Below are 50,939 nucleotides of genomic sequence, written 5' to 3'. Positions count from 1 at the left end.
GGCTTCGTCGGAGGCTTCGTGGGCGGCTTGGTCGGAGGCTTCGTGGGGGGCTTCGTCGGAGGCTTCGTCGGAGGCTTGGTCGGCGGCTTCGTGGGCGGCTTCGTCGGGGGCTTCGTCGGAGGCTTCGTCGGGGGCTTGGTGGGCGGCTTCGTCGGAGGCTTCGTCGGAGGCTTGGTCGGAGGCTTCGTGGGCGGCTTCGTCGGGGGCTTCGTCGGAGGCTTCGTCGGAGGCTTCGTGGGCGGCTTCGTCGGAGGCTTCGTCGGAGGCGTGTCGCCGTAGCCGCCCGGGGTGTCCTCCTCGCCGTAGCCGTGGCCGTGGCCGGAGTTCGCGTTGGGGTGGTGGCCGGGGGTGGGGTCCCGGTGCGGAGTGCCCGCCGTCGCCTTCGTGGGGGTGGGCGCGTCCACGTCGGCCAGGGCCGGGAGGCCGTACAGGGACAAGATGCCCGTCGCGGCGGCAGCCACGACCATCCCCCTGCTCAGAGTGGGTCGCATTCTGATTGTCTTTCTAATGGGAGAGGTGAGAAAAAGCCGGCCTTGGCACCGAGAGGCTCTCCAAGACCGGCCCAGACACCGCCGAACGGCTGGTGCGAACGTCAGTCGTTGACGCAGGTGTTGCCGAACGCCGGGTTCAGCAGCGCGATCACGTTGATCGAGTTGCCGCACACGTTGACGGGAACGTGGACGGGAACCTGCACCACGTTGCCGGAGAGCACACCCGGGGAGTGCGCGGCGAAGCCCTCGGCTCCGGCGTCCGCGAACGCGGGGGCGGCCATTCCGAGCGCCATGATCGCGCCGGCGATGACAGCAACGCTCTTCTTCATGAGGTTTCCCTTCTCTGCGGTCATGCCCCTATGTCGGCCGAAGACCGAGCGAGCACAGCTTGAACGGCTCGCACCATGACCGGCAGTTGTAAAACGAGAGATAGACAGCCGAAGAAACTACGGAACGTGATCCGACGGGTAATTCACTCGAACGCCCCGCCGCAGCGGGAAACACAATCCACACGAAAGGCCGAAGAAATCGGCGGGCAGAAAGCAAACAAAAACTCGAACAGCCCCCGCACACACGGTGCGAGGGCTGTCCGAGCTGCATGTGTGGGCGACCGGACGAATGTTGACGACCGGTCAGCCGACGGCGACAGATCAGCTGTTGGCGATGCCGTTGCCGGACAGGACCGGGATGTCGCTGAGGACGTGGGCCAGCGGCTCGTCGCCCTTCGCCTGCGTCGAGTTGTCGGCGCACTGCTGGTTCTGCGGGGCCGACAGGATCGGGATGTCCTGGACGGCGACCGGCACGAGCACGCCCACGACCGAGCCCACGTTGCCCTTGACGGGAACGCCCAGGCAGAGCTTGTTGACGCTGCCCTGCACGAGGCTCGCCTGGGGGCTCATGTCGCCCTTGGTGAGGGAGTTGCCGAACTTCGAGACCGACCCGTTCCCGCTGACGGACGTGGTGCCGCCGTCGTCCGCTGTGGCAAGCGCCTGGGGGGCGGTCGCCGCCGAGACTCCGACGACGGATGCGGCTACCGCCGCCGCGGCCATTGCCTTCTTCAGCATTTTCGCTTTCCTTTCCTGGCAGAGACACACGTTCCTGCTTCCGCATCAACCGGCCGGGCCGGGATTGGTTTCGCTGCTTCACCCGGTTGGCCTCTTTGGGCCATCAGAGTGAATCGCAGCAACCATGCGCGCCGAAGGACAGTTGATCAGAGCGGCTCCGGTGGACGGGGTTTCTTCCGAAGGGAATTGCAAGTGATCAAGAAGGTTATGGCTGCTGCGGCGATCGCCGCTTCCGTCGTCGGTGCCACGGCTGCGGTCGCCACCCCGGCGATGGCGATCGCGAACGACGGTGGCACGACGTCCACCAGCGGCAACGGCGCCATCCAGAAGTACGGCAACTCCGCCACGTACGGGAACATGAGCCCCCAGATGGCGCTCATCCAGGGCTCGCTCAACAAGCCCTGCATCGGCCTGCCGGCCAAGGTCAACGCCGGTTCGCTCGTGGGCCTCGTGCCGATCGCCGTCCAGGACATCAACGTCCTGTCGGCGCCGCAGAACCAGCAGTGTGTCGAGAACTCGACGCAGGCCAAGGGCGACGAGCCCCTGTCGCACATCCTCAGCGACATCCCGGTCCTGTCGGGCAACGGCGTGGGCAACAACTGAGACAACCCGGAAGGCTGAGTCGGGCGTACGTCCGGGCTCTCTTCGCGTTTCTCACCAGCGGGCCGTCGAATTCTCGGCGGCCCGCTGGCCTACGTTGCGTCAGGTGACGACGAGACACCCTTTCTCCCGGTTTTCCCGTCTTGCCCGGCCCGCGCGGATCGCTCGGCTCGCCCGGCTGTCCCGCCTGTGCGGTGCCGTGGTGCTGTGCGCGGCGACCGCCGTCGGCTGCGGTGCGCCCCACGAGTCGCGGCTGCGGCCCATGGGCGGCGCCGCCCCCGCCGCGGGCACCGACATCCTGCTGCTGGGCACGGACGGCCGTAGCACCATCACCGAGAAGGAGCGCCGCAAGTTCCACGCGGGCGGCTTCCCCTGCAACTGCGCGGACGTGATGATGCTGGTCCACGTGTCCGCCAAGCGCGACCGTGTCAGCGTGATCGGCCTGCCGCGCGACTCCTACGCCACGGTTCCGGCGTACCGGTACGGACCGTCCGGGCGACAGCGCCCCGCGCATCCCGTGAAACTCAACGGCGCGTACGCGGAGGGCGGTCCCCAGCTCCTCGTACGTACGGTCGAGGCGGCGACCGGGGTGAGTGTCGAGCAGTTCCTGCAGCTCGACTTCCGGCGGTTCATCGACGCCGTCGACCAGGTCGGCGGCGTCGAGGTGTGCACCACGCGGCGGCTCAAGGACCCCAAGACCAAGCTGAACCTGGCACCCGGCCGGCATCTGCTCAAGGGCGGGCAGTCCCTGCAGTACGTCCGCTCGCGGAAGGTCGACCGGAGCGCCGACCTGGGGCGGATCCAGCGTCAGCAGCGGTTCCTGGTCGCGGCGCTGGAGCAGCTGACCGCCCGGAAGGTGCTCACCGACCCCGCGCTGATGGGCCGGGTCGCCCGGACGATGCTCGGCCCGGCCAAGGTCGAGCAGGGCTTCGGGAAGGACGGCGCGAAGGCGCTCGTGACGCTCGCCGCGACGCTGGGCAAGGTGCCCGCCACGCGCACGGAGTTCGCCACCGTGCCGATCGCCGGCTTCAACCGGCCGATGGAAGGCATCGGTTCGACGCTGCGCTGGCACGACGCGAGGGCGAAGGCGATGTTCACCAAGGTGCGCGAGGACCGGCCGCTGGTCGCGGCGGGCACGGATCCCAAGGCCGCCGATCCGCCGGTGTTCGGGAAGGACGTGCCGGTGCGCGGAAACCGGCTCGCCTGCCCCTGAATCCCGGCTCGTACACCTCAATCGCTGGGCCAATCGGGGCATTGACCGCAACCCCGGCCGGGGTTCGGCCGTTGACGATCACGCAGCTCCTCACCGGAGTCCGCTTTTCGAAGGGAATGAACATGAAGAAGCTGTGGGCAACCGCGGCCATCGCCGCCTCCGTAGCCGGTATCTCGGCCACGGCAGCACCCCAGGCCCTGGCGATCGCCGACGACGGTGGCACCACCTCCGTCAGCGGCAACGGCGCCGAGCAGGAGTTCGGCAACTCGGCCACGTTCGGTGACATGAGCCCGCAGCTCTCGCTGGTCCAGGGTTCGCTGAACAAGCCGTGTGTCGGCCTCCCGGCCAAGCTCAACGTCGGTTCCGTCGTCGGCCTGGTGCCGATCGCCGTCCAGGACATCCCGATCCTGTCGGCGCCGCAGAACCAGCAGTGTGTCGAGAACTCGACGCAGGCCAAGGGCGACGAGCCCCTGTCGCACATCCTCAGCGACATCCCCGTGCTGTCCGGCAACGGCGCCGGCAACAGCTGAGCCTCCCCGCTCGGTTGAAGCGGCGGGTCACCGGTTCTCCGGTGGCCCGCCGTTCGGCGTTCCAGAGCGTTCTACGGGGCCTGTGTGTACGTCACTTGCTGCTGTACAGCGCCTCGATCTCGGCCGCGTACGCCTCCCGTACCGCGTGCCGTTTGACCTTGAGGGACGGGGTCAGCTGCCCGTTGTCCTCGGTGAACTCGCCCTCGACCAGGGTGAAGGCGCGGATCGACTCGGCCCGGGAGACCGCCGCGTTGGCGTGGTCCACGGCCCGCTGGACGTCGGCGCGCATCCGGGGGTCCTGGATCACCTCGGCCATCGGGGTGTCGGCGGGCATCCCCCGTACGGCGAGCCAGTGGGCCACCGAGTCGGGGGCGAGGGTGATCAGGGCGGCCACGAAGGGGCGGTTGTCGCCGACGACCATGCACTGGGCGACCGGGGCTCGGCTGCGCAGCCGGTCCTCCAGGACAGCCGGGGCGACGTTCTTGCCGCCCGAGGTGACGATGATGTCCTTCTTACGGCCGGTGATCGTGAGGTAGCCGTCCTCGTCGAGGGCGCCGAGGTCGCCGGTCTCGAACCAGCCGTCGCCGCTCAGTACCGCGTCCGTGGCCGCCGGGTTGTTCCAGTAGGAGTCGAAGACGACCCCGCCCTTGACGAGGACCTCGCCGTCGTCGGCGATCCGGACGGCGGTGCCGGGGACGGGGAGGCCGACCGTGCCGGGGCGCGGGGCCAGGGGCGGGACGAGGGTGGCCGCGGAGGTCGTCTCGGTCAGGCCGTAGCCCTCGTAGACGACGATTCCGGCGGCGTAGAAGAAGAGGCTGAGGTCGCGGTCGAGCGGGGAGCCGCCGCTGATGGCGTAGCGCAGGCGTCCGCCCAGTTCCTTGCGGATGCGGCGGTATACGAGGAGGTCGTACAGGGCCCAGGCGGCGTAGAGGCCGATGTCCGGGCCCTTGACGGGGGTTCCTGTCCTTGTGCCGGTGTCGAGGAACTTCTTCAGGTACGCCTCGGCGAAGCGGACGCCGATGCGGTGGGCCCGGTCGAAGGAGGAGGCCCGGCCCATCTTCTCGGCGGTCGCGCGGCCTGCGGCGTGGATGCGCTCGAAGAGGTACGGGACGCCCACCAGGAAGGTCGGTCTGAACTCCCTTAGGACCGGGCGGAGTTCGTCGGGCTTGATGCTCGGGAAGTGGCCGATCTCGATGCGGGCCATCAGACAGCCGATCTGAAGGGCGCGGCCCATGATGTGGGCGAGGGGGAGGAAGAGGAGGGTGGAGGCCGTCTGGCCGGTCACCTCCTTGAAGATCGGGTGGAGCAGCTCCACGACGTTCGCGGCCTCGTTGTGGATGTTGGCGTGGGTGAGGACGCAGCCCTTCGGCCGGCCCGTGGTGCCGGAGGTGTAGCAGATGGTGGCGGTGGTGTCGGGGGTGAGGGCCGTGCGGCGCTTGGTGACCTCCTCGTCCGGTATCTCCCGGCCCACGGTGGCGAGTTCGGCCATCGCGCCCTCGTCCAGGGTGAAGACGCGCGGGGGTTCGGGGTGGCCGGCCGTTCCGGTGGTGACGGTGGCCGTGTTGTCCGGCGTCTCCGTCACCACCAGGCGGGCGCCCGAGTCCCTGACGATCCAGTCGACTTGGTCGGCGGACGAGGTGGCGTAGACGGGGACGGTCTGGCCGCCGGCCGCCCAGATCGCGAAGTCCAGGACCGTCCACTCGTAACGGGTACGGGACATCACCGCGACCCGGCCGCCCTGTTCGAGGCCCGCCGCTATCAACCCCTTTGCCGTGGCGGTGACTTCGGCGGCGAAGGTGGCGGCGGTGATCGGGTGCCAGGTGCCTTCGGCGGTGCGGCGGCGGAGGATCACCGCGTCGGGGGCCTCGGTGGCGTTGGTGTAGGGGAGGTCCGCGGTGCTGCCTGTGGTGGGGGGTGCGACCAGCGGGGGCGCGCTTGCCTCGCGGATGGTGCCGGTTCGGTTGTCGCGGACCAGATCGATTCGGTGGCGGGCGGCCAGGTCGGTGCGGCGCTTTGCCCGCTTCAGATCTTTGCGTACGCCCATGACACTGGCTCCCGGTGGTCTTGGTCCTCCTGAGTTCGAGTCAAGTTACTTGGACGTAGGGAAAGTTCAATGGGTTGGGCAGGAGGAGTTTTGGCTGCGGGTGTGTGGGGGCTGAGCGCGCAGTTCCCCGCGCCCCTCACGGGGCGCCGTAGTTCCTCGCCAGTTGTATTGACTCGGCCAGTTCGCTGACCGCCTTGTCCTCTGTCGTTTCTGCCAACTCGTAGGCCATCTTGGCCAGATGGACCAAGGGTGGGGCTCCCGGCAGGGTGGGCCAGCGGTCGTCTCCTCTGCGTAGGGCGTCGGCGAAGTAGGCGGCCACCGCTGTTACCTGGAAGCGGGGTGAGGCGCTCCAGAGAGTGTCGTCCAGGGTGTTCGACTCCAACTGGCCCGATTCCTCGTGGGGTTCGCGGGTTTCGGGGTCCTGCCAGCGGACCGTTGCCGTGGCGAGGTGGCCCGAGGCGGACTGCCTGGTGCGGACGGCGTAGAGGGCGGTGACCGTGTGGCCGGGGCCGACCTCTCCCCCGTCCACGCTGTCGTCGCGGAAGTCCTCGTCGGCGACGCGGCGGTTGTCGTAGCCGATCAGGCGGAACTCGGCGACCGTCTCCGGGTCGAAGGCGACCTGGGCCTTGGCGTCGCGGGCCGTGAGGTCGATGTTGCGCGGGAGTTGCTCGCAGAACACCTTGCGGGCGTCGGTCTCGTTCGAGACGTAGGTGGTGTGGCCGTCGCCCTGGTCGGCGAGTTGCTCCATCAGGGCGTCGCCGTAGTCGCTGCCGACGCCCACGCCGAAGAGGGTGATGCCGTGTTCGCGGCGGGCGTCGGAGATGCGGTCGAGGATCGAGTCCGCGTCCGTGTCACCCGTGTTGGCCAGGGCGTCCGACACCAGGACGACCCGGTTCGTGGCGTTCTCGCGCAGGCCCTCCACCGCCGTGGCGTAGCCCGTGCGGACTCCCGCGCCGAGGTTGGTCGAGTCGGTGGGCTCCAGTTCGTCTATCGCGTCGTGGACCTCGTCGCGGTTGCCGTCGAGGCGGGTCATCGGGAGGACGGTCTCGGCCTCGTCGCTGAAGGTGACGATCGCGACGGAGTCGTCGTCGCGCAGCTGGTCCGTCATCACGCCGAGGGAGTCCCTGGCGAGGTCGAGGCGGCCGGGCTCGGCCATCGAGCCGGAGATGTCGATGACGAACGTCAGTGCCGCGGGCGGGCGTTCGCCCTCGCGGCCTGAGGTGCGGGTGGCCAGGCCCACGCGGACCAGGGACCAGTCCTCGCGGTCGGTGCGGGCGCCGTCGACGGTGACCGAGAAGCCGTTGCCGTCGGGGCGTTCGTAGTCCTGGCGGAAGCTGTTGACGAACTCCTCCGGCCGGACCGTCGACGGGTCGGGGAGGCGGCCGTCGGCGAGGGTGCGGCGCGCGTAGCCGTACGAGGCGGTGTCGACGTCGAGGGCGAAGGTGGAGAGGTAGTCGGGGGCCGGGGCGAACTCCCCGTCAGTCTCCCCTTCCGTCTCGCCCTCCGTGGTGCCCTCGCGTGCGCTCCCGTCGCCGTCCTGCTGCTCGCCGGAGCCGTCGGGGACGGAGGGCGCGTAGCCTCCCGAGCCGCCGCCGGAGTCCTGTTTGCCGCTCGTGCCGTAGCCCTGGCCGCTGTCGCTGCTGCTTTCGCCGACACCCCCGCTGCAGGCGGTGAGCAGCAGGCCGCTCGCCACCGTCAGGGCGATCAGCGTGGCCCGCAGCCTTCGTATCCGGTTCCGCTCCATCTGCCGTGCCCCCTCCGTCGGTTGACGTCGGCCGACGTCAACTTCTGTGACTGTGACGGCGGAAGGGGCCGTAATGTGCGGTACGGGGTGTTGCGGATGGATCTCGAAGTGGCCACGAGGGGCGGCCTCCGAGACCGGTAGGTGATCCTCCGTTGACCTAGGAGACGACGTCCTTGCGGGCGAAACCCCGGAAGGCCAGGGCGAACAGCACCAGGGCGTACGTAACGGAGATGGAGACGCCCTGGATCATGTCGGTGTAGTCGGGCTTCGGTTGGACGACGTCGAGCCAGGCGTACTGCCAGTGCGCGGGCAGGAAGTCGCGCCAGTCGCCGAGGGCGGTCACCGAGTCGAGGACGTTGCCGACGATGGTGAGGCCGACCGCGCCGCCGACCGCGCCGAGCGGGGCGTCGGTCCTCGTGGAGAGCCAGAACGCCAGTCCCGCGGTGACCAGTTGGGACACGAAGATGTACCCGACGGTGATCAACAGGGCCTGGGCGGCGGCTCCTTGGCCGATCTCGCCGCCGGTGGGCAGCTCCAGCGGGCCCCAGCCGTACGCCAGTGAGCCGACGAGGAGTGCGACGACCGGCAGCAGTACGAGCGCCGCCAGGCTGAGGGTGAGTCCGACGGCGAGCTTGGACCACAGCAGCCGGGCGCGCGGCACGGGGGCGGCGAGGAGGTAGCGCAGGGAGGACCAGCTGGCCTCCGAGGCGACCGTGTCCCCGCAGAACAGGGCGACGGGGATGACGAGCAGGAAGCCCGCCGCCGCGAACAGGTTGACCGCGGCGAAGTTGGAGCCGGACGCGGTGGCCGTGTCCATCAGGTTCACCCGGTTGTTGCCGTCGCCGGGCGTGCCGCCCACCTGGAAGGCGATCCACAGCACGAGGGGCAGGGCGAACAGGATGCCGCCCATGACCATCGTGCGGCGGCGCTTGAGCTGGCGGACCAGCTCGACCCGGAAGGGCAGGGTGCGGCCGGCGCGGTAGCCGTCGGCGACCTCGACCGGGCCCTTCGGGTCTGTGGGCTGTCCGGGCTGTGCGGGTTCTGCGTGCTCTGCACGCTCGGCCAGCGTGCTCATGCGGACTCTCCGATCAGGGTGAGGAAGGCGTCTTCGAGGCGGCGGTGCGGGCCGACCGACTCCACGGGGACCTCAAGGCGCACGAGTTCGGCGACCAGGCGGCGGGCGTTGCCGTCGCTGTCGAGGCGGACCACCAGGCCCCCTTCGGCGAGGACGGCCGAGTCGACGCCGGGCAGGGCGGCGATCTTCTCGACGATCGGCTCGTCGAGCGGCTCGGACGTGCCGATCAGCAGCGTGTCGCCGGAGCCGACGATCTCGCTGACGGGGCCCGCCTGGACGAGCTTGCCGTGGTCCATGACGACGAGGTGTGTGCAGGTCTGTTCGACCTCCGCGAGGAGGTGGCTGGAGACGATGACCGTGCGGCCGGCCTCCGCGTACCGGATCATGACCTCGCGCATCTCGCGGATCTGGGGCGGGTCGAGGCCGTTGGTCGGTTCGTCGAGGATGAGGAGGTCGGGCAGGCCGAGCATGGCCTGGGCGATGGCGAGGCGCTGGCGCATGCCCTGGGAGTACGTGCGGACCGCGCGCGCGAGTGCGTCGCCGAGGCCGGCGATCTCCAGGGCCTCCTCCATGTGCGCGTCCTCGGTCGGGCGGCCGGTCGCTGCCCAGTACAGCTCCAGGTTCTCCCGGCCGGACAGGTGCGGGAGGAAGCCCGCGCCCTCGACGAAGGCGCCGACGCGGGAGAGGACCGGGGCGCCGGGCACGATCGCGTGGCCGAAGACGCGGATCTGGCCGGCGTCCGGCTGGATCAGGCCCATCAGCATGCGCAGGGTGGTCGTCTTGCCCGCGCCGTTCGGCCCGAGCAGGCCCAGGACCTGGCCCTTCTCGACGCGGATGGAGAGGTCACGGACGCTGTAGCGGTCGCCGTTCTTGTACTTCTTGCTCAGGTCGGTGATCTGGAGCGGGACCTCGGCGAGCGCGGGGTCGGGGGCCGGGGTGACGGTCCGGCGGCGGCCGGTGACCAGCAGGAGCGCGGCGATCAGGGCACCGGCGATCGGCAGGTACCAGACCCAGGCGGGCAGGACGTCCGTACGGTCGGCGCGGCCGAGCGGTGTGGGTACCTCCAGGTCGCCCTTGAGGGAGACGGTGTACGTCGCCGGGGTGAGCGGGGAGGCGTAGCCGAGGTCGGTGGAGGCGAGGACCAGGCGGAGGCGGTGGCCGTCGTCGAGGTCGTAGTCGATGGCCGGGAGGGTGAGCTGGACGTCCTTGCCGGCCTTGGCACCCTCGACCCGGATGGGCTCGACCAGCTGGGAGGGCAGCACCTGGGAGCGGCCGTCCGCGCCGACGTCGTACACCTTGGCGAAGAGGACGGCGTCCTCGCTGGTCGACTTCACGTGGACGGTGGCCGTGGGCGAGCCGGTGATCTGGAGGTCGTCGGTGACAGGCTTCGACTCGAAGGCGGCGTACTGGCCGGGGAAGTCGAGGGAGATGCTGACGCCGAGCGAGGACAGCTGGGAGAGGCCGCCGCCGGCGGAGCCGAGGCCGGGGAGGGCCGATACGGCGGGCGGGCTGGCGCCTGCCGGGTTCTCGAAGGTCTGTTCGCGTCCGGCGAGGGCGATCTTCGTGAGGTCGCTCTCCAGGCCCGGGTAGGTGTCGTCCGTCGTACCGGCGAGGCGGGGTTCGCCGTCGCCCGAGCCGGAGCCGAGAGTGCGGGTGACGCGGAAGGCGGAGCCGGTGTCGGCGCCCTTGTCGTCCTTGAGGTACCGGTCGAACCAGGACTCGACGCGGGACTGGACGCGGGAGGACTCCAGGTCGCCGCCGTCGTGGCCGCCGGAGATCCAGTCGACGTCAACGGGGGCGCCGTTGGCCTTGATCGCCTTGGCGGCGGCGTCGGCCTGGCCGAGCGGGAAGAGGGAGTCGGTCTGGCCCTGGATGAGCAGGGTGGGCACCTTGATGCGGTCGCCGACGGCCTCGGGGCTGCGCTCTTCGAGGAGCTTCACCGCGGCGGCGTCGGGCTGCCCGGACTCGGCGACCCGCTCGTACATCTCGCAGAGCTGGGTCTCGAACTTGGCGCAGCCGCCGCCGGTGTTGAAGAAGATCCCGGCCCACAGCTTCTTGAAGACGCCGTTGGGGAAAAGGGCGTCCGACAGGTTCCAGTACGTGATCGCGGGCGCGATGGCGTCGACGCGGTCGTCGTATCCGGCGGCGAGGAGGGAGATGGCGCCGCCGTAGGAGCCGCCGGCCATGCCGACGCGCGGGTCACCGGCCTTGTCGAGCTGGACCTCGGGGCGCCCTGCGAGCCAGTCGATCAGCTTGGAGACGTCGGCGACCTCGGCCTTCGGGTCGTTCAGGCCGATCTTGCCGGTCGACTTGCCGAAGCCGCGCGCCGACCAGGTGAGGACCGCGTAGCCGTCGCGGGCGAGGTCCTCGGCCTGGGCGCGTACGTCGTCCTTGCTGCCGCCGAAGCCGTGCGCGAGGAGGACGGCGGGGCGGCGGCCGTCGTTCCCGGAGGTGAAGTACGAGGTGTCGATACGGACGCCGGTGGCGGTGTCCATGACCTCGTCGGTGCGGTCGACCGGCGCCGGCTTGTCCGAGGCGGTGGCGGTCCAGGTGCCCGCGCCGGCGAGTACGACGACGGCGGCTGCGGCGGCGAGGGTGCGTCGTGGGCGCCGCCGCAGTGCGCCGCGCAGTTTCGGGCGCAGTCCGGGCAGTGGGTGATCCATGCTTCAACGGTAAGGGGCGGTGTGGGTGCGGTACGGCACTCTCCAGGGTGAGGAGTGGGCCATCCCACGGTCGTACGGGAGGAATTCGGCATACAGCGGTCGCGGTATGCCGGGGTGTCGGGGGAAGCTGACAGCAACCTGATAAGTGGGGGGCGGGGTGGGGTGTTTTTTTCCGCCCCCGCCGCCCCTACCCGTCCCGTCCTGAAGGGGCTGTGCCCCTTCGACCCCTTTGCGCCGTCTGGCTCGGGTATGGCGGGATTCGTTGGCGAGTGCGGGTTCGTGGGGGCTTGTCGCGCAGTTCCCCGCGCCCCTTTGGGGCGCGGGGGTGCTGGGTCTGCTTGCTAGGAGAGGGTGCCTGCGCCTGTGGTGGTCGCCAGTTCCGTGGCGAGGTTCTTGGCGGTGGGCTGGATGCCTGCCGTGAGGGTGGGCTTCCAGTTGACCGTCGTCTTGAGCTTCTTGGAGTTCGCGGCGTTGTACGCGGCCACGAGGTCCGTCGTCGTGCCGTTGACGAGGTTGCCGGTGGCGGCGATCGAGCCGGTGCCGTCGCCGCTGAGCAGCTTGGCGGTCTTGCCGCCGGCGGGGACCTTCCAGGCGTTGTACTCGGCGACGACCTGCGCCTTGGCCCGGGAGTTGACGGTGTAGAGGGGGGCGTAGCCGTTGAGGGTCGTGGTGTCGAAGTAGTTGTTGTAGAGGTGGATCTGGCCGATCCGGGCCAGCGGGGCGCGCTGGACTATGCCCTTCCACACGTTGTGGTGGATGGTGACGCGCAGCTTGCCGACGCTGTCGGTGTCGCTGCTGCCGATCAGCATGGTCTTGTCGTGGTTGGTGAACTGGTTGCGCTCGACGGTGACCAGGTCGGAGCCGTTGGTGATGTCGAGGGCGCCGTCGTGGATCTGGTACTCCCGGCCGTAGTACTTCGGGTTGGCCTTGTCGAGGTGGGGCGCGTCGGTGAACGTGTTGTGGTCGGCCCAGACGTGGGTCGCGCCCCGGAGGGTGACGGAGTCGTAGGCGGAGTTCCAGTTGCCGGTGGAGCCGTCGGTCGGGTCCCACTGGGGGAAGCAGTCCTCGGTGGCGCTGAAGGTGAGGTTGCGGATGATGACGTTGTCGACGCTCTTCACCTGCAAACTGCCGCCGGTGATACCGGCGTTGGTGCCGGGCACGCCCACGAGGGTGGTGTTGGCGGGCACCTTGAAGACGATGTTCTTCGCCTGCGCGGCCTGTGCGGCGGCCCGCGCCTTCTCCTGCGTGCCGGAGGGCAGCTTCGAACGGCCGTACGTGGCAGGGTCGTACGCCTTGAGATAGGCGGCGAGCGAGTAGCCCGTGCCGGAGGCGTAGTCGGCGCAGGTCCGCTTCTTGCCGGCGTCGTTCGTGTTGGCGTCGATGGTGCCCTTGATCTTGATGATCTTCGCCGTCGAGTTGGTCGCGCTGCCGAGCGCCTTCACGAGCTGGGCGCGGGTGGAGACGGTGAACACGTGCGCGGTGTCGGCCGCGGCACCACCGGTCGTACCGGCACCGGAGGCGGCCCAGCCGTCCTTGGCGGGCAGCACCTGGTGGGCGAGATCGACGGCACCGGCGTTCGCGTTCATGGCGAACACGGCCGCACCGAGACCGGCGGCGGCCACGACAGCGGTGGAGACCAGAACGGTGCGGCGCGTGCGGAGGGAGCGGCGGTGGGAAGGGGAAGCCACGGATGAGTCCTTACGTGGTGGTGGAACACGTGCGGTGTGTGAAGCTCCCGTGAGCGGGGCTTACGACTCGTCAGTGGTCGCGGGGCGGGGAAAGGTTGCCCTGTGAAGTGGGGGAATTTCGGGGGTGGTTCGACGGCACGACAGGACACCGTCGGCGTCGCGGACGATTCCGGCACCGACAGGGCGTCCCTTGCGCGATCGGGCCGCTCCGTCAGGCGTCGTCCGGCAGGATCCAGAGCCCTTCACTCATCCGTGGTGAAAACCAGGGCATACCCCAACACACGGCACCTGTAAGGCCGATGATGCCCTTCTGCTCTGCACACCACGCACTCGGGGGGAACCATGACCGACAGCACGCCGCCGCCCATGCCCGACTTTCCGCCGCCGGTGGCACCGGTGGCGAAGGGGCGCCGCAGCAACGCGATCGTCATCGGTGCGGCCGTCGCCGTCATCGCCACGATCATCACCACCGGCATCGTCGTCGTGCAGTCCACGGACGACGAAGGCGAACCGGCCCCCGCCACCACGTCGAGCGCCCCGAGCGAGGACATCGTGGCCGACGACGTGTCGGAGCCTGACCCGGAGCCGACGTACGCCGAGGTCGGCACCGACAGCTTCACGATCGAGCTGCGCACCACCGAGCGGCACTGTTTCGGGTCGGCGGGCTGCAATGTGACGGTCGAGCCGGACTTGACGTACCTGGGCGACACCGAGGGCATCGACCCGGACGCGGTGTACGAGATCACCTATGAGGTCCGCGGCGACGAGTCCGGCCCGGTCATCGAGACGGCCGAGTTGACGGACCGGACGAGCCTGAACTTCACGCCCACCTCGATCAGCACCTCTTCGGCGAGCACGGAGGTGTCGGTGGAGATCACGGACGTCGTGGTCCAGGGTGGCTGAGGCCACGCGCCTGGGAACAGCGATGCCCGCCGACCAGAAATCCTGGTCGGCGGGCATGCTCGCGTAGGTACCGGCTACCTCAGTGGTTGCGCGGGAAGCCCAGGTCCACGCCCGAAGGGCCGTCCGCCGGGTCCGGCCAGCGGGTCGTGACGACCTTGCCCCGCGTGTAGAAGTGCGTGCCGTCGTTGCCGTAGATGTGGTGGTCGCCGAAGAGGCTGTCCTTCCAGCCGCCGAAGCTGTGGTAGCCCACGGGGACCGGGATCGGGACGTTGACGCCGACCATGCCGGCCTCGACCTCCAGTTGGAAGCGGCGGGCGGCGCCGCCGTCGCGGGTGAAGATCGCGGTGCCGTTGCCGAAGGGGGAGGCGTTGATCAACGCCAGGCCCTCCTCGTACGTGTCGACGCGCAGGACCGTCAGGACCGGGCCGAAGATCTCGTCCTGGTAGGCCTTCGCCGTCGTCGGGACCTTGTCCAGGAGGGAGATGCCGATCCAGTGGCCGTCCTCCAGGCCGTCGACCCGGTACGCGCTGCCGTCCAGGACGACCTCCGCGCCCTCCGCCGCCGCGCCCGTGACGTACGACGCCACCTTGTCGCGGTGGGCCTTCGTGATCAGGGGGCCCATCTCCGACGTCGGGTCGTTGCCGGGGCCGATCTTGATCTTCTCCGCGCGCTCGCGGATCTTGTCCACCAGCTCGTCGCCGATCGCGCCCACCGCCACCACCGCCGAGATCGCCATGCAGCGCTCGCCCGCCGAGCCGTAGGCCGCCGACACCGCGGCGTCCGCCGCCGCGTCCAGGTCCGCGTCCGGGAGGACCAGCATGTGGTTCTTGGCGCCGCCCAGGGCCTGGACTCGCTTGCCGTTCGCCGAGGCCGTGGTGTGGATGTAGCGGGCGATGGGCGTTGAGCCCACGAACGAGATCGCCTTGACGTCCGGGTGCTCCAGCAGGCGGTCCACCGCTACCTTGTCGCCGTTGACGACGTTGAAGACGCCGTCCGGCAGGCCCGCCTCGGCGAGCAGTTCGGCGAGCTTGATCGCCGTCGACGGGTCCTTCTCCGACGGCTTCAGGACGAAGGTGTTGCCGCACGCGATGGCGATGGGGAACATCCACATCGGCACCATCGCCGGGAAGTTGAACGGCGTGATGCCCGCGACGACACCGAGGGGCTGGCGGATGGACGAGACGTCCACGCGCGAGGCGACCTCCGTCGACAGCTCGCCCTTCAGCTGCACCGTGATGCCGCACGCCAGTTCGACGATCTCCAGGCCTCGGGCCACCTCGCCGAGCGCGTCGGAGTGCACCTTGCCGTGCTCCGCCGTGATCAGCTCGGCGATCGCGTCGCGGTTGGCGTCCAGCAGCGCGCGGAACTTGAAGAGGATGGTGCTCCGCTTGGCCAGCGACGCCTTGCCCCAGGTCGCGTACGCGTCCTTGGCCGCCGCTACCGCCGCGTCGACCTCGTCGACCGTCGCGAACGCGACGTTCGTGGTGACCGCGCCGGTCGCGGGGTCGGTGACCGGCCCGTACGTGCCCGACGCGCCCTCGACGGACTTGCCGCCGATCCAGTGGTTGACGATCTTCGTCATGCCCAGGTTCTCCTTCACAGCAAATGGCGGCGTCGGGTTGAGACGTGCCGTTCGTACAGCTCACGTGCCTTGACCGCCGACGGGCGGGTCGCGGTCTCGGCCACAGGAACATCCCACCAGGCCTGCGCCGGAGGCGGGCCCGACACTGTGTCTGCCGTTTCCGTCTCGACGTAGACACAAGTGGGAGTGTCGGCGGTACGGGCCTCGGCGAGCGCCGCCCGCAGCTCCCGTACCGTCTTCGCGCGCAGGACGCGCATGCCCAGGCTCGCCACGTTGGCGGCCAGGTCCACGGGCAGTGGAGCACCCGTGTACGTACCGTCGTCCGACTGGTAGCGGTAGGCGGTGCCGAAGCGCTCGCCGCCCACCGACTCCGACAGTCCGCCGATGGACGCGTAGCCGTGGTTCTGGATCAGGAGGAGCTTGATCGCGATCCCCTCCTGTACGGCCGTCACGATCTCCGTCGGCAGCATCAGGTACGTGCCGTCGCCCACCAGCGCCCATACGGGACGCTCGGGCGCCGCCAGTTTCACACCGATCGCGGCCGGAATCTCGTACCCCATGCAGGAGTAGCCGTATTCCAGGTGGTACTGGTCCCGCGACCGGGCGCGCCAGAGTTTGTGCAGGTCACCGGGGAGCGAACCGGCCGCGTTGATGATGACGTCCGACTCGTCGGCCAGCTCGTCCAGCGCGCCGAGGACCTGCGACTGCGTCGGGCGTACGTCCGGTTCGTCGGCCTCGTAGGCCGCGTCGACGCGCTGTTCCCAGCGTTCCTTGTCCTCGGTGTACTCGCTCACGTACCCGTCCGCGACCCGGTGCCCGTGCGGCGCCAGGGCCTCCGTCAGCTGCTCCAGGGCGCTGCGGGCGTCCGCGATCAGCGGGGCGGCGGAGAGCTTGTGGCCGTCGTACGGGGCGATGTTGAGGTTCAGGAAGCGGACTTCCGGGGACGCGAAGAGGGTGTTGGAGGCGGTGGTGAAGTCCGTGTAGCGGGTGCCGACGCCTATCACCAGGTCTGCCAGGCGGGCGAGTTCGTCCGCCGTGGCCGTTCCCGTGTGGCCTATGCCGCCCACGTCCTGCGGGTGGTCGTGGCGCAGGGAGCCCTTGCCCGCCTGGGTGGAGGCGACCGGGATGCCGGTCGCCGCGGCGAACTCGGCCAGCGCCTCTTCGGCTCGGCTGTGGTGGACTCCGCCGCCCGCGACGATCAGGGGACGACGGGCGGTACGTATCCGCCTTACCGCTTCCGCCAGTTCGGCCGGATCGGCGGCCGGGCGGCGTACATGCCACACGCGCTCGGCGAAGAACTCGTCCGGCCAGTCGTACGCCTCGGCCTGAACGTCCTGCGGGAGCGCGAGAGTTACGGCTCCCGTCTCAACCGGGTCGGTGAGGACCCTCATTGCTTGCAGCGCCGCCGGGATCAGTGCCTCGGGGCGCGTCACGCGGTCGAAGTAGCGGGACACCGGACGCAGGCAGTCGTTGACCGATACGTCGCCCGCGTACGGGACTTCGAGCTGCTGGAGGACCGGGTCCGCCGGGCGGGTGGCGAAGGTGTCGCCGGGGAGGAGCAGGACCGGGAGGTGGTTGATCGTGGCGAGCGCGGCGCCGGTGACCAGGTTGGTCGCGCCGGGGCCGATCGACGTCGTCACGGCGTGCGTGGAGAGGCGGTTGGACTGACGCGCGTAGCCAACTGCCGCGTGCACCATGGACTGTTCGTTGCGGCCCTGGTGGAACGGCATGTCCGCGCCGTACTCGATGAGCGCCTGGCCGAGGCCGGCGACGTTCCCGTGGCCGAAGATGCCCCAGGTCGACTGGATCAACCGGCGGCGGACGCCGTCCCGTTCGGTGTACTGGGCGGCCAGGAAGCGGACCAGCGCTTGCGCGACGGTCAGACGGGTGGTCATCGGTATCCCTCCGAATGGTCCGGGTGGAAGCAGATCCGCCACTCCCGCGTCTCACCCGGGCCCGCCATGACGTTGAGGTAGTACATGTCGTGGCCGGGCTGGGCGATGGACGGGCCGTGCCAGCCGTCGGGTACGAGGACGGCGTCGCCGGAGCGGACCTCCGCGAGGACGTCTGATCCGCCCTCACGGGAAGGGGATACGCGCTGATAGCCGAAACCGTTCGGGCCGTCGATCTCGAAGTAGTAGATCTCCTCCAACTCGGCTTCCACACCCGGCACATGCTCGTCGTGCTTGTGCGGCGGGTACGAGGACCAGTTGCCGCCGGGGGTGATGACCTCGACGGCGATCAGCTTGTCGCAGTCGAAGGCGTCGGCGGAGGCGAAGTTGCGGACGTGCCGCAACTGGCTGCCGCTGCCGCGTACTTCGACCGGGACCTCCGGCGCGGGGCCGTAGCGGGCGGGGAGTCTTCGCCCGCACCTCGCTCCTGCCAAAGCGAAGCGGCCTCCCGCGCCGGAGGCGATCTGTACCCGGGCGTCGCGGGGAACGTACGCGAAGTCGGTGACCGACGCGAACACGCTTTCCCTGCCCAGGAGTTGGAACTCTTCCTGTTCGGCCCGCACGGTGCAGCCGCCTGCCAGCGGAAGCACGATCCACTCGCTGTCCCCGGTGGCGAAGGTGTGCGTACCGCCCGGCTCCAGCTCGACGATCCGGAGCGCGCTGTAGTCCCAGCCCGCCTTCCCGGGGTCGATGTCGACGGCGTACTCGGCCGTGCCCGCGGTCCCGCGCGGGACGTACAACTCGGTGCCCATGCCCACCCTCACAGCAGTCCGACGGCGGTGTCCACGGCCGCCGCCACATCGCCGACCGCCGGGTACAGCAGCGAGCGGCCGACCACCAGGCCCTGCACGGTGGGGAGTTGGAGCGCGCCACGCCACTTCTCGTAGGCGCCCTCCTGGTCGTCCCCGACCTCGCCGCCGAGGAGCACGGCGGGCAGGGTGGAGGTCTGCATGACCTCGGCCATGTCGTCCGGGTTCTCGGTGACGGGGACCTTCAGCCAGGTGTACGCCGAACTGCCGCCCAGGCCCGAGGCGATGGCGATGGACTTGGTGACGGCCTCGGCGGAGAGGTCGTTGGCCAGCTTGCCGTCGGGGCCGCGCCTGCTGATGAACGGCTCGACGAACAGCGGCAGTTGGCGCTCGGCCATGGCGTCGATCGCGTGGGCGGTGGACTCCAGGGTGGTGAGGGAGCCCGGGTCGTCGTAGTCGATGCGGACGAGGAGCTTGCCCGCGTCGAAGCCGAGGCGGGCCATGTCCTCGGGGCGGTGGCCGGTGAAGCGGTCGTCGAGTTCGAAGGTGGCGCCGGAGAGGCCGCCGCGGTTCATCGAGCCCATGACGACCTTGCCGTCGAGCGCGCCGAGGAGCAGCAGGTCGTCCAGGATGTCGGCGGTCGCGAGGACACCGTCGACGCCGGGGCGGGAGAGTGCCAGGCACAGGCGTTCGAGCAGGTCGGCGCGGTTGGCCATGGCCAGCTTGCGGTTGCCGACGCCGAGGGCGCCCCGGGCCGGGTGGTCGGCGGCGACGATCATCAGCCGGCCGGATTCCCCGAGGAGCGGGCGCCGGGTGCGGCGGGCGGCGGCCTCCGCGATGGCCTCGGGGTGCCGGGCGCGGGTGGTGGCGAGGGCGGAGATGTCCACCGGGGCAAGGGGCGCCGGGGGTGCAGGAGGCGTAAGGGGGTTGATGTCTTCGCCTGCCGGTGCGGTGGCGCTCACAGAACCGCTCCCGCCGCGAGCGCCGCCTCGACCTCGGCCGGGGTGGGCATCGCCGACGAGCACTCCAGGCGGGAGGCGACGATCGCGCCGGCCGCGTTGGCGTGGCGCATGATGCGCTCCAGGTCCCAGCCTTCGAGCAGGCCGTGGCAGAGGGAGCCGCCGAAGGCGTCGCCGGCGCCGAGGCCGTTGAGGACGTTCACCGGGAGCGGGGGCACCTCGGCGCTCTCGCCCTTGCTGTTGACGGCGAGAACACCCTTCGGGCCCTGCTTGACGACCGCCAGTTCGACTCCGGCGTCCAGGAGGGCGCGGGCGGCGGCATGCGGTTCGCGTACGCCCGTCGCCACCTCGACCTCGTCCAGGTTGCCGACGGCGACGGTGGTGTGGCGGAGGGCCTCGACGTAGAAGGGCCGGGCTTCCTCCGGGTCCTTCCAGAACATGGGGCGCCAGTCGAGGTCGAAGACCGTCGTACCGGACTTGGCGCGGTGGGCGAGGGCGGCCAGGGTCGCCGTGCGGCTGGGCTCCTCGCTCAGGCCGGTGCCCGTCACCCAGAAGATCTTCGCCTCGCGGACCGCGTCGAGGTCCAGCTCGTGGACGTCGATCTCAAGATCCGGCGCCTTGGGCTGCCGGTAGAAGTACAGCGGGAAGTCGTCCGGCGGGAAGACCTCGCAGAACGTGACCGGGGTGTTCAGGTCCGGGACGGACGTGACCCAGCGGTCGTCGACGCCGAAGTCGCGCAGGGCGTCGTGGAGGTAGCGGCCGAAGGCGTCGTCGCCGGTGCGGGTGATCACCGCGGTGCTCCGCCCGAGGCGGGACGCGGCGACCGCGACGTTCGTCGCCGATCCGCCGAGGAACTTTCCGAAGGTCGTCACCTGGGCGAGCGGCACACCGGTCTGCAGTGGATACAGGTCCACTCCGATCCGCCCCATGGTGATCAGGTCGTACCCCATCGACTTCCCTTCACTGCTGCTTCGCGACTTCGCCGGCTCTGCGCCGTCTCTGCGCTGCTTCTTCGCTGCTGCTTCGCTACTTCTTCGGCTCACGCGGCTCGCACAACGGTTCCGCAGACAGGTCTAGCCCGCCTCCCGGAGCCCTGTCAATACTTTGTCCGGACATTCGGACCAGACCTTGACACGCGTCCCGGGATCGGCTGAAGCTGACGCCCATGACTACGTTGTCGCCTCAGTCCCCTTCCTCCCAGTCGGGTTCCCCGCTGACGCGCATCAGGATCGGCTCGGCGCCCGACTCCTGGGGCGTGTGGTTCCCGGACGACCCCAAGCAGGTTCCCTGGCAGCGCTTCCTCGACGAGGTCTCGCAGTCCGGCTACGAGTGGATCGAGCTGGGCCCCTACGGGTACCTGCCGACCGACCCCGCCGTCCTCACCGAGGAGACGGCCAGGCGCGGCCTGAAGGTGTCCGCCGGCACCGTCTTCACCGGGCTTCACCACGGCGAGGCCGTCTGGGAGAAGACCTGGGCGCACGTCGCGGACAACGCGGTGCTCGCGCAGGCCATGGGCGCGTCCCACCTGGTGGTCATCCCGTCCTTCTGGCGGGACGACAAGACCGGTGAGGTGCTGGAGCCGGACACCCTGACGCCCGAGCAGTGGCGCAACCTCACCACGCTCACCGAGCGGCTCGGCCACGAGGTGCGGGAGCGGTACGGCCTCCAGATCGTCGTCCACCCGCACGCCGACACCCACATCGACAGCGAGGCGAACGTCACACGCTTCCTCGACGGCACGGACTCGTCGCTCGTCTCGCTGTGCCTGGACACGGGCCACTACGCCTACTGCGGCGGCGACAGCGTCAAGCTGATCGAGACCTACGGCGAGCGGATCGGCTACCTGCACCTCAAGCAGGTCGACCCCGAGATCCTCGCGGACGTACGGGCGAACGAGGTGCCGTTCGGTCCGGCGGTGGCACGGGGTGTCATGTGCGAACCCCCTGCCGGGGTGCCGGAGTTGGGGCCGGTGCTGGCTGCTGCGCAGAAGCTGGATGTGGAGCTTTTCGCGATCGTGGAGCAGGACATGTATCCGTGCGAGCCGGACAAGCCGCTGCCCATCGCGCAGCGGACCCGGGCGTTTCTTCGGTCCTGCGGGGCGTAGCGCTCCACGGGCGGGGTGGTACGGGGTAGTCGGGCGACTGCGGGGCCGTCGTGGCCGGTCGCGCAGTTCCCCGCGCCCCTGCAGGGCGCCGCCTAGCGGCGTGCGCCCCTCAGGTCAACTCACCACTCCGACCCTCGGGCGCGCGCCTTTGCGTTGCTTGTGTCACAAAGACCGCCCTCTCGTCACACATGTCGCGTGTACGCGGGTTCCGCGCTACGCCACGTCAACAGTCGATTACCCAGGGTCACCATCAGGCGTTCACCGGGCAAAGGCTTTGTGATCGCCAAGCGCGGCGTCCGGCTCCCCCGACGGCCGACCCTGGCCGACCCCGTGACGTACGCGCAGGGAGGTGCACCGATGACCGACCGACGGCTGTGGTCGTACAAAGAGATCGCCGCACACATCCGCGTCCAGCCCGACACCGTCCGCTCGTACCGCAAACACGGCCTGCTGCCCCCGCCCGACCACGTGGAGGCCGGAAAACCCTTCTGGTACGCCGACACCGTACGGGCGTGGGTCGCGGCGCGGCCTGGCAATCGGGGACGCCGGGACGACTGATCCCGGCCCCGCACACCACAGCGGGCCCTCGCACGGCTGACGTGCGAGGGCCCGCCGTCGTACGTCAGCCGCCCGACACCACCGCCCCGTCGGCCAGCGTGTTATCTGCTTGCGCGGACATCGGCCGGTTGCCGAGGATCCGGGCATGGACTTCTCCGTCAAGCCCGTCCTCACCGGTGAGCGGGCCGTGCTGCGGCCGTTCACCGAGGCCGATGCCGAGGTGATGGCCGAGATCATCGAGGACCCCGAGGTCGTCCGCTTCACCTTCGAACCGGACACCGTGATCACGATGGACGGCCTGCGCTCCTGGTACGGCTCGCGGTCCGCCCAGACCGACCGTCTCGACCTCGCCGTGACCGACCGGGGCACCGGCGAGGTCGTGGGCGAGGTCGTGCTGTACGAGTGGGATCCGGGCGCCCGCAGTTGCACGTTCCGTACGTTGATCGGGCCGCGAGGGCGTGGCCGCGGGCTCGGGACCGAGGCGACTCGGCTGATCGTGGGGTACGGCTTCGAGCGGCTCGGGCTGCATCGGGTCGAGTTGCAGGCGTACGCCGACAATCTGCGGGCGTTGCGGGTGTACGAGAAGGTGGGGTTCGTGGTGGAGGGGGTTCGGCGGGAGGTTCAGGTGCGGGGTGGGGAGTGGGTCGACGAGGTGCTGATGGCTGTGCTTGAGGGGGAATGGGCGGGGCTGGAATAGGGTTTCTCGCCCCCGACCTCCACAGCGAACGGGTGGGTGGGCGGGCGGGAAAAACACAACCCGAGCCGCACCTCACCGCCACGGCTCGATCACCCTCACCCCCGCCCCCACCCCCGCTCCCATCTCCCCCAGCGCCCCCGGCGCCTCCTCCAGCGGGATCGTGGACGTCACCAGCAGGTCCGGGCGCAGTGTGCCCGCGTGGACCAGTTCCAGCATCGGGGCGTAGGTGTGGGCCGCCATGCCGTGGCTGCCCAGGAGTTCCAGTTCCAGGGCGATCGCGCGGGCCAGCGGGACGGGGGTCGTGCCGTCGGGGGACGGGAGCAGGCCCACCTGGATGTGGCGGCCCCTGCGGCGCAGGCCGTTCACCGAGGCCGCGCAGGTCGTCGGTGAGCCCAGTGCGTCCAGGGACAAGTGGGCGCCGCCGGACGACAGTTCACGTACCGCCGCCGCCGTGTCACCCGTCGTCGCCGCGTTCACGCACTCCGCCGCGCCGAACTTCCGCGCCAGTTCGAGGGCCCCGGGGGAGACGTCCACCGCGACCACCCTCGCGCCGGCCGCCGCCGCGATCATCACCGCCGACAGGCCCACCCCGCCGCAGCCGTGCACCGCCACCCACTCCCCCGCCGCCACCCGGCCCTGCTGCACGACCGCGCGGTACGCCGTCGCGAACCGGCAGCCCAGGGAGGCCGCGGTGGCGAACGACATCCCCTCCGGCACCGCGACCAGGTTCACGTCCGCGTGGTCCAGCGCCACGAACTCCGCGAACGAACCCCAGTGCGTGAACCCCGGCTGGGTCTGCCGCTCGCACACCTGCTGGTCCCCCGCCGCACAGGACGCACAGCTCCCGCACGCGCACACGAAGGGCACCGTCACCCGGTCGCCGGAGCGCCAGCCCGTCACGCCCGCGCCCACCGCCTCCACCACACCGGCGAGTTCATGGCCGGGCACGTGCGGCAGCGCGATGTCCGGGTCGTGGCCCATCCAGCCGTGCCAGTCGCTGCGGCACAGCCCGGTGGCCTCGACACGCACCACGACTCCGTGCGGCGCGGGCACCGGGTCCGGCACCTCCCGGACCTCGGCCGGCTCCCCGAACCGCTCGAACACGACCGCACGCATACGTCCTCGCCCTCATCGCCGCCGTCGACTCCTTGCCGGAGATCTTGCCACCGCCGCCGAACGAGTACCCCCCAGGGGTATAGTAGAGTCGGACTCATCAGACTCGTACGTCACGCTGACGCCTCGAAGAGGAGCAACGACATGACCGCTCAGACCGACACCCCGGGTTCCGTCACCGCCGTCTACAAGGTGACCGGCATGAGCTGCGGACACTGCGAGGGGTCGGTGTCCGGGGAGATCTCCGAGCTGGCCGGGGTCACCTCCGTGCAGGCCGTCGCCTCCTCCGGCGAGGTCACCGTGGTGTCCGAGGCGCCGCTCGACGAGGCCGCCGTCCGCGCCGCCGTCGACGAGGCGGGCTTCGAGCTGGTCGGCCGGGTCTGACCGCACGGACTGATGGACTGACGGACGGACGGCGATCATGACCAGTACCGGTACCGAGACCCCGATAGCCACTCCCCACCAGGTCGAGCTGGTCATCGGCGGGATGACCTGCGCCTCGTGCGCGGCCCGCGTCGAGAAGAAGCTCAACCGCATGGAGGGCGTCCTCGCCACGGTCAACTACTCGACGGAGAAGGCCCGGGTCTCGTACGCCGACGGGGTCGCGGTCGACGATCTGATCGCCACCGTCGTCAAGACCGGGTACACCGCCGAGGAGCCTCCCCCGCCGGTCACGGTCGCGGCGGAGTCCTCCTCCGACGGGTCGGACGGCGACGACCCCGAGCTGGCCGGGCTCCGGCAGCGGCTCGTCGTCTCCGTGCTGCTCGCCGCGCCCGTCGTCCTGATGTCCATGATCCCCGCGCTCCAGTTCGACAACTGGCGCTGGCTGGCGCTCGCGCTCGCCTCGCCGGTCGTCGTCTGGGGCGGACTGCCGTTCCACCGGACCGCGTTCACCAACGCCCGGCACGGCGCGGCCACCATGGACACCCTGGTCTCGGTCGGTACGCTCGCCGCCTTCGGCTGGTCCCTGTGGGCACTGTTCTGGGGCGACGCGGGCAAGCCTGTGATGCCCGGCATGGAGGGCATGGAGGGCATGAGCGTGCGGGAGAGTTTCTCCTTCACCGCCTCCAGTGCCGGTGGCACCTCCGAGATCTACCTCGAAGTCGCCGCCGGAGTCGTCGCGTTCATCGTCCTCGGCCGCTATCTGGAGGCCCGCGCCAAGCGCCGCTCCGGTGCCGCGCTGCGGGCGCTCATGGAACTCGGCGCCAAGGATGTGTCGTTGCTGCGCGGTGGGCGTGAAGTGCGCGTTCCCGTCGGCGAGTTGGCGATCGGCGACCGGTTCGTCGTACGGCCCGGGGAGAAGGTCGCCACCGACGGCACCGTCGTCGAGGGCGTCTCGGCGGTCGACGCCTCGATGCTGACCGGCGAGTCGGTGCCGGTCGATGTCGGCGTCGGCGACGCCGTCACGGGCGCGACCGTGAACGCCGGGGGCCGGCTGGTCGTCGAGGCCACCCGGGTCGGCGCGGACACCCAGCTCGCGCGGATGGCCCGGCTGGTCGAGGACGCGCAGAACGGCAAGGCCGAGGTGCAGCGGCTCGCCGACCGGATCTCCGGGGTCTTCGTGCCGGTGGTGCTGCTGATCGCGCTCGGTACGTTCGGCACCTGGCTCGGCGTGACCGGCGACACCACGGCCGCGTTCACCGCCGCCGTCGCCGTACTGATCATCGCCTGCCCCTGCGCCCTGGGGCTCGCCACCCCGACCGCCCTCATGGTCGGCACCGGGCGCGGGGCGCAGCTCGGCATCCTCATCAAGGGCCCCGAGGTCCTGGAGTCCACCCGCCGCGTCGACACGATCGTCCTCGACAAGACGGGCACGGTGACCACGGGCCGGATGAGCCTCCAGGAGGTCTACGCCGCCGAGGGCGCCGACGAGAAGCAGGTGCTGCGGCTCGCGGGCGCCCTCGAACACGCCTCCGAGCACCCGGTCGCCCGGGCCATCGCCGCCGGGGCGGAGGAGCGCGTCGGGACGCTGCCGGCGGCCGAGTCCTTCGAGAACGTGCCGGGAAGGGGCGTACGCGGGCGGGTGGACGGGCACGAGGTGGCCGTCGGGCGGCTCGTGGACGGGCTGCCGGGGCCGCTCCCGGAGGAACTGGCCCGAGTGAAGGCCGAGGCCGAGAGCAGGGGACGTACGGCCGTGGTGGTCGCCTGGGACGGGGCGGCGCGCGGTGTGCTCACCGTCGCCGACGCGGTCAAGGAGACCAGCGCCGAGGCCGTCCGGGAGCTGCGCGCGCTGGGGCTCACGCCGGTGCTGCTGACCGGGGACAACCGGGCGGTCGCGGAGGCGGTCGCGAAGGCGGTCGGCATCGAGCAGGTGATCTCCGAGGTGCTGCCGGAGGAGAAGGTCGACGTCGTACGACGGCTGCAGGGCGAGGGGCGGAGCGTCGCGATGGTCGGCGACGGTGTGAACGACGCGGCTGCGCTGGCCACCGCCGATCTGGGACTGGCGATGGGGACGGGCACGGACGCGGCGATCGAGGCGAGCGATCTGACGCTGGTGCGCGGGGATCTGCGGGTGGCCGCCGACGCGATCCGGCTGTCCCGGAAGACGCTCGGGACCATCAGGGGCAACCTGGTGTGGGCCTTCGGGTACAACGTGGCCGCGCTGCCGCTGGCCGCCGCCGGGCTGCTCAACCCCATGATCGCGGGGGCGGCGATGGCCTTCTCCTCGGTGTTCGTGGTGACGAACAGCCTCCGACTGCGTACGTTCCGCTGACATCGGCCCCGGGACGGCCGAAGTTACCGGCAGTTACGACCAAGTCGTTGCCTAAGTCCCTATGGAGTCCCACGCGAGCCTCACATAAGCTCTTCACAAGGCTCGCGCATCATCCTTACGCTTGGGTCCCGGTCGCGACAACCGGGATCTGGCGTATTCAGGGGACCGATGCGGGAGACGCAGATCACAGTGGTGTGAACGTAACCATCGAAGGGCTTCAAAGGTCTAAGTTGGCGATGTCAGACCAGCGTCTTGGGGGGCGCGGGCTGACGTCTGAGGGTGTCTTGGGGGACGTCCTCGGAGATGCGTTGCCGGGACACGTACACCGGGAAGCTTGAGCGGCCCACCCCAGCGTGCGCGTCCCGGCAGACCGCACACCGCAGGAGTGCGACGAGTTTTGCTCGTTCTGCTCAGTACAACAACGGCTGCCCCGGCGGCCCGCACAGCAACACCAGTGATAGCGAATTCAGGCGCTGTCCTCTCGAACGCCCGGCCGGATCCCGTGGGGGGAATCCGCACCGGGACATGGGAAGGCGCCCTGTACGCCGGCCCGTGGGGGGACCGTCGGCAGGGCGCCTTCCGCTTTTCCGGCTTTTTACCGCTGCTCTACGGGGACGAAGTCCCGCTCCACCACGCCCGTGTAGATCTGGCGCGGGCGCCCGATGCGCGAGCCGGGCTCCTTGATCATCTCGTGCCACTGGGCGATCCAGCCCGGGAGGCGGCCGAGGGCGAACAGGACCGTGAACATCTCCGTCGGGAAGCCCATCGCGCGGTAGATGAGGCCCGTGTAGAAGTCGACGTTCGGGTAGAGGTTGCGCGAGACGAAGTAGTCGTCGGAGAGCGCGTGCTCCTCCAGCTTCAGCGCGATGTCCAGCAGCTCGTCGGACTTGCCGAGGGCCGAGAGGACGTCGTGCGCCGCCGCCTTGATGATCTTCGCGCGCGGGTCGAAGGACTTGTACACCCGGTGGCCGAAGCCCATCAGGCGGACGCCGTCCTCCTTGTTCTTCACCTTGCGGATGAAGGAGTCGACATCGCCGCCGTTGGCCTTGATGCCCTCCAGCATCTCCAGGACGGACTGGTTGGCGCCGCCGTGCAGCGGGCCCCAGAGCGCGGAGATACCGGCCGAGATCGACGCGAACATGTTCGCCTGCGAGGAGCCGACCAGCCGGACCGTCGACGTCGAACAGTTCTGCTCGTGGTCGGCGTGCAGGATGAGCAGCTTGTCGAGGGCGGAGACGACGACCGGGTCGAGGTCGTACTCCTGCGCCGGCACCGAGAACGTCATACGGAGGAAGTTCTCGACGTAACCGAGGTCGTTGCGCGGGTAGACGAAGGGGTGCCCGATCGACTTCTTGTACGCGTACGCGGCGATCGTCGGCAGCTTGGCGAGCAGCCGGATCGTCGAGAGGTTGCGCTGCTTCTCGTCGAACGGGTTGTGGCTGTCCTGGTAGAACGTCGACAGCGCGGAGACGACCGACGACAGCATCGCCATCGGGTGGGCGTCGCGCGGGAAGCCCCGGTAGAAGTTCTTGACGTCCTCGTGCAGCAGGGTGTGCTGCGTGATCTCGTTCTTGAACACGGAGAGCTCGTCCACCGTCGGCAGCTCACCGTTGATCAGCAGGAACGCCACCTCAAGGAAGGTGGAGCGCTCGGCCAGCTGCTCGATCGGGTAGCCGCGGTAGCGGAGGATGCCCTGCTCACCGTCGAGGTAGGTGATCGCGGATTTGTAGGCGGCGGTGTTGCCGTAGCCGCTGTCCAGAGTCACCAGACCGGTCTGAGCGCGGAGCTTCCCGATGTCGAAGCCCTTGTCGCCGACGGTGCTGTCGATCACCGGGTAGGTGTACTCGCCATCGCCGAACCGCAGTACTACAGCGTTGTTTGTCTGCTCGCTCACGTCATCCCTCACCGACGTTGTGCCTCTTCTTCGAGGTGCCCTGACTGTCTCTACCATCCCCCATTTGGCGCAGGAGAGTGCACTCGGGGTCGACCATTGGGCCTATTGGCGGCACTGAGTGCCGCCAACGTAATCATCCTGCCCCTCTTCGCCCTGGTTCCGGAAGTGTCCTGTGACCTTTGTGACTCATTTGATCGATCATTTTTCGCGATCACTCCGGCCCCTGGAACGGCCGCTCCGGCTACGAGCGCAGCCTGAAGTCCAGTGCCGTGCAGCGCCGTCCCGCCGACACCGTGCGCACCGCCTGGCCTATCGCCTTGCGTGAACCGACCAGGACGACGAGTTTCTTCGCCCGGGTGACGGCCGTATACAAAAGGTTGCGCTGGAGCATCATCCACGCGCCCGTGGTCACCGGGACGACCACCGCGGGGTACTCGCTGCCCTGGGAGCGGTGGATGGTCACGGCGTAGGCGTGGGTGAGTTCGTCCAGCTCGTCGAAGTCGTACGGCACCTCCTCGTCCTCGTCCGTCAGCACCGTGAGGCGCTGTTCCACCTCGTCCAACGACGTCACGACGCCGACCGTGCCGTTGAAGACGCCGTTCTCGCCCTTGTCGTAGTTGTTGCGGATCTGGGTGACCTTGTCGCCGACCCGGAAGACCCGGCCGCCGAACCGCTTCTCGGGGAGGTCCGGGCGGCCCGGTGTGATCGCCTGCTGGAGCAGCCCGTTGAGGTTGCCGGCGCCCGCGGGACCCCGGTGCATCGGCGCGAGCACCTGGACGTCCCGCCGGGGATCGAGGCCGAACTTGGCCGGAATTCGCCGTGCGGCCACGTCGACGGTGAGGCGGCCGGCCTCCTCGGTGTCGTCCTCGACGAAGAGGAAGAAGTCCTTCATGCCGTCGGTGACCGGGTGCTGCCCGGAGTTGATCCGGTGCGCGTTCGTCACCACGCCCGACTGCTGGGCCTGCCGGAAGACCTTGGTGAGGCGGACCGCGGGGACCGGGCTGCCCTCGGCGAGCAGGTCCCGCAGGACTTCTCCCGCGCCGACGCTGGGGAGTTGGTCCACGTCCCCGACGAACAGCAGGTGCGCGCCCGGCGCGACCGCCTTCGCCAGCTTGTTGGCGAGCAGCAGGTCCAGCATCGAGGCCTCGTCCACGACCACCAGGTCGGCGTCCAGCGGGCGGTCCTTGTCGTAGGCCGCGTCCCCACCCGGCTTCAGTTCGAGCAGGCGGTGGACGGTGGAGGCCTCGGCGCCGGTGAGTTCGGCGAGGCGCTTGGCGGCGCGGCCGGTCGGGGCGGCGAGGACGACCCTGGCCTTCTTGGCGCGGGCCAGCTCCACGATCGAGCGGACCGTGAAGGACTTGCCGCAGCCCGGTCCGCCGGTGAGGACGGCGACCTTCCGCGTCAGCGCGAGCCGGACGGCCGCCTCCTGCTCGGGGGCGAGATCGGCCCCCGTACGCCCCTGGAGCCACTGCAGGGCCTTGTCCCAGGCCACGTCGTGGAAGGCGGGCATACGGTCCTCGGCGGTGCGCAGGAGGCGGGACAGCTGGGCGGCGAGGGAGACCTCGGCGCGGTGGAAGGGGACCAGGTAGACCGCGGTGACCTCCTCGCCGTCCGGGCCGGGGACCTTCTCCCGTACGACCCCGGGGTCGCCGGAGTCCTCGTCCGGCAGGGCGAGTTCGGCGAGGCACTCGATGACCAGGCCCGTGTCGACCTGGAGGAGCTTCACCGCGTCCGCGATCAGGCGTTCCTCGGGGAGATAGCAGTGGCCCTGGTCGGTGGACTGCGAAAGGGCGTACTGGAGGCCCGCCTTGACGCGCTCGGGGCTGTCGTGCGGGATGCCGACGGACTGGGCGATCTTGTCGGCGGTGAGGAAGCCGATGCCCCAGACGTCGGAGGCGAGGCGGTAGGGCTGGTTCTTCACGACCGAGATCGAGGCGTCGCCGTACTTCTTGTAGATGCGCACGGCGATGGACGTGGAGACCTCGACGCTCTGGAGGAAGAGCATGACCTCCTTGATCGCCTTCTGCTCCTCCCAGGCCTCGGCGATCTTCTTCGTCCGCTTGGGGCCGAGACCCGGCACCTCGATGAGCCGCTTGATCTCCTCCTCGATGATCCGCAGGGTGTCCAGGCCGAAGTGCTGGGTGATCCGGTCGGCGAAGATCGGCCCGATGCCCTTGACCAGGCCCGAGCCGAGATAGCGGCGGATGCCCTGGACGGTGGCGGGCAGGACCGTCGTGTAGTTCTCGACCGTGAACTGCTTGCCGTACTGCTGGTGGGAGCCCCAGCGGCCCTCCATCCGCAGGGACTCGCCGACCTGGGCGCCGAGCAGCGAGCCCACGACGGTGAGGAGGTCTCCGGCGCCCCGGCCGGTGTCCACCCGGGCGACCGTGTAGCCGTTCTCCTCGTTGGCGTAAGTGATCCGCTCCAGGACGCCTTCGAGGACGGCCAGGCGCCGCTCCCCCTGTGCCGTCCCCTTCGCACCGCCCGCCCGCATCGACATGATCCGACGCTACCGCCCGGCACCGACAGCCCGCCGGGGCCTGTGGACAACCGCCGTCGTTCTGCGGACATCCCTCGTCGTCTGTGGACATCCCCCTTCCATCACGATCCGGTCTCGGGATGCGGCCGGGGGCTTGATTAACCTCCGTGTAATCGATTCCAATCGTCGTGCACATGGACGTGTAATCGATTCCACGAGGAGGTGGAGCGGCGATGGCGAGCATCAAGGACGTCGCTGCCGAGGCGGGGGTCTCCGTCGCCACGGTGTCGCGGGTCCTGAACGACCATCCGTCGGTCAGTGTCGACGCACGCACGCGCGTGCTGGCCGCCGTCGAGGCGCTGGGCTACCGCCCGAACGCCGTCGCCCGCTCCCTGCGCACCGACCAGACCCGCACCCTCGGCCTGGTCATCAGCGACGTGATGAACCCCTACTTCACCGAGCTGGCCCGCTCGGTCGAGGAGGAGGCGCGTGCCCTCGGCTACAGCGTGATCTTCGGCAACGCCGACGAACGCCCCGACCTCCAGGACCACCACGTACGGACCCTGCTGGACCGCCGTATCGACGGTCTGCTCGTCTCCCCCACCGACGGCGGCTCCCCGCTGATGCTGGACGCCGCGCGCGCGGGGACCCCGATGGTCTTCGTGGACCGCTGGATCCCGGGCGTGGACGTGCCGGTCGTGCGGGCGGACGGGCGTCCGGCGGTCCGGGACCTCGTCGCGCATCTGCACGGGCTCGGGCACCGGCGGCTCGCGATCATCGCGGGCCCGGCGGCCACCACGACCGGCAGCGAGCGCGTCGAGGCCTTCCGGGAGGCCCTGGCCGAGTACGGGCTGCCGCTGCCCGACGCCTACATAGGGCAGGGCGACTTCCAGGCCGAGAGCGGGCGCCGGGCGACGGACGCCTTCCTCGACCTGGCCGAGCCGCCCGAGGTCGTGTTCGCGGCCGACAACCTGATGGCGCTGGGCGCGCTGGACGCCGTACGCGCGCGCGGGATGCGGGTTCCCGAGGACATCGCGCTCGCGGCCTTCGACGACATCCCGTGGTTCGTGCACACCGATCCGCCGGTCACGGCCGTCGCACAGCCGACCGGCGAGCTGGGGCGGGCCGCCGTCCGGGCGCTGGTCGACGTCATCGAGGGGCGGCCCCCGCAGTCGGTGACGCTGGCCGCGTGGCTCGTCGTACGGCGGTCGTGCGGTGAACCGGCCCCCGCAACTCCCCCTGCAGAGCCCTCCGCTACGAACAGGAGTCAGCCGTGAGCGACCCGGAAGAGTTGCTGCGCATCGAAGGCATACGGAAGTCCTTCCCCGGTGTGGTCGCGCTGGACGGCGTCGACTTCGAGCTGCGCCGGGGCGAGGTGCACGTACTGCTCGGTGAGAACGGCGCGGGCAAGAGCACCCTCATCAAGATGCTCTCCGGCGCCTACCGCCCCGATGCCGGCCGCATCCTCGTCGACGGCGAGGAGACCCGTATCCAGGGGGCGCAGGATTCCGAGCGGCTCGGGATCGCCACCATCTACCAGGAGTTCAACCTCGTCCCCGATCTGACGGTCGCCGAGAACATCTTCCTGGGGCGGCAGCCGCGCCGCTACGGGATGATCGACCGCAAGCGGATGGAGGCCGAGGCCGCCGCGCTGCTTGAGCGGGTCGGCGTGAACGTGTCTCCACGCGCGCGTGTGCGTGAACTCGGGATCGCGCGGCTCCAGATGGTCGAGATCGCGAAGGCGCTGAGCCTGAACGCGCGCGTGCTGATCATGGACGAGCCGACCGCCGTGCTCACCTCCGAGGAGGTCGAGAAGCTGTTCGCGATCGTGCGCGGTCTGCGCGAGGACGGCGTCGGGATCGTCTTCATCACCCATCACCTGGAGGAGATCGCCGCCCTGGGGGACCGGGTGACCGTCATCCGGGACGGCAAGAGCGTCGGGCAGGTGCCTGCCAACACGCCCGAGGACGAACTCGTACGACTGATGGTCGGGCGGTCGATCGAACAGCAGTACCCGCGGGAGCGTGCCGAGGCCGGGGACGCCCTTCTCAGGGTCGAGGGGCTCACCCGGGACGGTGTGTTCCACGGGGTGAGCTTCGAGGTGCGGGCCGGTGAGGTCGTCGGGATCGCGGGGCTGGTCGGGGCCGGGCGTACGGAGGTCGCGCGGGCCGTGTTCGGCGCCGATCCGTACGACAGGGGGTCCGTGTCCGTCGCGGGGGCCGAGGTGCGCGGGAGCGATGTCGGGGCCGCCATGGCCGCCGGGATCGGGCTCGTGCCCGAGGACCGCAAGGGGCAGGGGCTGGTGCTCGACGCCTCCGTCGAGGAGAACCTCGGTCTCGTCACCCTGCGGGCCGCGACCAAAGGCGGCCTGGTCGACCTCAGGGGGCAGCGGGCCGCCGCCGCGAAGGTCGCCGAGCAGCTGGGCGTACGGATGGCCGGGCTCGGCCAGCATGTGCGCACGCTCTCCGGCGGCAACCAGCAGAAGGTCGTCATCGGCAAGTGGCTGCTGGCGAACACCAAGGTGCTGATCCTCGACGAGCCGACGCGCGGGATCGACGTCGGCGCCAAGGTCGAGATCTACCAGCTGATCAACGAACTGACGGCCGCAGGGGCCGCCGTACTGATGATCTCCAGCGATCTGCCCGAGGTGCTCGGGATGAGCGACCGGGTGCTGGTGATGGCTCAGGGCCGGATCGCCGGTGAACTCACGGCCGCCGAGGCCACCCAGGACTCCGTGATGGCGCTCGCCGTCAGCACGAACATCAACTCCGGTGAAGGGGAGGGCTCTCGTGGCCACTGACACGCTCAAGAGCGACACGGGTGCGAGTGGCGCGGGCGCGAGTGGCGCCGCGAGCGGCCTGCGCCGCGTCCTGCTCGACAACGGCGCGCTGACCGCGCTCATCGTCCTCGTCATCGCGATGTCGGCCCTGTCCGGCGACTTCCTGACGACGGACAACCTGCTCAACGTCGGCGTCCAGGCGGCCGTGACCGCCGTCCTCGCCTTCGGCGTCACCTTCGTCATCGTCTCGGCGGGCATCGACCTGTCGGTCGGCTCGGTCGCCGCGCTGTCGGCCACCGTCCTTGCCTGGGCGGCGACTTCGGAGGGCGTACCGGTCGCGATAGCCGTCGTCCTGGCCGTCGTCACCGGCATCGCGTGCGGTCTGGTCAACGGTTTCCTGATCTCGTACGGGAAACTGCCGCCGTTCATCGCGACGCTCGCCATGCTGTCGGTGGCGCGCGGGCTGTCGCTGGTGATCTCGCAGGGGTCGCCGATCGCGTTCCCCGAGTCGGTCTCGCACCTCGGCGACACGCTGGGCGGCTGGCTGCCGGTGCCCGTGCTGGTGATGGTGGCCATGGGGCTCGTCACGGCGTTCATCCTCGCCCGTACGTACCTGGGGCGCTCCATGTACGCGATCGGCGGCAACGAGGAGGCGGCCCGGCTGTCCGGGCTGCGGGTGAAGAAGCAGAAGCTGGCGATCTACGCGCTGTCCGGGCTGTTCGCCGCCGCCGCGGGCATCGTGCTCGCGTCGCGGCTGTCGTCGGCGCAGCCGCAGGCCGCGCAGGGGTACGAGCTGGACGCCATCGCCGCTGTCGTCATCGGCGGGGCTTCGCTGGCGGGCGGTATCGGCAAGGCGTCCGGGACGCTGATCGGTGCGCTGATCCTGGCGGTGCTGCGCAACGGGCTCAACCTGCTTTCGGTGTCCGCCTTTTGGCAGCAGGTCGTCATCGGTGTCGTGATCGCGCTCGCCGTGCTGTTCGACACCGTGCGGCGGAAGAGCGGGGCCACTCCGGTGGCGGCCGGTACGTCGGGTGGTGGTGACCGGCGCAAGCAGGCCTTCACGTATCTGCTGGCGGCCGTGGTCGCGGCGGCGATCGTGGGCGCGACCTCACTGCTGCACAACGGTTCGTCGTCGGCGTCGGCCCAGAAGGTGGGGCTGTCGCTGTCGACGCTCAACAACCCCTTCTTCGTGCAGATCCGGGCCGGTGCGCAGGCCGAGGCGAAGAAGCTGGGCGTGGACCTGACCGTCACGGACGCCCAGAACGACGCCTCGCAGCAGGCCAACCAGCTGGAGAACTTCACCAGTTCGGGCCTCGGGGCGATCATCGTCAACCCGGTGGACTCGGACGCGACGGGCCCGGCGGCGCGGTCGGTCAACAAGTCCGGCATCCCGCTCGTCGCGGTCGACCGGTCGGTCAACGGCGCGAAGACGGACACGCTCGTCGCCTCCGACAACACCGCCGGTGGTGTGCTGGCCGCGAAGTCGCTCGCCGAGAAGCTGGGCGGTCAGGGCACGATCGTCGTCCTCCAGGGCCAGGCGGGCACCTCCGCGAGCCGGGAGCGCGGCGCGGGCTTCACCGAGGGGCTGAAGGCCTACCCGGGCATCAAGGTCGTCGCCAAGCAGCCCGCCGACTGGGACCGCACCAAGGGCCTGGACGTCATGACGAATCTCCTCCAGGCCAACCCCGACATCAACGGTGTCTTCGCCGAGAACGACGAGATGGCGCTCGGCGCGATCAAGGCGCTGGGCAGCAAGGCGGGCAAGTCGGTGTCGGTGATCGGCTTCGACGGCACGCCGGACGGGCTGAAGGCGGTCGCGGACGGGTCGTTGTACGCGTCGGTCGCCCAACAGCCCAAGGAGCTGGGGAAGATCGCGGTGCGGAACGCGCTGCGGGTCGCCGAGGGGAAGTCGGTCGAGAAGACGGTGATGGTGCCGGTGAAGGTGGTCACGGAGGAGAACGTGGCTGAGTTCAGTGGCTGAACTCAGCGACTGAGGGTCACCTCGAACGGGTGGAGTGAGCACGGCCGGGCGCCTTTTTCCGGGGCGGCCCGGCCTGTCGGCCGGTACAACTGATGGGTATGGGGAGACAGTTCATGTACGACTACGACCTGCTGGTCGTCGGATCGGCCAACGCCGACCTGGTGACCGTCGTCGAGCGCCGACCCGCGGCCGGTGAGACGGTGCTCGGTTCCGACCTGGTCGTCCATCCGGGCGGCAAGGGCGCCAACCAGGCGGTCGCGGCTGCCCGGTTGGGGGCCCGTACGGCGCTCCTGGCCCGGGTCGGCAACGACGGCCACGGCCGGCTGCTGCTCGACTCGCTGCGGGGCGCCGGGGTCGACACGGTGGGCGTGCTGGTCGGCGGGGCGCCGACGGGGGTCGCGCTGATCACGGTGGACCCGTCCGGCGACAACAGCATCGTGGTGTCACCGGGGGCCAACGGGCGGCTGCTGCCCGAGGACGTCCGGGCCGCCGGGAGCCTGTTCCAGGCCTCGCGGGTGGTGTCGGCGCAGCTGGAGATCCCGCTGGAGTCGGTGGTGGAGGTCGTACGGAACCTGGCGCCCGAGGGCCGGTTCGTCCTCAACCCGTCGCCGCCCCGCGCGCTGCCGCGTGAAGTGCTGGCCGCCTGCGACCCGTTGATCGTGAACGAGCACGAGGCCCGGGTGATCGCCGGTACGGAAGCCGAGTTGGGCGACTCGCCGGAGGACTGGGCGAAGACGCTGCTGGCGCTCGGGCCGCGCTCGGTCGTCATCACCCTGGGCGCGGAGGGCGCGTTGGTCGCCGTACGGGCCGGGGAGCGGGTGCGGGTGCCGTCGGTGCCGGTGGACGCCGTGGACACGACGGGGGCGGGCGACGCGTTCACGGCGGCGCTGGCCTGGCGGCTGGGCGCGGGCGAGTCGCTGGCGGAGGCGGCGGCGTACGCGGCCCGGGTGGGCGCGGTCGCGGTGACGCGGGCCGGGGCCCAGGACTCCTTCCCTACGGCCGAGGAGGTCGACGCCCTGTGAAGCGGGGCGGAATCCTCAACCGTCATCTCGCGGGCGCGCTCGCCGAGTTGGGGCACGGGGACGGGGTACTGGTGTGCGACGCCGGGATGCCGATCCCGGCCGGGCCGCGCGTCGTCGACCTGGCCTTCCGGGCCGGGGTGCCGTCGTTCGCGGAGGTGCTCGACGGGTTGCTGGCGGAGCTGGTGGTGGAGGGGGCGACGGCTGCGGCGGAGGTGCGGGGGGCCAATCCGGGGGCTGCGGAGCTGCTGGAGGGGCACTTTCCCGGCGGCGACCTCACGCTCGTCTCGCACGAGCGGCTCAAGGAACTGTCGGCGGGGGCACGGCTCGTCGTACGGACGGGGGAGGCGCGGCCGTACGCGAATGTGCTGCTTCGGTGCGGGGTCTTCTTCTGATCCTGGGTTCTGATTCCGGGACGAGCTGGATCCGTTGTGTTCAGCCGCTGGCGCGGGTGAACGTCACGTGCGTGACCCCGGTGGGCGAGGACGTGGCCTCGACCTCGTAGTCCTTCTGGACGCCCTCCAGGCCGTCCCAGAGGCGTACGCCCCGGCCCAGCAGCACGGGGACCACCACGACGTGCAGCTGGTCGATGAGTCCGGCGGCCAGGAAGTCCCGTACGACGGTGGGGCCGCCGCCGATGCGCACGTCCTGGCCGTCCGCCGCCTTGCGAGCCGCTTCGAGCGCCTCGGCGGGCGAGGTGTCGAGGAAGTGGAAGGTCGTGCCGCCCTCCATCTCGATCGGCGGGCGGGGGTGGTGCGTGAGGACGAAGGTCGGGGTGTGGAAGGGCGGGTTGGGCCCCCACCACCCCTTCCACTCCGGGTCCTCGTGCCAGCCGGGCGGGCCGAACTTCCCCGCGCCCATGATCTCGGCACCGATCCCGGGTGCGAACTGCTGTGCGAAGGCGTCGTCGATACCGCCGGTCCCGCCGGTCCCGCCGGTCATCTGGTGCCAGAACCGGGTGGTGAACATCCACTCGTGCAGCACATGCCCGGCATGGCCGAACGGCGCGTCGAGGGTCAGCTCCTCGCCGGTGCCGAAGCCGTCGAGCGAGATGGAGAAGTTGTGGACCCGGGTGAGTGACATGAGGGACGCCTCCTGATCGCTCCTCGCAGGCTACAGCTTCGAGGGGGCCCGGTCCGTGGACCGTGCCCCCTCGGCTTCCCCTCCGCATCAGAACCCCAGCGATCCCCCCAGATCCCCCTCCAGAAGTCCCGATGCCATGTACGACCGGCGAGGTGGGGGGAGGGTTGTACGGGAATCCGAGAATTTTCTCGGCTGCGCGTAATTACTCTAGGTGTGCAGAGGGTGACCGAAGGAAACGATGGTTCATCGGGAGGGCACGTGGCGCGACGTAACGCGGAGGACGGTTCCGGGGCAGGGGTCAGCAACGCGGCGCTGTTCGGCGAGGTGTTACGCCACTTCCGCGAGGCGGCGTTCCTGACGCAGGCGGCGCTGGCGGCGCAGATTCCGTGCGACCGGTCGCATGTGGCGAAGGTGGAGGCGGGGATCAGCGTCCCGCAGGACACGTTCGCGAAGAAGTGCGACGAACTGCTTGGCACGGGTGGGGTGTTGCTGCGGTTGTGGAAGAAGGTGGACTGGTATCCGGAGGTTCAGCATCCGGACTGGTTCGAGCGGCGGGCGCGGATGGATGGGGAGGCCATCGCCCTCCGGGAGTATCAGGAACGGGTGATCCCGGGCTTGTTGCAGGCGCCGACCTACGCGCATGCCCTGTTCTCCCGGATCGCGAGCGGCGACGAGGTGGACGAGCGCGTCCGGGCCAGGCTCAGCCGCCAACCTCGCTTCCTTGCAGACGACGGCCCGTTGTACGTCGCAGTCCTGGACGAGAGCTGTCTACGCAACACGGTGGGTGGCCCTCGGGTCATGCGGGACCAGTGCGCGCATCTGCTGAGTGTCGGGCGGCGTCCCAACATCCGTATTCAGGTGGCTCCAGCGGACTATTCCGAACTCCTGCGTCCCAACGTGTCCATGTCGCTGATCGAGCTGGCTGACGGGCACCGGTGGGTGTACTCGGAGTCGCTGGACCGTGGCCATTTCAACGACGATCCGGCCGTCTTCACGAACCACAGCCGCGCCTATGATGTGCTCAGGGCAGACATCCTGTCAGCCCGCGAATCCGCCGCTCTGATCAGCGACGTGATGGAGGGGTACGGGCAGCATGAGCAGGCACGAACTCGACGCGGCGACCTGGATCAAGAGCAGCTACAGCGGCGAGAACGGCGGCAACTGCATCGAAGTGGCCCCCGGATTCCCCGGCGCCGTCCCCGTCCGTGACAGCAAGGTCGCTCCCGGCGGTCCGGTGATCCTCGTAAGCCCTGCCGCCTGGGCCCAGTTCGTGGCGTTCACCGGGGGACGTTGAGGCACGTCACCGTCGCCCCAAGGTGTGCAGCGACGTGAGGCTCTTCCGCGAGCCGTTGCACGAGTCCGATATTTCCGCGAGGGACGCCCCGTACCCGGCCGTAAGACAGGTGAGAATGTCTCACTCCGGGTGTACGGGGGCTTTTTGTGGATGCCAGGAATCTCTTCTACACCAGAACCACGTCCCGGCTCGCCCGGCTTGAGTGGTCGGTCGCCCTTGTCGTTTCCGGTGTCACCGCGCTGATACACCTCTCCGAGATCCGCTGGTGGCTCTTCGTTTCGCTTTTCCTCGTCATCGATGTCATCGGGTACGTCCCGGGTGCCATCGCCTATCGGAGAAGTGCGGACGGGCGGGTCGGGCGTGGTTATTACGTCGCCTACAATCTCATGCACTCCCTCGTCACCTGGGCCGTTTTCGCCGGGCTCTGGAGCTGGCTGATCGGGGCGGAATGGGCATTGCTCGCGCTGCCGATCCATCTCCTCGGCGACCGGGCTCTCTTCGGGAACTCCCTCAAACCCTTCGGGGTGCCTTTCGAGCCATCCCTTCACCCGGACTTCGCCAGATTCCAGCGGGCCTACGCCGGGAAGGGGCAGGATGCCGTCCGCGTTTGAGCTGGTGTCGACGCACGCCGACAATCCCAGTGCCTTTCTCGCCCTCAACAGCGGCAACGAGTTCTTTCTCGACGAGCGGCACGACGGTGTCTGCGCCTTCCGGCCGGCGGGGCGGCATCTGCTCCAGCTCGGCGGGCCCTTTGCCGCCCCCGGTGACCGGGCCGGGCTGCTCGGCGCCTTTCTCGACCGGGCGGCGGGCGGGCGACGGCGCGTCATCGCCGTACAACTCCAGGCCGAGGACGCGCGGTTGTACGCGGTCCACGGGTTCACCGTGAACCAGCTGGGGGCCTCGTACGCCGTCGATCTCGCGCGGTTCACGCTGCGCGGGTCGCCGTTCGTGCGGTTGCGGAACAAGATTTCGCGGGCTCGGCGGGCGGGGGTGGAGGTTGCCGAGGTCCCGTCCGGGGGGTCTTCGGAGTCGCTCGATCTCATCGATCGTGAATGGCTGCTCGGGAAAGGGAAGCACGCCAAAGAACTCCGGTTTCTCGTCGGGGAACGGGGTGGGCCCGAGCAGAAACATCAGCGGGTCTTCACCGGTTCGATCGACGGGCACATTGTGGGGTACGTCAGCTACTCCCCCGCCTTCGGCAGCCGTCCGGGCTGGCTGCACGATCTCAGTCGGCGTCGGGCCGATGCCCCGCCCGGCACGATGGAACTCATCAACTCGACCGCCATCGATCTTTTCGGCGGGGAGGGCGACGGAAAATGGCTGCATTTCGGGTTCACTCCGTTCGTCGGGCTCGATCCCTCCCTTGAGGTGAGCGGCGCCAGCAGAGCCGTCGCGCGGGTCGTGCGGTTTCTCGGTGAGCGTGGGGAGCGGGTCTATCCCGCTGCCGCCCAGCTCGAATACAAGGAGAAATGGGCGCCGCATGTCGTGCTGCCCGAGTACATCGCCTTTCAGGGTGGAGTGCGGCCGAGTGCCTTGTGGCGGCTCGGGCGGGAAACCAACGCCATCTGAATAGGTCTGAATGGATCTGAATAAAAAGGAGTACATCGCGTATGCGCGAAGTAATCGTCCAGGTGGTCGTCGAGGAGCGTACGGCCCGGCAGGCGTACGAGCTGATCTGCGACTTCGGCCGCTATCCCGAACTGACCGACAAGGTGAACGAGGTCGTCGTACATCCGCCGGAGGCCGACGGATCGCTGCGGTCGGACTGGAGCGTCATCTTCCGCAACGGGCTGATGCGGTGGAGCGAGCGCGACCGGTTCGTCCCGGAGACGCTGACCGTCGAGTTCGAGCAGATCAAGGGCGACTTCGAGGTCTTCCACGGCTCCTGGGTGTGCGAGGAGCGGGAGGACGAAGGCATGGCTGTCGCCGTGGTCACCTTTCGGTCCGAGTTCGACCTCGGCATCCCGACCCTCGCCGAGATCCTCGACCCCGTCGCCGAGAGCACCCTGCGCGACAACATCCTGCGCATCCTCGAAGGGCTCATGGGCCGGGTGACCCCCATGAGCCCGGTCGGCCTCACCGTCTCCCGGCATGGCTGACCCCCTGTCGTCCCTGGCGACGCGGCCCGGTGTCGCCCAATGCCTCGACATGTACGCCAAGTTGGCGTCCGGAGTGTGCGTCGTGACCACCCGGGGTCCGGACGGGCGGTCGGTCGGCGCCACGGTCTCCTCGGCGGCGGCCGTCTCGGCGGCACCGGCGCTGATGTCCCTGTGCCTGGCCAACGCCTCCCGCACCCTCGCCGCCCTCCGCCACCACGGCGCCTTCGCCCTTCACGTCCTCGACGAACGCCACCGCCCCTGGGCCGAGCGCTGCGCCGACCCCCTCGCCACCGCCGCCGAACGCTTCGGCGAGGAGCACGCGGAGAACTCGGAGTATGCGGAGTACGTCCATGACGTGCCCGTCCGCACCGACGTCCTCGCCTGGTCCGTGTGCGCGGTGACGGACATACGGCCGTACGGCGACCACCACCTGATCGTCGGCGAGGTCCTCGCCGCCCACACCGGCGCCGGACAGCCGCTGCTCTGGTACGACCGGGGGTTCCATGGGAGGGGCGGGGTCCGGCATGGGTGAGCACCGGCCGTGCGGTGACACGAAGGTGCAGGTGCCTGCGGTGGTGGGTCCGCCGTGGCGGGGCGGGCGGCCCGAGGATCATCAACTCCCTTGTGTACGGGGGCTGCTGAGCGCCGACTTCACCGTCGTCGGCGCCGGTCTGGCCGGCCTCTCCACCGCCTACCACCTGCTGTGCCACTCCCCCGGCGCCGATGTGGTCGTCGTCGACGCGGGCCATCCCGCGGCCGGCGCCAGCGGCCACGGCACCGGGCTCCTCGGGCCCCGGGCGGGTCCGCCGGTCGACCGCGCGCTCCGCCGCTTCGGCCCCGACACGGCCCGCCGTATGCACCTGGCCAGCGAGGACGCGGTGGCCGGCGCCCTGGAGCTGTGCCGCGCCCTCGACGTGCCCGTGCGCACCGGCGAGCAACTGGTCGTCGCCCGCTCGGCGGAGGGCCTGGCCCGGCTGTCCGCCCAGTCGGCGGCCTGTCGCGAACTCGGGCTGGACGTACCGCCGTTGTCGGCGGCCGGGGTGCGCGAGCGCATCGACGTGCCGTGCCAGGCGGGGCTGCTGTACCGGAGGGCGGCCACCCTGGACCCCGCCCGGCTGACCGCCGCCCTCGCGCGGGCCTGCGTGGCCAACGGCGCGCGGCTGTACGGGCGTTCACCTGTCGTGGGCCGGGACGTCACCGGCAGCGGTGGCACCCGGCTGCTCTTTCCGCGCGGTGAACTCCGTACCGGCGCCGGGGTGTTCGCGGTCAACGGTGGTGCCGGTGCTCTCGGTCTGCCGGTCGGCACGGTCGCCCCGCTTGAGGTGCACGCCATCGCCACCGAGCCGTTGAAGCCCGCGGTGCGGGAGGTGCTCGGGGAGGCGTCGGGAGCCTCGTTGATCGACGCGGCTCGGCTGGCGCCGTATTTCCGGCTGACGCCGGACGGGCGGCTCGTGGTGGGGGGCGGGCGGGCCTCGCTGCCGGGAGAAGCGGCCTGTGCTGCCGGGGTCCGGCGGGACGACCGGGTCCGGCTCGCGACCTGGCGGTGGCTCGCCGAGCGGGTGCGCGGACTGCATCCGCTGCTCGCCGACACCGACGTCACGCACCGGTGGACCGGCCGGATCGGCGTGACCCTTGATGACCTGCCTGTCGTGGGGCCGGTCGCCGACTCGCCGGGGATGTGGTTCATCGGGGGGTGCGGTGGTCATGGGCTGGCCTTGTCCATCGCCCACGGGGCCTATGTGGCAAGGCAGTTGGTCGGGGGCGGGGCTGGCCCGTCACTGCCCTGGCACCGGTCGGCCGCTCCCCCGCTGCCGCTCGGTGGCGTGGGGCGGGCGGTGCTGCGCCGGTATCTCGAACGGCTCGATCGCGGGGTACGGAAGACGGCGTGAAGGCCGACACCCGCCCAAGTCGGCGCAAATCCATACGAGGGACGTCGGCGCGAGAGATCGTAAGACCTGGTGGAGACCGAGAGCGCGACGAAGAAGAGGGAAACGAGGGGGAGCCCATGCTCGACGCGAACACACTGACCAGAGGTCCCTACCGACTGCTGCAGGACAACTTCCGGCGCCCGGCGGGCGTGCCGGGGGCGCTGGTCGGGCAGCTGATGACCGTGCAGCATCGCGGGCTCACCCGGTGGTCGGCGGAGCATCTGGACGTCCGCCGTACCCATCATGTGCTCGACCTCGGCTGCGGCAGCGGGATGGCCGTCGAACTGCTCGCCCGGCGGGCCGAGTTGGGGTTCGTGGCCGGGCTCGACTACTCGGCCACAATGGTCCGCCAGGCCGTGCGGCGCAACGCCGGTGCCGTCGGCCGGGGGCGGGTGGCGATCCGGCAGGGGGATGTGGGGCAACTGCCTTACGAGGACGCCGTGTTCGACCGGGTCAGCGCTATCGAGACCTTCTACTTCTGGCCCGATCCGCTGCGCGGGCTCGCCGAGGCGTACCGAGTCCTCAAACCCGGGGGGCAGTTGGCCGTCACCCTGGAGATGAGCAAGGAGGCGGCGGCCGAACCGACGCTCACCCAGCGGCTGTTCGGGCGGCGCTTCACCGAGCGGTCCGAGCGGGACGGGCTGCGCATCCTGTCCGGCGCCGAGCTGGTGGCGCTGCTCGATGTCGCCGGTTTCAAGGACACCCGGTTCGTGGCCGAGCCCCGCCGTTCGCTGGGCTGGGTCTGCGCCCTCGGCAGCAAGTGAGCGGCCACGTGAGCCATCAAGTGAACTGCCAGAACCACCGGAACCGCCAAATGGCCCCCGAGGTGCGCGGGTTGCCGCTGCTCGGCAGCGTGCCCGCCTTCCGGCGGGACATCCTCGCGGCGATGCGCTCCGGCTGGCGCGAGGGCGGCGACCTCGTCCGGTACCGGCTCGGGCCCGTCTCCGTACACGGGGTGTCGAGCCCCGAGCTGGCCGGTGAGGTGCTGACCGACAGCGCCGCCTACGGCAAGCTCGGGCCCGACAACCCGCTCCGACTCGTGCTCGGCGAGGGGCTGTTGACCAGCAACGACCACGAGAGCTGGATGACCAACCGGCGCATGATGCAGCCGATCTACAGCAAGCAGGCCCTCTCCTCGATGTTCCGGACGATGTCCGCCTCGGTCGAGGACCAGCTGACCCACATGGCGACCACCTATCGCACCGGGGACGCCGTCGATCTGCACACCGAGCTGATGCGGGTCACGCTCGACATCGTCAGCCGGTGCATGTTCAGCACCGACATCACCGAGGGGCTCGGCGAACTCGGTCCCGACGCCGTGGACGTGGCGATCAACTTCGCCTTCGACCGGCTGCAGAACCCCTTCAGCCCGCCCACGAGTTGGCCGACCCCGCGCAACCGGCGCTTCCGTGAGGTCATGGACGGCATCGACGCGTTGATCTGCCGGATCATCCGCGAGAGGCGGGCCGAGGCGGAGGCGGAGAGCGCCGAGGTCCGCTCCGACGACCTGCTGGACATGCTGCTCGCCGCCCGGGACGAGGACACTGGCAAGGGCATGGACGACCGCCAGCTGCGCGACGAGGTCATCACCACCTTCGCCGCCGGGCACGAGACGACCGCCGTCACCCTCAGCTGGACCTTCTACCTCCTCTCCCGCCACCGTGACGTCCTGGCGGCCGTGCAGCGCGAGGTCGACGACGTCCTCGGCGGACGGCTACCCACGGCCGAGGACCTGCGCGCGATGCCGTACACGCTCCAGGTCTTCGAGGAGTCGCTGCGGATGTATCCTTCGGCGCCGATCGTGCCCCGACTGACCCTGAAGGACACGGAGTTGGGCGGCCACCGGATGCCCGCCGGCTCGCGTGTCCTGGTCAACCTGCACAACATCCACCGTCATCCGGCGCACTGGCCCGACGCGGAACGCTTCGATCCCGACCGGTTCCGTACAGGGGCGGGCAGGGAGTCGGGTAAACGGCACCGGTTCGCCTACCTGCCCTTCGGTGCGGGACCGCACCTCTGCATCGGCAAGCACTTCGCGCTGATGGAGGCGCATCTGCTGCTGGCCGCGCTGGTGCAGCGCTACGAGTTCCGGCACGTCCCGTCCCACCGGGTCGTGGACCACGCCACCATCACCCTGCGCCCCCGCTACGGCATGGTGATGACCCTGCACGACCGACGCCCGCGTCATCCAGTCAGCTAGCCCCTCCCCCCAACCCCCTTTCACCGCAATGGATTTGGAGCCTCCGATGGTGCCGCGCCAGGACGACCCCCACACCCTGCCGCTCAACACGGTCCAGTACGACCCGGCCCGGCCGCAGGGCCACTACGAGAGCTTCTACCAGCGCGGAAACCACCCGACCGAGCCGCGTGCCTTCTGGATCCGGTACACCGTCTTCAGTCCGGCCGGGATGCCGGAGGCGGCCATCGGTGAGCTGTGGGCGGTGTACTTCGACGGGGTGACGGGACGGCACGTCGTCGCCAAGGAGGAGCATCCGATCGCCGAATGCGACTTCCGGCGCGGGGTGTTCGGCGCCCGGGTCGGTGACCGGGTGCTGGAGCCGGGCAGGCTCAAGGGCGAGGCACGGGGACCGAACGGCGGCATCGGCTGGGACCTGACGTACGAGGGCACCGAACCGCCGCTGTTCCTGCTGCCGCAGAAGATGTACGCGGGCGGCTTCCCCAAGGCCAAGAGCCTGGTCGGGATGCCGCTGGCCCGCTTCGACGGTTCGCTCACGGTCGACGGCGAGACGGTCGACGTGGACGGCTGGACCGGCAGCCAGAACCACAACTGGGGGAGCCAGCACACGGATTACTACGCCTTCGGGCAGGTCGCCGGGTTCGACGACGCCCCGGACAGCTTCCTGGAGATCGTCACCGCGCGGGCGAAGATCGGTCCGGTGCGGACCCCGCTGGTGACCTTCCTCGTCCTGCGGCACGACGACCGGGAGTACCAACTCGTCTCACTGCGGCGGGCGTTGACCGCCAAGGCCCAATTCGGTTACTTCCACTGGGACTTCAGCACGGGCGACGACGCCGTGACCGTCAGCGGGCGGTTCCTGGCGACCAAGGAGCAGTTCGTCGGGCTCAACTACTACAACCCGCCCGGCGGTATCAAGCACTGCCTCAACACGAAGATCACCAGCTGTGAGCTGGAGGTCCGCAACAAGGTCACCGGCAAGGTCGACCGGCTGCGCACCGAACACCGCGCGCTGATGGAGATCCTCACCGACGACCGCTCGCACGGCATCGAGATCCGCGCCTGACGTCTGCAGCGGTCGGCGGAGAAAACCGTCCGTGCCCGGTGATCCGCCTGTTCACCGGGCACGAACGGCCGCACGCGTTACGCGTTACGCCGCGTGCTCCACGAACCGCGCCGCCGTCTCCGCGAGCACCTCGCGCCCGTCGCGGGCCCACAGCCCGTCGTTGAACAGCTCGACCTCGATGGGACCGGTGTAACCGGCCGCCTCGACGTACGTCTTCCACTCGCGCATGTCGATCGAGCCGTCGCCGATCTGGCCACGGCCATTGAGGACGCCCTCGGGCAACGGGGTCGTCCAGTCGGCGAGTTGGAAGGTGTGGATACGGCCACTGGCACCGGCGCGGGCGATCTGCGCGGGCGCGTTGTCGTCCCACCAGATGTGGTACGTGTCCACCGTGACGCCGACCTGGTGAGCGGGGAAGCGCTCCGCGAGGTCGAGGGCCTGGGTGAGCGTCGAGACGACACAGCGGTCGGCCGCGTACATGGGGTGCAGCGGCTCGATGGCCAGCCGTACGCCGTTCTTCTCGGCGTACGGGCCCAGTTCGGCGAGCGCGTCGGCGATGCGCTCCCGGGCGCCGTACAGGTCCTTCGAACCGGCGGGCAGGCCGCCCGAGACCAGGACGAGGGTGTCCGTGCCGAGGGTGGCGGCCTCGTCGATGGCCCGGCGGTTGTCGGCCAGGGCCTCCGCGCGTTCCGCCGGGTCGATCGCCGTGAAGAAGCCGCCACGGCAGAGGGTGGTGACGGCGAGGCCCGCGTCGCGGAGCAGTTTCGCCGTCGCCTCGACGCCGTACTCCTGGACCGGGGCACGCCACAGGCCCACGCCGGGCACGCCCAACTCGACGCACGCCTCGGCGAGTTCGGGCAGGGACAGCTGCTTCACCGTCATCTGGTTGATGCTGAAGCGCGAGAGATCCGAGGAATTCGAGGTGCTGCTCACTGGGCCACTCCGTACACGGACAGCAGGTTCTTCATCCGCTCCTCCGCCAGCTTCGGGTCGGGGAACAGGCCCAGACCGTCGGCGAGTTGGTACGCGCGGGCGAAGTGCGGGAGGGAGCGGGCCGACTGGAGTCCGCCGACCATGGTGAAGTGCGACTGGTGGCCCGCGAGCCAGGCCAGGAAGACGACACCCGTCTTGTAGAAGCGGGTCGGCGTCTGGAAGAGGTGCCGGGACAACTCGACCGTCGGGTCGAGGAGTTCGCGGAAACCGGCCGTGTTCCCGGTGTCCAGGACGCGTACCGCCTCCGCCGCCAGCGGGCCCAGCGGGTCGAAGATGCCGAGGAGGGCGTGGCTGAAGCCCTGCTCGTCGCCCGCGATCAGCTCGGGGTAGTTGAAGTCGTCGCCCGTGTAGCAGCGCACGCCCTGCGGGAGGCGGCGCCGGATGTCGATCTCGCGCTGGGCGTCGAGGAGCGAAACCTTGATGCCGTCGACCTTGTCGGGGTGGGCGGCGATGACGGCGAGGAAGGTGTCGGTGGCCGCGTCGAGGTCCGACGAACCCCAGTAGCCCTCCAGCGCCGGGTCGAACATCGGGCCCAGCCAGTGCAGGACCACGGGTTCGGCGGCCTGGCGCAGCAGGTGGCCGTAGAGGTCGAGGTAGTCCTCGGGGCCCTGTGCGGCGGCGGCGAGCGCGCGGGACGCCATCAGGATCGTCTTGGCGCCCGCCTCCTCGACGAGGGCGAGCTGCTCCTCGTACGCCTTGCGGATGTCCGCCAAGGAGGCGCCGGGGGTGGTGAGTTGGTCGGTGCCGACACCGCAGGCGATGAGCCCGCCGACCGACTTGGCCTCGGCGGCCGAGCGGCGGATCAGCTCGGCCGCGCCCGCCCAGTCGAGGCCCATGCCGCGCTGGGCGGTGTCCATGGCCTCCGCGACGCCGAGGCCGTGGGACCAGAGGTGGCGGCGGAAGGCGAGGGTCGCGTCCCAGTCGACGGCGGCCGGGGAGTCCGGGGACACGTCGGCGTACGGGTCGGCGACGACGTGGGCCGCCGAGTAGACCGTACGGGAGGTGAAGGGGGTGCCGGGGGTGAGGGCGAGGGGCGTCGCGCGTGGCTCGTACGCGCTCAACGCTCCGGTGGCGTCCGGGAGTTGGATGGTCACAGCGAGATCTCCGGAACGTCGAGACGGACGCCCTCCGCCGAGGACTTCAGGCCCAGTTCGGCGAGCTGGACGCCACGGGCGCCGGCCAGCAGGTCCCACTGGTAGGGCGCGTCGGCGTAGACGTGCTTGAGGAACAGCTCCCACTGGGCCTTGAAGCCGTTGTCGAACTCGGCGTTGTCCGGGATCTCCTGCCACTGGTCGCGGAAGGAGTAGGTGGCCGGGATGTCGGGGTTCCAGACCGGCTTGGGCGTGGAACTGCGGTGCTGGACACGGCAGTTGCGGAGCCCCGCGACGGCGGACCCCTCGGTGCCGTCGACCTGGAACTCGACGAGTTCGTCGCGGTTGACCCGTACCGCCCAGGAGGAGTTGATCTGGGCGATCGCGCCGCCTTCGAGTTCGAAGATGCCGTAGGCGGCGTCGTCGGCCGTGGCGTCGTACGGCTTGTCGTTCTCGTCCCAGCGCTGCGGGATGTGGGTGGCGGTCAGGGCCTGGACGGACTTGACGCGGCCGAACAGCTCGTGGAGGACGTACTCCCAGTGCGGGAACATGTCGACAACGATGCCGCCGCCGTCCTCGGAACGGTAGTTCCAGCTGGGGCGCTGGGCGGTCTGCCAGTCGCCCTCGAAGACCCAGTAGCCGAACTCGCCCCGGATGGAGAGGATGCGGCCGAAGAAGCCGCCGTCGATGAGGCGCTTGAGCTTGAGCAGGCCCGGGAGGAAGAGCTTGTCCTGGACGACGCCGTGGCGGATGCCGGCCGCGTTCGCCAGGCGGGCCAGCTCCAGGGCGCCGTCGAGGCCGGTGGCGGTGGGCTTCTCCGTGTAGATGTGCTTGCCCGCGGCGATCGCCTTCTTGAGCGACTCCTCGCGGGCGGAGGTGACCTGGGCGTCGAAGTAGATCTCGACGGTCGGGTCGGCGAGGACCGCGTCGACGTCCGTGGAGACGTTCTCCGGGTCCAGGCCGTGCTGCTCGGCGAGCGCCCGCAGGGCGTGCTCGCGGCGGCCGACCAGGATCGGCTCCGGCCACAGCACGGTGCCGTCGCCGAGGTCGAGACCGCCCTGCTCGCGCAGCGCGAGGATCGAGCGGACCAGGTGCTGGCGGTAGCCCATGCGCCCGGTCACGCCGTTCATGGCGATACGCACCGTCTTGCGTGTCACGTCTTTCCCTTCGTAGGTGCCACTGGGGGCGGGGTACGCGGTGTACGCGCCGCGTACGCCCGGCTGGAGAACCGCCTCCGGCAGCCCTACTGGCAAGCGTTACAGCAAGCGCTTTCTATACAGGAAGAAGCTAGCCTCTGTGCACCGGTCTGGACAAGAGCACAGAGAGGCCGAATTGTTCGGGGGGACGAACGGCGAGGGCCGAAGGTCATAGGGTCTGCATCGGCATGGACACGAAGACGCAAAATACGACAACTTACAGCGACGCGGCAGACGACATGACGCGCGACCGGAGGACGACGACATGACGGTGACCCTGGCGGACGTGGCGGCCCGCGCGCAGGTCTCGCCCGCGACGGTGTCGCGCGTACTGAACGGGAACTATCCCGTGGCCGCGACCACCCGCGAGCGGGTGCTGCGCGCCGTGGACGACCTGGACTACGTGCTCAACGGGCCCGCGAGCGCACTCGCCGCGGCCACCTCCGACCTGGTCGGGATCCTCGTCAACGACATCGCCGACCCCTTCTTCGGGATCATGGCGAGCGCGATCCAGTCGGAGGTGTCGGGTCCGGGCGGGCGTGCGGGCGGTGAGCGGCTGGCTGTGGTGTGCAACACAGGGGGCTCGCCGGAGCGTGAGCTGACGTATCTCACGCTGCTGCAGCGGCAGCGGGCGGCGGCGGTCGTGCTGACGGGCGGCGCGGTGGAGAACCCGCCGCATCTCGCGGCGGTCTCGGCGAAGCTGCGGCGGCTGGAGGAGGCGGGCACGAAGGTGGTGCTGTGCGGGCGTCCGCCGGCGCCGGACACCTCGGCGATCGCGCTGACGTTCGACAACCGGGGTGGGGGTCAGGAGCTGACCGAGCACCTGATCGGGCTCGGGCATCGGCGGCTCGGGTACATCGCGGGGCCGGAGGAGCGGACGACGACCCGGCACCGGCTGGAGGGGCACCGGGCGGCGCTGGCGGGCCACGGGATCGCCGAGGATCCCCGGTGGACGGTTCATGGGCGGTACGACCGGCGGTCGGGGTACGAGGCCACGCTGGAGCTGTTCCGCCGGGATCCGTCTCTTACCGCTGTCGTCGCCGCGAACGACTCCGTCGCGATCGGGGCGTGTGCGGCGCTGCGGGAGTCGGGGCGGCGGATCCCGGAGGACGTTTCCGTCGCCGGGTTCGACGATCTGCCGTTCAGTGTGGACGCGGTGCCTTCGTTGACGACGGTGCGGTTGCCGTTGTCGGAGGCGGGGGCTCGGGCGGGGCGGATCGCCATGGGGCGGGAGGAGGCGCCGCCCGGGGGGATCGCCACGGCTCGGGGGGAGTTGATGGTTCGGGGGTCTTCGGGGGTGCCTCGGTCGTAGGGGGGGTGGTTTTTCGCCCCCGCCGCCCCTACCCGTACCCATCCCTGGGGGGGGGGCCCCCCCCCCCCCCCCCGGGGCGGGGGGGG

45 protein-coding genes are annotated in these 50,939 nt (G+C 70.1%); 26 read left to right on the top strand and 19 right to left on the bottom strand.

All coding sequences use genetic code 11. The features are described from left to right. A partial coding sequence (locus CW359_RS45595) for a hypothetical protein (protein WP_198655557.1) occupies nucleotides 1-279 on the top strand: 279 nt, incomplete at its 5' end. Nucleotides 280-592: 313 nt separating this feature from the next. Here CW359_RS45595 and chpD read toward each other — a convergent pair. Continuing rightward, complete coding sequence (gene chpD, locus CW359_RS39555) at nucleotides 593-820, bottom strand: chaplin ChpD (RefSeq protein ID WP_105975074.1); 228 nt, start codon at nucleotides 818-820, stop codon at nucleotides 593-595. A 321-nt stretch (nucleotides 821-1,141) separates the two neighbouring features. Beyond that, nucleotides 1,142-1,555, bottom strand: coding sequence for a rodlin (locus CW359_RS39550; protein ID WP_105975073.1), 414 nt, complete (start codon nucleotides 1,553-1,555; stop codon nucleotides 1,142-1,144). Between the two features lie 192 nt (nucleotides 1,556-1,747). Between CW359_RS39550 and CW359_RS39545 the strand changes: the two genes are divergently transcribed. The 3 genes from CW359_RS39545 (at nucleotide 1,748) to CW359_RS39535 (ending at nucleotide 3,898) form a co-directional block, all read left to right on the top strand. Beyond that, nucleotides 1,748-2,158: a rodlin gene (locus tag CW359_RS39545; RefSeq protein WP_105975072.1), complete on the top strand. Its 411-nt coding sequence runs from the start codon at nucleotides 1,748-1,750 to the stop codon at nucleotides 2,156-2,158. A gap of 103 nt (nucleotides 2,159-2,261) precedes the next feature. After that, nucleotides 2,262-3,368, top strand: a complete 1,107-nt coding sequence (locus CW359_RS39540; RefSeq protein ID WP_105975071.1) for an LCP family protein — start codon at nucleotides 2,262-2,264, stop codon at nucleotides 3,366-3,368. Nucleotides 3,369-3,490: 122 nt separating this feature from the next. After that, nucleotides 3,491-3,898 carry a rodlin gene (locus CW359_RS39535; protein WP_105975079.1) on the top strand — a complete coding sequence of 136 codons (408 nt, stop codon included), beginning with the start codon at nucleotides 3,491-3,493 and terminating at the stop codon, nucleotides 3,896-3,898. Nucleotides 3,899-3,989: 91 nt separating this feature from the next. On the opposite strand, the gene CW359_RS39530 is transcribed toward CW359_RS39535, so the two are convergent. The 5 genes from CW359_RS39530 to CW359_RS39510 all read right to left on the bottom strand — a co-directional run bounded on the left by CW359_RS39530 (nucleotide 3,990) and on the right by CW359_RS39510 (nucleotide 13,112). Beyond that, a complete protein-coding gene (locus CW359_RS39530; RefSeq protein ID WP_105975070.1) occupies nucleotides 3,990-5,942 on the bottom strand; it encodes an AMP-dependent synthetase/ligase in 1,953 nt (650 codons plus the stop codon). 136 nt (nucleotides 5,943-6,078) lie between these two features. Next, on the bottom strand, nucleotides 6,079-7,686 hold the full coding sequence (locus CW359_RS39525; RefSeq protein ID WP_105975069.1) for a vWA domain-containing protein: 1,608 nt from the start codon (nucleotides 7,684-7,686) through the stop codon (nucleotides 6,079-6,081). Nucleotides 7,687-7,843: 157 nt separating this feature from the next. After that, entirely contained in the window at nucleotides 7,844-8,761 is a 918-nt protein-coding gene (locus CW359_RS39520) for an ABC transporter permease (protein WP_198655556.1), read from the bottom strand. After that, the gene (locus tag CW359_RS39515) at nucleotides 8,758-11,424 is read right to left on the bottom strand and encodes an alpha/beta fold hydrolase (protein WP_105975068.1); all 2,667 of its coding nucleotides are present in this window, start codon (nucleotides 11,422-11,424) and stop codon (nucleotides 8,758-8,760) included. Before CW359_RS39515 ends, CW359_RS39520 begins: the two co-directional genes overlap by 4 nt. A gap of 341 nt (nucleotides 11,425-11,765) precedes the next feature. Next, nucleotides 11,766-13,112, bottom strand: coding sequence for a pectate lyase family protein (locus tag CW359_RS39510; protein ID WP_232838805.1), 1,347 nt, complete (start codon nucleotides 13,110-13,112; stop codon nucleotides 11,766-11,768). A 342-nt stretch (nucleotides 13,113-13,454) separates the two neighbouring features. On the opposite strand from CW359_RS39510, the gene CW359_RS39505 reads away from it, so the two are divergent. Further along, nucleotides 13,455-14,015 (top strand): hypothetical protein, encoded by a 561-nt coding sequence (locus CW359_RS39505; protein WP_105975067.1) that lies wholly within the window; start codon nucleotides 13,455-13,457, stop codon nucleotides 14,013-14,015. Between the two features lie 79 nt (nucleotides 14,016-14,094). Here the strand turns inward: CW359_RS39505 and mmsA are convergent, their stop codons facing one another. The 5 genes from mmsA to iolC form a co-directional block, all read right to left on the bottom strand. Further along, nucleotides 14,095-15,597, bottom strand: a complete 1,503-nt coding sequence (gene mmsA, locus CW359_RS39500; protein ID WP_105975066.1) for a CoA-acylating methylmalonate-semialdehyde dehydrogenase — start codon at nucleotides 15,595-15,597, stop codon at nucleotides 14,095-14,097. Between the two features lie 14 nt (nucleotides 15,598-15,611). Beyond that, nucleotides 15,612-17,492, bottom strand: coding sequence for a 3D-(3,5/4)-trihydroxycyclohexane-1,2-dione acylhydrolase (decyclizing) (iolD, locus tag CW359_RS39495; protein ID WP_105975065.1), 1,881 nt, complete (start codon nucleotides 17,490-17,492; stop codon nucleotides 15,612-15,614). Then, a complete protein-coding gene (gene iolB, locus CW359_RS39490; protein ID WP_105975064.1) occupies nucleotides 17,489-18,301 on the bottom strand; it encodes a 5-deoxy-glucuronate isomerase in 813 nt (270 codons plus the stop codon). The genes iolD and iolB overlap by 4 nt, the downstream gene beginning before the upstream one ends. Before the next feature lie 8 nt (nucleotides 18,302-18,309). Then, entirely contained in the window at nucleotides 18,310-19,185 is an 876-nt protein-coding gene (locus CW359_RS39485) for a Cgl0159 family (beta/alpha)8-fold protein (RefSeq protein WP_105975063.1), read from the bottom strand. Between the two features lie 71 nt (nucleotides 19,186-19,256). After that, complete coding sequence (gene iolC, locus CW359_RS39480; protein ID WP_105975062.1) at nucleotides 19,257-20,207, bottom strand: 5-dehydro-2-deoxygluconokinase; 951 nt, start codon at nucleotides 20,205-20,207, stop codon at nucleotides 19,257-19,259. Between the two features lie 215 nt (nucleotides 20,208-20,422). On the opposite strand from iolC, the gene CW359_RS39475 reads away from it, so the two are divergent. The 3 genes from CW359_RS39475 (at nucleotide 20,423) to CW359_RS39465 (ending at nucleotide 22,616) form a co-directional block, all read left to right on the top strand. Next, the gene (locus tag CW359_RS39475; protein ID WP_105975061.1) at nucleotides 20,423-21,361 is read left to right on the top strand and encodes a sugar phosphate isomerase/epimerase family protein; all 939 of its coding nucleotides are present in this window, start codon (nucleotides 20,423-20,425) and stop codon (nucleotides 21,359-21,361) included. 357 nt (nucleotides 21,362-21,718) lie between these two features. Further along, nucleotides 21,719-21,919, top strand: a complete 201-nt coding sequence (locus CW359_RS39470) for a helix-turn-helix transcriptional regulator (protein ID WP_105975076.1) — start codon at nucleotides 21,719-21,721, stop codon at nucleotides 21,917-21,919. 145 nt (nucleotides 21,920-22,064) lie between these two features. Next, on the top strand, nucleotides 22,065-22,616 hold the full coding sequence (locus tag CW359_RS39465; RefSeq protein WP_105975060.1) for a GNAT family N-acetyltransferase: 552 nt from the start codon (nucleotides 22,065-22,067) through the stop codon (nucleotides 22,614-22,616). Nucleotides 22,617-22,688: 72 nt separating this feature from the next. Here CW359_RS39465 and CW359_RS39460 read toward each other — a convergent pair whose 3' ends face one another. Continuing rightward, nucleotides 22,689-23,732, bottom strand: a complete 1,044-nt coding sequence (locus CW359_RS39460) for a zinc-dependent alcohol dehydrogenase family protein (RefSeq protein ID WP_105975059.1) — start codon at nucleotides 23,730-23,732, stop codon at nucleotides 22,689-22,691. 141 nt (nucleotides 23,733-23,873) lie between these two features. On the opposite strand from CW359_RS39460, the gene CW359_RS39455 reads away from it, so the two are divergent. Both CW359_RS39455 and CW359_RS39450 read left to right on the top strand, forming a co-directional pair. Then, complete coding sequence (locus CW359_RS39455) at nucleotides 23,874-24,113, top strand: heavy-metal-associated domain-containing protein (RefSeq protein ID WP_105975058.1); 240 nt, start codon at nucleotides 23,874-23,876, stop codon at nucleotides 24,111-24,113. 37 nt (nucleotides 24,114-24,150) lie between these two features. Beyond that, a complete protein-coding gene (locus tag CW359_RS39450) occupies nucleotides 24,151-26,442 on the top strand; it encodes a heavy metal translocating P-type ATPase (RefSeq protein WP_105975057.1) in 2,292 nt (763 codons plus the stop codon). A gap of 595 nt (nucleotides 26,443-27,037) precedes the next feature. Here the strand turns inward: CW359_RS39450 and CW359_RS39445 are convergent. Together CW359_RS39445 and recD2 are read right to left on the bottom strand one after the other, a co-directional pair. Further along, nucleotides 27,038-28,336, bottom strand: a complete 1,299-nt coding sequence (locus CW359_RS39445) for a citrate synthase (RefSeq protein WP_105975056.1) — start codon at nucleotides 28,334-28,336, stop codon at nucleotides 27,038-27,040. A 241-nt stretch (nucleotides 28,337-28,577) separates the two neighbouring features. Continuing rightward, on the bottom strand, nucleotides 28,578-30,836 hold the full coding sequence (gene recD2, locus CW359_RS39440; protein ID WP_105975055.1) for an SF1B family DNA helicase RecD2: 2,259 nt from the start codon (nucleotides 30,834-30,836) through the stop codon (nucleotides 28,578-28,580). 212 nt (nucleotides 30,837-31,048) lie between these two features. On the opposite strand from recD2, the gene CW359_RS39435 reads away from it, so the two are divergent. The 5 genes from CW359_RS39435 to rbsD all read left to right on the top strand — a co-directional run bounded on the left by CW359_RS39435 (nucleotide 31,049) and on the right by rbsD (nucleotide 36,989). Next, nucleotides 31,049-32,092 carry a LacI family DNA-binding transcriptional regulator gene (locus tag CW359_RS39435; protein ID WP_105975054.1) on the top strand — a complete coding sequence of 348 codons (1,044 nt, stop codon included), beginning with the start codon at nucleotides 31,049-31,051 and terminating at the stop codon, nucleotides 32,090-32,092. After that, complete coding sequence (locus CW359_RS39430; RefSeq protein ID WP_105975053.1) at nucleotides 32,089-33,615, top strand: sugar ABC transporter ATP-binding protein; 1,527 nt, start codon at nucleotides 32,089-32,091, stop codon at nucleotides 33,613-33,615. Before CW359_RS39435 ends, CW359_RS39430 begins: the two co-directional genes overlap by 4 nt. Next, entirely contained in the window at nucleotides 33,605-35,575 is a 1,971-nt protein-coding gene (locus tag CW359_RS39425) for an ABC transporter permease/substrate-binding protein (RefSeq protein ID WP_105975052.1), read from the top strand. Before CW359_RS39430 ends, CW359_RS39425 begins: the two co-directional genes overlap by 11 nt. Nucleotides 35,576-35,688: 113 nt before the next feature. Then, nucleotides 35,689-36,597: a ribokinase gene (locus CW359_RS39420; protein WP_105975051.1), complete on the top strand. Its 909-nt coding sequence runs from the start codon at nucleotides 35,689-35,691 to the stop codon at nucleotides 36,595-36,597. Continuing rightward, nucleotides 36,594-36,989, top strand: coding sequence for a D-ribose pyranase (rbsD, locus tag CW359_RS39415; protein WP_105975050.1), 396 nt, complete (start codon nucleotides 36,594-36,596; stop codon nucleotides 36,987-36,989). The genes CW359_RS39420 and rbsD overlap by 4 nt, the downstream gene beginning before the upstream one ends. 40 nt (nucleotides 36,990-37,029) lie before the next feature. Here rbsD and CW359_RS39410 read toward each other — a convergent pair whose 3' ends face one another. Then, entirely contained in the window at nucleotides 37,030-37,677 is a 648-nt protein-coding gene (locus CW359_RS39410) for a dihydrofolate reductase family protein (protein ID WP_105975049.1), read from the bottom strand. 258 nt (nucleotides 37,678-37,935) lie between these two features. Between CW359_RS39410 and CW359_RS39405 the strand changes: the two genes are divergently transcribed. The 10 genes from CW359_RS39405 to CW359_RS39360 all read left to right on the top strand — a co-directional run bounded on the left by CW359_RS39405 (nucleotide 37,936) and on the right by CW359_RS39360 (nucleotide 46,261). Further along, nucleotides 37,936-38,886, top strand: a complete 951-nt coding sequence (locus CW359_RS39405; RefSeq protein ID WP_105975048.1) for a helix-turn-helix domain-containing protein — start codon at nucleotides 37,936-37,938, stop codon at nucleotides 38,884-38,886. Continuing rightward, nucleotides 38,849-38,971, top strand: coding sequence for a DUF397 domain-containing protein (locus CW359_RS46940; RefSeq protein ID WP_232838804.1), 123 nt, complete (start codon nucleotides 38,849-38,851; stop codon nucleotides 38,969-38,971). The genes CW359_RS39405 and CW359_RS46940 overlap by 38 nt, the downstream gene beginning before the upstream one ends. Before the next feature lie 146 nt (nucleotides 38,972-39,117). Beyond that, complete coding sequence (locus tag CW359_RS39395) at nucleotides 39,118-39,582, top strand: hypothetical protein (RefSeq protein WP_105975046.1); 465 nt, start codon at nucleotides 39,118-39,120, stop codon at nucleotides 39,580-39,582. Further along, nucleotides 39,566-40,540, top strand: coding sequence for a bifunctional lysylphosphatidylglycerol flippase/synthetase MprF (locus tag CW359_RS39390; protein WP_105975045.1), 975 nt, complete (start codon nucleotides 39,566-39,568; stop codon nucleotides 40,538-40,540). The genes CW359_RS39395 and CW359_RS39390 overlap by 17 nt, the downstream gene beginning before the upstream one ends. Before the next feature lie 41 nt (nucleotides 40,541-40,581). Beyond that, nucleotides 40,582-41,070: an SRPBCC family protein gene (locus CW359_RS39385; protein ID WP_105975044.1), complete on the top strand. Its 489-nt coding sequence runs from the start codon at nucleotides 40,582-40,584 to the stop codon at nucleotides 41,068-41,070. Further along, nucleotides 41,063-41,602 (top strand): flavin reductase family protein, encoded by a 540-nt coding sequence (locus CW359_RS39380; protein ID WP_105975043.1) that lies wholly within the window; start codon nucleotides 41,063-41,065, stop codon nucleotides 41,600-41,602. The genes CW359_RS39385 and CW359_RS39380 overlap by 8 nt, the downstream gene beginning before the upstream one ends. Further along, entirely contained in the window at nucleotides 41,595-42,959 is a 1,365-nt protein-coding gene (locus tag CW359_RS39375; RefSeq protein WP_105975042.1) for an NAD(P)/FAD-dependent oxidoreductase, read from the top strand. Before CW359_RS39380 ends, CW359_RS39375 begins: the two co-directional genes overlap by 8 nt. A gap of 116 nt (nucleotides 42,960-43,075) precedes the next feature. After that, nucleotides 43,076-43,762, top strand: a complete 687-nt coding sequence (locus CW359_RS39370; RefSeq protein WP_105975041.1) for a class I SAM-dependent methyltransferase — start codon at nucleotides 43,076-43,078, stop codon at nucleotides 43,760-43,762. Between the two features lie 8 nt (nucleotides 43,763-43,770). Continuing rightward, nucleotides 43,771-45,198: a cytochrome P450 gene (locus tag CW359_RS39365; RefSeq protein ID WP_232838803.1), complete on the top strand. Its 1,428-nt coding sequence runs from the start codon at nucleotides 43,771-43,773 to the stop codon at nucleotides 45,196-45,198. A 46-nt stretch (nucleotides 45,199-45,244) separates the two neighbouring features. Then, nucleotides 45,245-46,261 (top strand): hypothetical protein, encoded by a 1,017-nt coding sequence (locus CW359_RS39360; RefSeq protein ID WP_105975039.1) that lies wholly within the window; start codon nucleotides 45,245-45,247, stop codon nucleotides 46,259-46,261. A gap of 84 nt (nucleotides 46,262-46,345) precedes the next feature. On the opposite strand, the gene CW359_RS39355 is transcribed toward CW359_RS39360, so the two are convergent. From CW359_RS39355 to CW359_RS39345, 3 genes are read right to left on the bottom strand one after another with little or no spacing between them, the layout of a single operon-like run. After that, nucleotides 46,346-47,143, bottom strand: a complete 798-nt coding sequence (locus CW359_RS39355; protein WP_105975075.1) for a sugar phosphate isomerase/epimerase family protein — start codon at nucleotides 47,141-47,143, stop codon at nucleotides 46,346-46,348. 47 nt (nucleotides 47,144-47,190) lie between these two features. Next, nucleotides 47,191-48,348 (bottom strand): dihydrodipicolinate synthase family protein, encoded by a 1,158-nt coding sequence (locus tag CW359_RS39350; protein ID WP_105975038.1) that lies wholly within the window; start codon nucleotides 48,346-48,348, stop codon nucleotides 47,191-47,193. Continuing rightward, nucleotides 48,345-49,502, bottom strand: a complete 1,158-nt coding sequence (locus CW359_RS39345; RefSeq protein ID WP_105975037.1) for a Gfo/Idh/MocA family protein — start codon at nucleotides 49,500-49,502, stop codon at nucleotides 48,345-48,347. The genes CW359_RS39350 and CW359_RS39345 overlap by 4 nt, the downstream gene beginning before the upstream one ends. Before the next feature lie 304 nt (nucleotides 49,503-49,806). On the opposite strand from CW359_RS39345, the gene CW359_RS39340 reads away from it, so the two are divergent. Next, nucleotides 49,807-50,853, top strand: coding sequence for a LacI family DNA-binding transcriptional regulator (locus CW359_RS39340; RefSeq protein WP_105975036.1), 1,047 nt, complete (start codon nucleotides 49,807-49,809; stop codon nucleotides 50,851-50,853). The last annotated feature ends 86 nt before the right edge of the window (nucleotides 50,854-50,939 follow it).

The organism is Streptomyces geranii, assembly GCF_002954775.1.
In the GTDB taxonomy this organism is placed as follows: Bacteria; Actinomycetota; Actinomycetes; order Streptomycetales; family Streptomycetaceae; genus Streptomyces; species Streptomyces geranii.
Note: the sequence above shows the minus strand (reverse complement) of the source record. Positions and strands in the feature narration are given on the sequence as shown.

What these genes read in the sequence shown, in the direction of transcription:
- CW359_RS39465 (WP_105975060.1), top strand. Translation starts at nt 22,065, where the DNA reads ATGGACTTCTCCGTCAAGCCCGTCCTCACCGGTGAGCGGGCCGTGCTG.
- CW359_RS39475 (WP_105975061.1), top strand. Translation starts at nt 20,423, where the DNA reads ATGACTACGTTGTCGCCTCAGTCCCCTTCCTCCCAGTCGGGTTCCCCG.
- CW359_RS39370 (WP_105975041.1), top strand. Translation starts at nt 43,076, where the DNA reads ATGCTCGACGCGAACACACTGACCAGAGGTCCCTACCGACTGCTGCAG.
- CW359_RS39525 (WP_105975069.1), bottom strand. Translation starts at nt 7,686, where the DNA reads ATGGAGCGGAACCGGATACGAAGGCTGCGGGCCACGCTGATCGCCCTG.
- CW359_RS39340 (WP_105975036.1), top strand. Translation starts at nt 49,807, where the DNA reads ATGACGGTGACCCTGGCGGACGTGGCGGCCCGCGCGCAGGTCTCGCCC.
- CW359_RS39355 (WP_105975075.1), bottom strand. Translation starts at nt 47,143, where the DNA reads ATGACGGTGAAGCAGCTGTCCCTGCCCGAACTCGCCGAGGCGTGCGTC.
- CW359_RS39505 (WP_105975067.1), top strand. Translation starts at nt 13,455, where the DNA reads ATGACCGACAGCACGCCGCCGCCCATGCCCGACTTTCCGCCGCCGGTG.
- CW359_RS39530 (WP_105975070.1), bottom strand. Translation starts at nt 5,942, where the DNA reads ATGGGCGTACGCAAAGATCTGAAGCGGGCAAAGCGCCGCACCGACCTG.
- CW359_RS39520 (WP_198655556.1), bottom strand. Translation starts at nt 8,761, where the DNA reads ATGAGCACGCTGGCCGAGCGTGCAGAGCACGCAGAACCCGCACAGCCC.
- CW359_RS39410 (WP_105975049.1), bottom strand. Translation starts at nt 37,677, where the DNA reads ATGTCACTCACCCGGGTCCACAACTTCTCCATCTCGCTCGACGGCTTC.
- CW359_RS39390 (WP_105975045.1), top strand. Translation starts at nt 39,566, where the DNA reads ATGCCGTCCGCGTTTGAGCTGGTGTCGACGCACGCCGACAATCCCAGT.
- iolC (WP_105975062.1), bottom strand. Translation starts at nt 20,207, where the DNA reads ATGGGGTACGACCTGATCACCATGGGGCGGATCGGAGTGGACCTGTAT.
- iolD (WP_105975065.1), bottom strand. Translation starts at nt 17,492, where the DNA reads ATGACCACCCGTCTGACCGTCGCGCAAGCGCTGGTCCGCTTCCTGGCC.
- CW359_RS39360 (WP_105975039.1), top strand. Translation starts at nt 45,245, where the DNA reads ATGGTGCCGCGCCAGGACGACCCCCACACCCTGCCGCTCAACACGGTC.
- CW359_RS39385 (WP_105975044.1), top strand. Translation starts at nt 40,582, where the DNA reads ATGCGCGAAGTAATCGTCCAGGTGGTCGTCGAGGAGCGTACGGCCCGG.
- iolB (WP_105975064.1), bottom strand. Translation starts at nt 18,301, where the DNA reads ATGGGCACCGAGTTGTACGTCCCGCGCGGGACCGCGGGCACGGCCGAG.
- CW359_RS39420 (WP_105975051.1), top strand. Translation starts at nt 35,689, where the DNA reads ATGTACGACTACGACCTGCTGGTCGTCGGATCGGCCAACGCCGACCTG.
- chpD (WP_105975074.1), bottom strand. Translation starts at nt 820, where the DNA reads ATGAAGAAGAGCGTTGCTGTCATCGCCGGCGCGATCATGGCGCTCGGA.
- CW359_RS39450 (WP_105975057.1), top strand. Translation starts at nt 24,151, where the DNA reads ATGACCAGTACCGGTACCGAGACCCCGATAGCCACTCCCCACCAGGTC.
- CW359_RS39550 (WP_105975073.1), bottom strand. Translation starts at nt 1,555, where the DNA reads ATGCTGAAGAAGGCAATGGCCGCGGCGGCGGTAGCCGCATCCGTCGTC.
- CW359_RS39470 (WP_105975076.1), top strand. Translation starts at nt 21,719, where the DNA reads ATGACCGACCGACGGCTGTGGTCGTACAAAGAGATCGCCGCACACATC.
- CW359_RS39460 (WP_105975059.1), bottom strand. Translation starts at nt 23,732, where the DNA reads ATGCGTGCGGTCGTGTTCGAGCGGTTCGGGGAGCCGGCCGAGGTCCGG.
- CW359_RS39515 (WP_105975068.1), bottom strand. Translation starts at nt 11,424, where the DNA reads ATGGATCACCCACTGCCCGGACTGCGCCCGAAACTGCGCGGCGCACTG.
- CW359_RS39455 (WP_105975058.1), top strand. Translation starts at nt 23,874, where the DNA reads ATGACCGCTCAGACCGACACCCCGGGTTCCGTCACCGCCGTCTACAAG.
- mmsA (WP_105975066.1), bottom strand. Translation starts at nt 15,597, where the DNA reads ATGACGAAGATCGTCAACCACTGGATCGGCGGCAAGTCCGTCGAGGGC.
- CW359_RS39380 (WP_105975043.1), top strand. Translation starts at nt 41,063, where the DNA reads ATGGCTGACCCCCTGTCGTCCCTGGCGACGCGGCCCGGTGTCGCCCAA.
- recD2 (WP_105975055.1), bottom strand. Translation starts at nt 30,836, where the DNA reads ATGTCGATGCGGGCGGGCGGTGCGAAGGGGACGGCACAGGGGGAGCGG.
- CW359_RS39535 (WP_105975079.1), top strand. Translation starts at nt 3,491, where the DNA reads ATGAAGAAGCTGTGGGCAACCGCGGCCATCGCCGCCTCCGTAGCCGGT.
- CW359_RS39375 (WP_105975042.1), top strand. Translation starts at nt 41,595, where the DNA reads ATGGGTGAGCACCGGCCGTGCGGTGACACGAAGGTGCAGGTGCCTGCG.
- CW359_RS39435 (WP_105975054.1), top strand. Translation starts at nt 31,049, where the DNA reads ATGGCGAGCATCAAGGACGTCGCTGCCGAGGCGGGGGTCTCCGTCGCC.